Origin of the sequence: uncultured Draconibacterium sp. (assembly GCF_913063105.1) — a bacterium.
GTDB lineage: Bacteria > Bacteroidota > Bacteroidia > Bacteroidales > Prolixibacteraceae > Draconibacterium.
In genome coordinates this window covers 230,686-288,356 of record NZ_CAJXYQ010000003.1, presented here as the reverse complement: position 1 = coordinate 288,356, position 57,671 = coordinate 230,686, and the positions used below count along the sequence as shown (strand labels likewise).

The window sequence follows — 57,671 nt, the reverse complement described above, 5'->3', positions numbered from 1 at the left end:
GTCCAAAATTTCCGTTGTATTTTCCATCGCTTGATGATGCATCGCTAATGGTAACATGATAGGTTTGGTCACCATCATCCATATCGTCGTTTTTACCCTGCAGGCTAACGGTTTGGTTTTGACTCCAGTTTGCACTGGTGAAAGTTAAGGTAGTTGAGCTGGTAATCTCACCTTCAGTTTCATCGTCGCTGTTAATTGCCAGTGTGAACACCACATCATCGGTTGGTTCCGAATTCAGTTTTACGGTAAACGAGCCTGCACCACTAGGTTCGTTGGTATTGCTTGCCGACGAAATGGTTATACCTGCCACATCATTATCAACATTTGTTGCGGTAACATTGGCCGGTGTAGAATTGTAATATCCCGAGCCCACATCAGTGTTATCGGTATTTATTGTCAGGTTAATGCTGTATACCTGGTCGTTATCATCAATATCTTCATCAACACCAAAAACATATATTTTTTGCGGCTGATGGTAGTTTGAAGCATTAAAACAAATTTGCCTGGCTGCTGTGGCTTCATTTCTTACACTGTCAGTGTTTACAAGTCCTTCAGTAATTGTATTGCTGGTAATATCAATACACACATCACCCGATGGAATAAAGGGTAAGGAAACGGTAAATGTAGCAGCACCTAATGTTTGGTCTTCGTAACTGGTAATGGCACTTGCTGATACGTTAATATCACTCGGGTCGGAGTTTACGATAACCGTAAAACTGCAGGTATCGGTGTTGTTGGCAGCGTCTTTAACCACATATTCAACAATTGAAGTACCTACGTTAAACTCGATACCATCAAGCGGGTTAGTGCTTGCTGTAGTTGGGTTCAGCACAGAACCGCTGGCATTGGCAGGAATGGCGGTTCCAGCACCCGTAACTTCCCACAAAAATTCAGTTACCGAGCAATTATCGTCGTATTCCGGAGCTGTTAAACCATCTGCTGCTGAAATGGCCAGAGCATAAGTACCTTGCGTGTTTATGCTTCGGGTAATGTTGTTCGGACAAACCGACAATACCGGATCGTCGTCGTCTTCAACCGTTACCGTAAACCTAACGGTATCAACATTGGGTGTTGAGGCATGATCGGCAACCACCCACTCTACCAGGGTTTCACCAACTTCAAAAGCCTGGTTTAACAAACTGGTGTTTGCAGTGTTGTAGGCCAGCACTGTAGCCCCCGATAATTCGTAGGCTATTGTTGGCGAAGCATCACAGTTGTCGGTTGGGTCCCAGTTGGTATCGCCATGTACGTATGTACAAGCGGTGTTGGTTCCTTTTGTAAGTTCGGCAATATCGTCGGCATCAACTGTTGGTGCTTCTTCGTCAACAATGGTAATTGTTGTTGAACATGAATCTACATTTCCTGCTTCATCGGTTATTTTCAGCCAAATAGTATTGGGTCCTGTAATGTCGTTGCAATCGTATTTTACTGAATCGGCATAAACAGTACCAGCGTCTTTGCGCACTTGCAGAACACTATTTGGACAGTTGTCTGACGAACCATTGTCAACATTTTCGAATTTAACATAAACCTCGCCATTACGTTGTAGTTGTGCTGAATAAGCCTGGCAATTGGCTTCCGGATCTTCATCGTCGTTAACAGTTACCGTAAATGTGCAGATTTTTGCATTGCCCTCGCCATCGGTGGCGGTCCAGGTTACTGTGGTAAGCCCTTTCTCGAACACCTGACCATTTAAAGTTGTAGCCTCTCCACTAATTTCGCTTGTGGCACCCGAAAGTGAATAAACCAGGGTGTTTAAGCTGCAGTTGTCAGTAGCTGTGGCATTCCAGGTATCATCGTTGTGCTGGTAGCTGCATAAACCGAGGTCGGTTCCGGCGATTGGCTCCTGGTTCTCAGGACAGGTTGAAAATACCGGCTTAACCGTATCTTGTACAGTAACGGCAGCATTGCACGTTGCTGTTTTGCCATTATTATCAGTAACTGTAAGTGTTACTGTGTTTTCACCCAAATCGAAACAGGTAAAATCTGTTTTACTTGCCGAAAGTGTAGCAATTCCGCAGGCATCCGTTGATCCGCCATCAATATCGGCAGCAACGATAGATGCTTCGCCGTCGGCATCAAGCTGAATGGTAATTGGCTGGCATGCAGCAGTTGGAGGCACATTATCTTCAACTGTTACAATAGCAGTACAATTGTCGCTGTTGCCCGATTCGTCGGTAACCGTGTAACTTACGTTTACAGGTGTTCCAATGTTTAAACAATCAAAAGTGTTGGGCACAACGGTGCGGCTGGTAATTCCGCAATTATCGGTTGAACTATTGTCAATAGCTGTATAATCGATACTGGCAGTACCCGATGAATTTAGCTGAACGGTAATATTTTTGCACTCGGCCTGAGGTGCAAGATTATCAATAATGGTAACTGTTGATGTACATTGGCTGGTATTATCGTTATTATCGGTAACGGTAAGGGTTACCGTGTTTTCACCTTTATTTTCACAGGTGAAAGTATTTGGCGAAACACTTAATGATTTTATTCCACATTCATCGTTTGAACCGTTATCAACATCAGCTCCGGTGATGCTGGCATTGCCCGAAGCATCGAGCGCTACCGTAATTGCTTTGCAGATAGCTGTTGGGTTGGTTACATCGTTTACGGTAACTGTTGAAGTACAGGTGTGTGTATTTCCCTGTTCATCTTCTGCGGTCAGGGTAATTGTATTTTCACCCGTATCATCGCAGGTAAAAGCATATTTATTAAGGCTTAAAGTAACATCGCCACACACATCCGACGAACCATTGTTAAGCTGAGATGCAGTAATTGAAGCATTTCCCGAAGCATCGAGATCGACAGAAATATCCTGACACAGTGCGGTTGGATTGATGTTATCTTCAACCGTAACTGTTGCTGTACAAGTTGAAACATTTGAATTATCGTCGGTTGCAGTAAGTGTTACCGTATTTTCGCCAATGTTGCTGCAATCGAAATCGGTAATGTCAATCTCTATACTTATACCACAGGCATCCGACGAGCTATTGTCAATCTGGCTGGCAATTATCGAAGCCTCGCCTGAAGCATCCAGCTGTACAGTAATGTTTTGACAGTTGGCAATTGGCGAAACCGTATCAAGCACGGTAACATTCGAGGTGCATTCATCAAAGTTTCCGGCACCGTCTTCAACATGCAGGGTAATGGCCTTTACGCCAACATCTGAGCAGGTGAAAAGGGTTTGCGAAGGCGTAAGTGTAAGGTCGCAATTGTCACTTGATCCGTTGTCAATATCGGCTCCGCTAATTGTGGCGTTTCCGCTGTTATCAAGATAAAGTGTAATATTTTTACAAACAGCAACCGGGTCGATATTGTCAACCACAGTTACAGTAGCATTTGCACTATTGCTGTTGCCGTTAACATCGGTTACGGTTAACGATACGGTATTATCATTAAGGTGAGAACAATCAAAAGCCGTTTGCCCGGCAACAATTGACTGTATCGCACAATTATCCGTTGATCCGTTGTTGATATTAGAGGCTAAGATTGTTGCATTACCCAACACATCAAGCTCGATAGTAATATTTTTGGTTAGCACAGTTGGCAGGGTATTGTCTTCAACAGTTACCGTTGCCTGGCAGGTAGCTTCGTTTCCGTAAATATCAGAAACGGTTAGGCTTACTGTATTTTCGCCAATGTTGTTACAATCAAATACCGAAGGTACTACTGATTTTGTATCGATGGTGGTGTTGTCCGTAGAGCCAAGAGCAATGGCATCAATATCGTCGGTATTGATTGTATAATCGCCGTTCGCATCAAGTTCTACAGTAATGTTGTTACAGGTAAGAACAGGAGCTTCGGTATCTTTTATCGTAATTTCAAACGAACCGGTGCTTGTTAGTCCATGGTTATCGGTAGCTTCCCACAAAACGGTATGGTTGCCAATGCTTAACACTTCGCCTTCAAGCGAGGTAGTGGCCGTTGTACCTTCCACGCTTCCTTCATCAATTTTATAAGTTAGCTTGCTTATTTCGCAATTATCGGTAGCGGTAGCATCCCAGTTATCAGTAGCCTTAACGGTATAGGTATTTAAGCCAACATCAGTTGACTGAATTATGTCGCTTACTGTTGTAATAACCGGAGCTTCATTATCGGTAATGGTAAATTCTGATGTGCACGTAGAAATTACATTATTACTTAAATCGTAAATTTTCCACAAAACAGTAGTGGTGGGTGTTTCGGTGGTTCCCACAGGAATGACAATACCCCCGAGGGTTGTATTTTTATCGGTATCAACTTCTGCTCCACCATCAATGGAATAGGTAAGTTTACTAATTCCATGATTATCTTTCAGGTTGTAGGGGTCGTATTCGGCACCTGCCACCTGGTAACCACAAAGGCCAATTGTTGAATTTCGGGCAATGGTTCCTTCAGGGCAAATTGGCGGATCAGGGTTCTGATTATCAACTACAGTGATGGTAATCGAACAAGTTTCGGTGTTTCCGTAGCTATCGGTTACCGTCCAAACAATAGTTGTATCGCCAATTGGAATTCGGGCGCCATCGAGGCTCGACTGGTTGTTAAAACTATTGCGAATGGTAGCCCCACAATTGTCGCTAAACGAAGGGTCGTATTCGCTTCCCTGAATGGTATAATAGGCCTTATCTTCGTCGGTAGTTTCGGTAAACGGCGAACCTGCCACACAGCTTATGGTTGGATCTTCATCGTCAACAACAGTGATAGTAAAGGTTTCTGTCGTTGAATTTCCTGCCGCATCGGTATAAGTATAAGCAACATCGGTATCGCCAATGGGAAAGGTTTCACCGCTTGCTGTTGATGCTCCGGAAGTTAAGGTACCTGCCAAATCTGTTCCATCAACGTTATCAGCAAAAACAGGAGCTGTATATATTACAACAGCTTCGCAATCGCCAGTTGTGGTTGAAGTTGTTATTGTAAAATCGCCCGGTGTTGATGTTACACTTGGTGCCTCATCATCCACAATCTGAACAAAAAACAAGGCTTCGCTTCGGTTTCCATAATCATCAATGGCATACCACATAATGGTATCGTTACCCAGCGGTAATTTCTGTCCGGCAAGGGTTGTAAGGCCAAACTCGTTATTCAGCTTGGTAACAATTCCGCAGGCATCGGTAGCTACAACATCGTCGAATTCTCCGCCTTGAATGGTGTAATAATCTTTGCCAGTATCTGTTCCTCTCACCTGGTTTCCGGGCACAGAAATAACAGGTCCCTGGTTATCAATAATGGACAAATCAAAAGAGCACGAATCTTTCAGGTTACTGGCATCGGTAACAATCCAAGTGATGGTAACCGGCACCACAGCACCTTCAACATTGTTCGGTCGTTCTATTTGTACGCCCGAAAGCGTATTGGTTCCGGTATGTGTCCCTGTTTTGTCGGTATAGCGGTAACGCACTTCGCTAATGCCGCAATTGTCGGTTCTTCCGGTGGGGTCGAATTCGTTACCCAACACGGTATATTCGCACGAATTCGGGTCGGTATTTCGTGTTTGATCTTCTGCTAAACACGACACAGTTGGTGCCTCATCGTTTACAGTTACCGTAAAGGAGCACGTTGAAACATTGTCTTTATTATCGATGGCTGTGTAGGTTACCGTAGTTTCGCCCAATGGGAATGATGTTCCGGGAGGATAATTGGGTAACAAACTTTTAATACCGCTACAGGCATCAGAGGCAGTTGGTGGAGTCCAGTTGTGTACAGCCTCACAGTCTTCTTCGCTTGCTGTTAAAACAATATTATCGGGACACGCCGACATTACGGGATCTTCGTTATCGGTAATTGTAACTTTCTGGATATATGTCAGACGGTTTCCGCCGTTGTCGGTTACGGTCCACAACACCTGGTTCTCGCCCACTGCGTATTGGGTGGGTGCATTGTTGGTAATGGTTAAATCGCCCGAATCGCAATTATCGTTTACAACCGGAGAGCCAAGGGTTATGTTAGTGGCGTAACATGTGCCGGGGTCGATATCTTCAGTAATATCAGCCGGCCACGAGCTGGCTGTTGGCACCTGGTTATCGTCTACATCAATGGTTGTAAAACAACTGTCGGTATAGGTTGTGCCATCAATGGTTTGCGAGGCGGTCCATTTTATTATGGTTTGTCCGATTGGAATTACTTCTCCGGCCAGTGTTCCGGTTCCGTTAAAATCATTTATCAGCGTTCTACCCGGCACAACTGAAATTGAAGTCCATTCAGCATCCAGTTCATCGGCAGTTACAAGGTAGCCGCACTCGTCGGTTGTTGAATTTTTAGCGGCGTAATCTTCACAATCAAAAAGCGGATCAAACGAATCGTAAATGGTAAAGTTTATACTGCACACGTCGGTGTTGTCACTATAATCTGTGGCAGTCCAGGTTATTACATGTTCGCCTTCTTCCAGACGCTGTCCGTGCAATGTATAGGTTCCTGATTTATCGTTGATGTACGACTTCAAATCGCAGTTGTCGCTGGCATCTGGCCGGTACGAATAAACTCCGGTAATGGTAAAATACGTAACCGATAAATTATCGAACTCGGCATAATAACGACTGCCCGGGCAATCGATAACGGGGCTTATATTGTCGTTAACTTTTACGGTTTGCGTGTGGCTCACTTCGTTTCCGTGTGTATCGCGTGCCCACCAATAAACGCTGTGAGTTCCAATATCGAAAGTATTACCCGAGGGGCTTCGGTATGTTCGCGACTGGATGGTTGCATTGTCATCGCAATTATCAGTAAATGTTGGTGTTCCAAGCGTTTCAAAAGTATACGAACAACCAGATGAGATATTTACTTCAAGATCTTCGGGCCAGGTTGGTACAGGGTCCTCGTTGTCGTAAACTGTAATGGTGTATTCGCAACAAGTATTTGAAAAGCCGTTTTCGGTGGCTGTCCAACTAACTGTATGCGCACCTTTATCGAGCACAGCACCGGCAAGGCTTGCTGATTCAGTAATATTATTTGTTAATGTTCCGGAGAAGCCGGCGTATGGTTGAATATCAAATTCTGCGCCCTGAACTGTATAACTGCAAATGCCAGCATTAGTAGCCACAGAGATATCAGCACGGCATGTTACGGATGGTGCATCGGTAGCATAAATTGATAACTCCATATCGCAGGTTGACACGTTTCCGGCGGTATCTGTTGCGGTCCAGGTGATGGTATAAGGCGAACCGCTTACCGGTATATTTTCATTGGCCAGGGTACTTAAACCGTTGTAGCTGTTGGTTATTGTTACACCAGAACAATCGTAAACACTGTATAAATCCAATTCAGCACCATTCACGGCATAATGGGTAGCCGTGAGGTCGTCGGCTTCACGACATACTGCACCTGTACACGAAAGTGAAGGTGCAACCTCATCGGTAACGTTTACCAACTGCACATCTGATGAATAGTTACCATAAACATCGTAGGTCCACCAGGTAACAGTAGTGGTTCCGATTGGGAAATGCGAGGGAGCGTTGTTCGTGGTATAACTAATTCCACAATTGTCGTTGGTGACTGCTGTTCCCAGGCTCACTCCGGAAGCATAGCAGCCATCGTTGTTAGCGGTTGAAATATCTGCTGGGGCAGTAATTTCAGGGTCTTCGTTATCGGTTACAATTAGATACGACTGGCAGGTTGTTTCGTAAGTATATTCGCCAACTACATGAGTGGCCGTCCATGTTATATAGTTTATTCCTTCGTTGAAAGTATGTCCTGAAAGGCTTGCTGTTCCTGTAATATTATTGGTAATTGTAGCTGCCGGCGAAGTTGATGTTGCATCATAATCGGTAGTGGTAACATCGAATGTACAAACGCCATTATTGGTATTTACACTGTAATTTCCGGCGCAGGTAATAGGTGGATAGGTAGAATTGGTAACATGCACAACCACATCACACGAAGTAGAGTTATTGCTTTCGTCGGTAGCTGTCCATTTTATGGTGTGTGTACCCTCTGGCAACTGAACGCCGGTGAGCGAAGTGCCCCCACCGTTGTAATTATGTGTGTATGATGATATGCCGCAATTATCTTCTACAATTGGTTGAAATTCATCGGTTCCAACAGTGTAATAAATTTGGCCATCATCAAAAATACGAACATAAGAAGACGCCGGACACATAATTGTTGGAGCAGCGTTGTCTTCAACAGTAATGGTAATAGTTTCGGTATGGCTATTCAGACGCTGGTCGGTAATTGTCCAGTTTACCACTGTTGTTCCAACCGGGAATTCGGCATCAGCCAGGGTTTTATAATTGTTGTAATCGTTGGTAACATTAAAAACCGAGCTACAATTGTCGTCCATATTGGTGGGATCGAACTCGGTTCCTACCACGCGGTATACGCAATTACTGTTTGCATCTTTTGTGGCCGATGCAGCCAGATCGAATGTAGGTGGTTCGTTTTCATTTACGGTAACGACAAAACTCATTTCGCTGGTTTGACCTGACGAATCGGTGGCTCGCCAAATAACAGTTGTTGGCCCAACCGGGAATTGGTAGCCATCAAGGGTACTGGAATTATTCAGCATATTTACCAGAGTGACGCTACCGCAATTATCGCTTACAGTAGGGTTAAACTCCCCATTTTTTGCCTCGTAGTAACACCTGCCTTCATCAACAGGTTTTGCCTGATCAAGAATGGTACTGATAGCCGGATCTTCGCCATCGTAAATAAAAAGTTTGAAAGTACAGCTGGTGGTATTGTTTTTACTATCGGTAGCTGTCCAAACAATGGTGTGTGTACCTATGTCAAGTGTAATACCGTTAAGGCTTCCAGTGCCCGGAGTTCCATTTATAGTATAGGTAAGAACAAGGTCTTCCGGGTTGTCGCAGTTGTCATTCAGGTTGTTCGGGTCAAGCTCTGTTCCGCTAATGGTATATTCGCAGCCATCGGTCGCCTGTCTCGATTCGTTTCCGTAACAGGTAAATGTTGGGCCTTCAATATCACGAACTAAAATGGTAAACGGAGTCGATTGAACAGTGAGGTCGTTTTCGTCGGTAATTGTCCATTTTATAGAATAGGCAGTTGTACTTGGCGCCAATGAAGGAAGGTTAGACAGGGAATTTGCTCCGGTTACAGGTTCAGCAAGATCGCCACCTGTTATTTCGTAATGAACGGTATCAATACCACAATTGTCATTCAGATTTTTTGGATCGAAATCAGGCCCCGGAATGGTATAGTAACATTCGCCCGGATCGGTATTACGGGTAAAACTGCCCGATACAAGCTCGTAAGTTGGATATTGGGTATCAACAATTCGCACGTAAATAGCACAGGTGTCGGCATTGGCAGCATCATCTTCAGCAATCCAAAGAATGGTATGTTCGCCAACGGGTAACTGTTTCCCAACCAGGGTTGCCGTGCCATCAAAACTATTGGTTAAGGTATAATCACAGTTTTCAACTATGGTGTCCGGATCAAAACGATCGTCAGGAACAGTGAAGAAACACAGTCCTTCACCGGCATCTTCTTCAAATGGGACTTCCGGAGTACTACCCTCAGGGCAAACTACGATCGGCGCATCCAGGTCGGCAACAGTAATTGTAAACGACATTTCTGAAGTGTTATCATCCTCATCGCTTGCCCGATAAATTACGGTATAAACCCCAACATTAAGATTAGCACCACTTGCAGGTCCGGCTATTTTTTGCAGGCCCGGAGCCGAGTCGCAATTATCAGTTACAGTTGGTGTGGTCCAGCTAACTGTTGCAGCGCAACCGGTACTAACTGTTGTGCTTATGTTGTTTATGGTTGATATACTGGGGGCTTCTTCATCCTCAACGGTAAGCCTAAACAAAATGGTTTTTATATTGGCACCATCGTCGGCACGCCAGGTTATTGTATTTATGCCTTTGCTAATTACCTCACCGTTTAATGTTGAAGCATAAACCCAGTCGCCACCGTTTATTTTATAAGAGATGGTTAAGTTGCCTTCACCGCAATTATCAGAAAATGTTGGCACCATTTCATCGCCTTGAATAATATAAGTGCAAGCATCAGTAGTTGCACGAAACTGATTGGCAATGCTTGAAATAACAGGTTCCTGGTTGTCTACTACGGTAACTGTAAATTGCAGCGGAGCAAGCTCGTCATTTGTTCCATCGCTGGCAGTCCAGGTTATCAGGTTGTCGCCAACGTTCAGCACTTTTCCTTTTATAGTTCCGGTACCCGAGAGCAATGTTGCGCCAGTAACTTCATACGAAAGAACAGCTCCCGAACAATTATCGGTTACTGTTGGATCGAGTTCGCTGGTTTTAACCGTAAAATTGCAAGCTCCTGCATCGGTATTTATATTACGATCAACGGTGGTTGCTTTGGCATTAATTACCGGAGCGCTGTTATCAGTTATGGTTACTGTTGCGGTGCATGTATCGGCATTTCCAGACAAATCTTTTACAATATATGTTACCGTGTTTGCACCTATACTGGCGCAGGTAAAAGTTGATTTGGAGATTGATTTAATAAGGTTTTCCGGAGCCGTGCAATTGTCTGTTGAGCCATTATCGATATCGGCCACAGTAATAACCGCTTCGCCCGAGGCATCGAGATTTAAAGTTAAATCGGTGCAAACGGCAGTTGGTGCCTCGCTGTCAACAATTGTAACATCAAAACTGCAGGTATTGCTGGTGTTTCCACTGGTATCTTCAACGGTGTAGCTTACCGTTGTTGTTCCCACATCAAATGTTGCGCCTGGTAGCGCCGATTTGGTCCAGGTTAACGATCCGCTATCGGCACAGTTATCGGTAGCTGTTGGCTCCGTCCAGTTAACAATGGCATTACAACTGTCCTGGTCAACACTTTGGGTAATATCAGTGGGGCAGTTGGCAATAACAGGGCGTTGGTCGTCGGTTACCGTAACAGTAAAACTGCAAACATCGCTAACATTACCGTACTCATCTTCAGCAGTGTACGTTACCACAGTAGTTCCCAAATTAAATTCGTCGCCCGGGTTGTGGCTTTTCTCCCAGATAATTGATGGAACAGGGGTGCAATTGTCGCTAACATTGGGTTCGGTCCACGACACATCGGCAATGCAGCTTCCTTCGTTACTTGTTCTGCTTAGGTTTCCAGGGCAATTTGTAAGCACCGGTTTTTCATTATCGGTAACTGTAATTGTAAAACTGCATGGCAAACTTTCATTTCCCGCCTCATCAGTTATGGTATAGGTAACGGTTGTTGTACCAACCGGAAACGAGCTTCCCGAAGCATGAGAAATACTCCAGCTCATGCTATCGAGAGGCGAATAATTGTCGCTTGCCGATGGAGCCAGCCAGGTCACCACGGCTTCGCATTCGCCATTATCATTATTAACCGAAATATTTTCAGGACAACCTGAAATTACCGGTTTTTCAGTATCCGTAACGGTAACCGAAAAACTACACGAATTGGTATTCCCTACGGCATCGGTAACTTCAAAAGTATTAATAGTTGTACCAATAGGAAATTGTGAATTACTTGACAATCCAGCGGTTTGAGTTGTTGTTGCTCCTGCACAATTGTCCGTTCCACTTGGAGTGGAGTACGTTACCGTTGCATAATCTTTTCCGGCATCAGCGCTTACCGCAATAGCATCAGGACATGCAATTTCCGGATTTTGATTATCGCTTACCGTTACGGTAAAACTCTCGGTATGCGTATTCCCGGCTCCATCGGTAGCCTGGTAACTAACGGTTGTTGTTCCAATAGGAAATAATTCTCCGGAGGTAAGTCCGGCCGTTTGTGCAATGACGGGATTAAGGCAGTTATCAGCAGGGGTTGGCGCAGTCCACGAAACAACGGCTCCGCACTGGTCAGCATCGTTATTAACCGAAATATTTGCGGGCAAATCCTGTATTGAAGGACTGGTTTCGTCTTTAACAACAACAGTAAAACTGCAGTCTACCGTATTTCCATTGCCATCATCGGCAGTTATCGTAACTGTTTCTTCCGAGTTATGTCCTCCTGTTAATGAGGTTCCTGCTTCGGGCGATTGCGTGAAAACCATGTCTTCTGCTGCCGTGCAATTATCACTTGCTGTTATGGAGAGTAGGCTAACATAATCGGGTAAAACCGCATTACAATCTCCGGCGTTTGTTGCCAGTTGCTGATCTGCTGAAGGACAATTATCAAAAGAAGGTGGCGTGTTATCTTTAATGGTGATGGTAAACTGCCAGGTAGCGGTATTATTATGCTGATCGTAAGCGGTCCAAACAATAGTATTAGCGCCTCCTGATAAGGTAACTCCATCGAGCGTGGTACTCTGATCGGAGCCGAATTCACCAGCTCCATTAATATTGTAGGTTACTTTGCTTACGGTACAATTATCAGAAAAAGTTGTGGGGTCGAATTCTCCACCCGACACCACATAACCGCAGTTACCATTATTGCTGTTTACCGTTTGGCTGGTTGCCGTTCCTGTAATAACTGGGTTTTCTGAATCGATAAGTGTGACGCTGAAGGAGCAGGAATTTTCGTTGCCCACTTCATCCGTTGCTGTCATGGTAACCAGCTGCGTAGTTTCATCGCCGGTTAAAGTACTACCGGCAGCGGGTGTTTGTGTTACTGTGATAGCACCCTCTGCCGTACAATTATCCGAAAAAGTTGTTGTAGAAATATAATCAGGCAATTCAACCTGGCAATTTGCAAGTGGATTTAAGGTATCATTACCCGGGCAAGTAATTTCAGGCAAAACCGATTCGAGCGAAAGCGACAAGAGCTGTGAAATCTGGCAATCGCCATTGCTTATGGCATGAATATAAAAATCGGTATCGCCAGAAATGGATACCGTAGACGAAGGCAGATCGGCAACTTTTTCAGTTTCAGCAGCACTCCAAAGCTCTGCACTTTGCAAATTGTCACCACTTACCGTAATGGTAAAATTAACATCTGGACAAATAGGATTTCCTGCATTTACAGTTACAACCAGATTTTTAACCAAAGGATTTACCGTTACACCCACAGGTGTTTCATCAATGGGTAGTGAGAAATTATTAGCATCAGTAACACTTATTAACTGATAGTTGGTGCTAACAAGCGGCGAAACTTCTATTGGAGCTCCTCCATAAGTTGGGCTCTCCGGGTTTGGATTACTGGTATAGTTGGTTATAGTAGAATCATTTGTTCCATCAGAAAACACCACTGTAAAAGGCGATACTCCTCCCGGAATTATCACGTCAAGAGTCGTAGTCTCATTTTCACAAATAGTGGTTTCGCCCGTAACCCGAATTACAGCCTGGGCATGTACAACAGAGGAAATAGCCAACAATGCTAAAGTTAACAACAACACAATAGCAGGCCTGGCATGCTTTTGCAAATTTGCAAAAACTGCACAATTAAATAAGTTTCTCATAATACAGGATTTATGAACAGATGATAATTTGGTATCCATATTCGTTAGGTTTGATTTGGATGCCGCTTTGGCAAACTACCTTTCCCCGGCTAAATTTTATGCACAACAATAGCTATCGGCAAAAAATTAAGATACACGTTATTGAAAGGTTTGTAAAACTTATTAAAAAAGGTTCAAACATAATTAAACCTGTTACTAAAGTACTTCTATGGCACAAAATTCATACGTTTAACAAACCCAAAGTAATACGCCCGATTGCTGATTTTAAATCAGCATTTGACCTACCACTACTAAGCAATTTACTAATTATGATTAATTCAAAAAACCATGCTCCTTTTATCCAGCTGACTAAAAGCACATTAGCGCCCTCAACAGAACACATTAACAGTCGGATAGTTATTATATAATTGATGAAGACTCATCCTACGCTGGGAGAGAGAATCTGAACAAATGGTTCGAACAGCTTTATCGGCAACCGTATATTCAGCATGAATCTGATCTTCTATCTAATTAGAAAGCGGCAGTTTCCGTATCGAACTATTGATTAATATATTGTGCTTAGCAGGCTAAAAACAGCTATGTATTTTCGTTCAGTAGCTTGATTTCTACTGCCTGTTCATCTTTGCTGCATACGCCCAAAACAACTACACGATGCAGCAACTGCACCAAGCCTTTCCTGAAAATTAATACTGCAATAATAAAGCTTCAGATTTGAAAAAAAAGATTCTTGCAATACCAGGGGCAACGATAGGCTTAATCGGAATTGTTGCCGGAACGTTAGCCAGTGATAATAATTCATCAAATGAAGAAACCAGTTTTTTGGGTTGGAGCTTCGCGAATTGAAAAAATAAACAGAATTCGATTCTCTGAGTTGTTTCACCTGGAATTGTATCCGGCTGCGTTTGATTGTAAATATCAACAAAACTATCAGGCAGAAATGCAGTTTCGGATATACTTTTAATGCGCTTCCATAAGCGAATTTACCGGAAGAGATATAGTGGTTTTTAGCCCAGCTGACTAATGGTTACCAATTTCTCCACATCCAGTAGTTCCACATCTTTTCCTTCAAACCGAATTAAACCATCGTCCTTAAAATCTTTCATCACCCTAATCACACTTTCCGTGCTCATTCCCGTAAGCTCAGCCAAATCAGAACGCGACAATGGCAAATTAAACGCATCAGTTTTAAAAATACGCTGAGATAAACACAGCAGAATATCAGCCATTCGTCCGTGCATTTGCTTATTGGTAAAGCAATAAAACCTGCCATAGGTTTGCACGGTATTTTCATTTAAAACATTAATCACCTGAAAAGCAAATTTCGGATTCTGCAGTATCATTTTTTTAAACAACTCAATTTCTATGAGTTCCACCTCTGAATCGATATAAGTTGTGGCCGAATACAGAAAAGTATTATTACCATCGTAAATGCAAGGCAAACCTATTAAATTTCCGGGTGGAGAAATTTTTAAAATTAAGTTCTTAGGTTTTCCTTCGAGATACACCTTGGCCAAACCGTCTTTTAAAAATATAATATGCGACGCAAAGGCTCCCTGCTTACATATATTCTCGCCCTTTTTATAGGTTAAGGTAATTTTTTTCTCATCAATTATTTTCCGCTCTTCTGCTGTAAGTTTGTCAAAACAGCACTCCCTCCTGTTAAAAACCGTACAACTATTTGAATATATACTTTTCATAAGAGGCTAAAAATAGAAAGATTTTAACGAGCATAACATGTTTCAAATCATATTTTAAACTGATGTAGTTCAATTTTTTATTGAGCCACATCAAACTTTTTTACGGCAATTCGCACACCCAAACGTAACAAACATATGCTACTCATTGATACTTTTATACTGAACTTATATTCACTAAATCATGAAATACACAACCTACTGTTTATTACTCTTTTTAGCCATTGGTTTTGAATCGGTGAATGCCATTGAGAAGGATTCGGTTGATACCAGGATTAACGTTATAAACTACACCTGGAAAAAAGACCGGAAAATGAGTTCGATTGCCAATCATAACTCTTTTGAAATTTTACAGCAAGATTTTGAAAATGCCCACCAGGTAACCGAAGCCTGTATCTCGTGCCACAACAAACGCGATGAAGAAATTATGGCCACCAGCCACTGGAACTGGGAACGAACCGAAGTTTTAGCAGGCAAAGGTGCAGTGCCCGTTGGCAAAAAAAATATACTAAATAACTTTTGCATTGGCATATCGGGTAGCGAGGCAACCTGTACCCGTTGCCACATTGGTTACGGCTGGAAAGACCAATCGTTTGACTTTAACGAACCTAAAAACATCGACTGTCTGGTATGCCACGACAACTCGGGAACCTATGAAAAGGGAAAAGGAGCTGCAGGCTATCCAGCGGCAAGTGTTAACCTTTCGTATGTGGCCCGCAACGTAGGTTCTCCCAAACGCGAAAACTGCGGAGTATGCCACTTTTGGGGCGGTGGCGGCAACAATGTAAAACACGGAGATTTGGAGGTAGCACTGCTTGATGCATCAAAAAAAATTGATGTACATATGGCTGTTGAAGGCGAAGATATGAGCTGTGTTGACTGCCATGTTACCGAAAACCACCAGATGGCAGGAAAGCTTTACGCTTTATCATCAGAAAATAAAAACCGCGCTACTTGCGAGCAATGCCACACCGCTGAACCGCATACCGACAACTTATTAAACCAGCATAACCTTAGGATTGCCTGCCAAACCTGTCATATTCCAAGCTATGCAAAAGCAAACAGCACTAAAATGATTTGGGACTGGTCTACTGCCGGAGTTTTAGATGACGATGGGAACCCAAAACATGAAAATGATGCAGATGGGAATCACAATTACCTGTCGATAAAAGGAACTTTTGTGTACGACGACCATGTAAAACCCGAATATTACTGGTTTAACGGTATTGCCAACCATCAGCTTATAACAGATAAAATTGATACCATCCCGGTTCAGATGAATTCGCTCGACGGGTCATACAACGATAAAGGCAGTAAACAGAAAAGCACAAGCCCCTCCAAGATATGGCCGGTTAAGGTACACCGCGGAAAGCAAATTTACGACACAAAATACCAAACATTAATACAGCCCAAGCTTTGGTCGACTGCAAAAGGCGATAGCGCTTATTGGCTCGATTTTAACTGGAACGAAGCCTCGAAGGCAGGAATGGACTACCTTGGCCTGCCCTACAGCGGCGAATACGATTTTGTTGAAACTGAAATGTATTGGCCTTTAAACCATATGGTAGCGCCAAAAGAAGAATCGCTTAGCTGCAAAGATTGCCACACGAGAACCGACAGCCGTTTGGCGAGCCTCAACGATTTTTATCTTCCCGGACGCGACTACAACCGTTTTCTCGACATTAGCGGCTTCTCGATGATTGCCTTCATCCTGTTATTTGTATTTGCCCACGGTGCGCTTCGTATTCTTACACGAAACCAAAAAGATGAACATTAAACCATATTGAACAAATGAAACACGGGAGAAATTTGCACACAAGCAAATAATTTAAATCATGCAGGTTTCATTTTACACCATAGATAACAAACAATTATAATCCAATGAAAGGAGCATGGCCTAAGGAACACAAAAGGATATAAATAAATTAATCATTCGAGTTCCACGGATATCGACCATCAAATATTTAACAGAGATCATACATGTTTGAACATACAAAATATTAACTAAATTATATTCAAGTGAAAAAAGTATATATCTATAAATTATTCGAGAGATTTTGGCACTGGTCGCAAGCCTTGTTTATATTTATTTTAATAGTTACAGGTTTTGAAATACACAGCACCTACAATTTACTGGGTTACGAAGCAGCTGTAAAAATACATAACCTCACAGCCTGGGCCTTTTTGGTACTCATTATTTTTGCCATTTTCTGGCATTTTTCTATAGGCGAATGGAGGCAGTATATTCCAACCACACAGCTTATAAAGGCCCAAATTGATTATTACGTACTTGGAATATTTAAAGGCGCCTCGCACCCCACAAAAAAACTGGTATACAATAAATTTAATCCGCTACAGCGTTTAATTTACCTGGGACTAAAAATCCTGGTTATTCCGGTTCAGGTAATTTCCGGTTTTTTATACCTGTATTTTAATTACCCAATTAAGGGCTTCGAGTTGGAGAGCCTGCAACTGGTTGCATTTTTTCACACCTTTGGAGCTTTTCTTTTGTTCTCGTTTATAATTGCGCATATCTATTTAACTACCACCGGGCACAAACCACTTTCGTCAATAAAAGCAATGGTTACAGGGTGGGAAGAAATGGACGATGAAACCATTAAAGAGCGACTGGCGAATGATATTGAAATTGCCCTCTTAAAAACAAAAGCTCAGTTTAAATCGGCAAAAGACAAAAGCGAGTTTCTGGACGATGCATTGGTAGCTGCTCAAAAAAATGTAGGAGCCAAATCATCCGAGGATTTCCGTTTCAGAGATGCAATTTCATCAAGCGGCGTTGGCTATTTTGCGATTTCAAAAGACGGAATGTTTAGCGAAGTTAACGAGGCCTGGGCAAAACTGTACAACTACAATTCGCCCACCGAAATTGTAGGCAAACATTATCGCTTAAGCCGTACCGAAGAAGATTTCCACGAGCTTGAAAAATCGGTTGAGAAAGCCTTGCAGGGTGAAACCATAAAGCATGGCGAAGTAAAACGAATTTGTAAAGACGGAAGCTTTGGCTATCATACATTAACTATTTCGCCGATGATTAGAAACGGTAAAATTACCGGGGTAGAAGGATTTATAATTGATACCACCGATAAACGACTGGCCGAAAAAGAACTATTGAAAAAGAAAATTAGCGTGGAAGCAGAGCTAAAAAAACAAAAAGTAGAAGAGTAAACATCACGATAAAATTTACAGACATGAAAAAAATATTTATTCTAATTATTGGGGTAGCATTGTTTGCAGCTTGTGATAAAACCAACTCTTACAACTCGGTTGACGAGATGGTTGAGCAAGCAAGCCAGAACCTGGCAACATTAACTGTGGAGCAACTTAAAACAAAAATTGACAGTTTTGAAATGTTTAACCTTATTGACGTGAGGGAGCCGGGCGAACACAACCATGGTTATATACCCGGATCGGTAAATATACCCAGAGGCACGCTTGAGTTCAACATCGGGAAAGAGGAATTTTGGGAAAGTACAGGATTTTATTATCCTGAGAAAAGCGAACTATTTGTGTTGTATTGTAAAAAAGGCAGCAGAAGTATTCTTGCCGCAGAGACCTTAAAAAAACTAGGTTACGAAAATATTTATTTCCTCGATGGAGGATGGAAAAAGTGGGAATTAACCTATCCCTTATTGCAGGAAAAAAATCTGGAACTTGAGTCTCATGGGGATCAGGGCGAGGTAGGAGGTTGCTAAAAAAAAACGCCTTTTAAAAAGGCGTTTTTTCTATTTTCAGTATTCTTTATTGAATTATTCCACAATTTTCCTGCAGCCTTTTGATACACAAACTGCTGAAGCAACAATTCCGCTAACTGCAAAGAAAGCAAGGAAGCCGAAAAATACATTTTCCGACAAATTAGCACAACATGAGAGAAAACCTAAAATTAATGTTGCAAAAAATCCTAATATCCCCCAAAGTCCTAAGTTGTAACAAACTAATACGAGTGCTTTTTTCATGATTTATCTGATTTAAAAATTTTACTTAATCTCATGAGTAAAAATACTGACTTATATGAACTTTTGTGCGCTTTTAGGCGTGGCATTTACACGCTCTTTGTGAGATATTTTTAGTTTATTTTAACCTTTTATTACCCTGTCTGCAGTGATTTATATCACATCTTTTTGAGCACAAATTAAAAATTGAGGATTATATTAGGCCTGACAACACGATTTAGAAATGGAGATAAAAAAAGAAAGTTGCAGAAACTGTAAGATAAAGTCGAGCGTTGTGGCAATTCTAAGCCACGAAGAACTGGAAGTATTGGAAAAAGGTTGTTTGCAAACTGAATTTTCAAAAGGGGAGTTAATTTTTAAAGAAGGTTCACCGGCCAATCACATTGTATATATTCGCGAAGGTTTTGTAAAACTCAGCAAAAAAGGCATCGGCGGGAAAGACTACATCCTGAGCATTTCGAAAAAAGGTGCCTACCTGGGAATTAATAACCTCAATAAAAAAACCAAACAATTTTACATTTCGGCCACTGCACTTACCCCCACCAAAGTTTGTTTTATCGATATTGATAAGTTTAGTGCATTATTAAGCAAAAACTGCCAATTTGCATCAGAGGTTATCTCTTATATTTTTGAAGATGAAATGAATTACTACGACCGGCTGGTAAACAATGTACAGCAACAAGTACCGGGTCGACTGGCCAGTACACTTTTCTACTTTAGAAATAATGTTTACGGAGAAAATCCCTTTAACCTTAACATTACAAAAGTTGAGCTTGCAGCACTAATTGGCACTTCGCGCGAAAGTGTTACCCGTTTATTAAAAGAATTTCAGGACGAAAAAATCATTAAAATGGACAAGTCCTTTATCCATATTATCGACGAAGCAAAATTGGAACAAATAAGACAAAAAGGGTAACCAACAAACCCCCATTCCACTTAATCAGAAACTTAATTTATTGCTTAACCACCAGCTCTTGCGCCGAGGCCGGATGTGCTAAAAGAACAATATCACCTTCGTTAACGCCGGATATAACTTCACAATAATCTTTTCCGATGGTTCCCAGTACTATTTCGGTGCGAATGGTTTCATCCCCTTTTTGTAGCAACACATCAATATGTTTTGTTAAAACCATGCCGGGTAGTTTTCTTATTCTCAAAACATTTTCCTTATCGTTGGCAATTACCTCCACTTCTGTTTCACTCACTTTTTTCAGTTTGTTTTGTCCATCTGCTGCAACAAAAACATCAAACTGAACCCACTCTGCAACATCGTCTACAGTTACATTGCCAATGCTTCCCTTAATTTTTTCACCGTCAATATTAATGTTAACTGGCCCCCCGGGAAGAATATGGTCGATTTTATTTTTACCGGCTGTTGCCAGCAATTTAAATGCCGTGTCGTCGGCAATTTGAACTAAAGCCTCATCAATTGAAACAATCTCGCCAATATTACCGGCCAGTTCAACAATGGTTCCCGAAACAGGTGCTTTTACAGTTGTTTTACGCAGCATTTCCTGCTGGCTGGCTAAATTTTGTTTAAACGAGGCAATTTGCAGTTCAAGGTTTTGCTGATCCATTTGCAGCTGTTTCAGCCGGATTTCATTCTTTTCGGCCTGATTGTCTAAATCCCTTTCTGCTAAGGCAATATCCTGCTTAATTTGTTCTACCCTGGCCGAAGAGGTTCCTCCCGCTTCGAGCAATTTATTTTGTTGCTCCAATGTTGATTTCAATTTTAAAATGCGTGCTTTTTTAGCTTCGGCGCTATAGTCCAAATCAAGTTCGGCACTTTTTGCATTTAGCTTGTTCTTGTCAAGAACATTTTGTTTTTGCTGCAATTGGTTTTTTAAGCGTGCAATCTCTTCCTGAATATTTGTTTTGTCAAGTTGCAAAATCAGCTCTCCCTTCTCCACCTTTTGTCCAGCAGTTTTATATACTGCGGTAATTGAATTACGGGTAGGATTAACCACTGAAACAATGCTTGCCGGCTCTACTTTTGCAGGGCAAATAAAGGAAGCTACCACCGTACCACGACTTACCACTTCGGTTTTAATTGTAGGGCTATCCTTTTTTTTATTGCACGAAACTATGGTACACACAAAAAATAAAAGCAGGCTTAAAACCATTAAACGGGATCTGATTTGCATAACATTTACTGTTTTAACAATATAAACCAAAGGTACTAAAAAAAGTAGGTTAACATATTGACCGGAATAAAGCAAAAAAAAGGCAGCTACCAAAGGTGCCGCCTGTATATTCGTTTTGTAACACGTATTAATCCATTTTTTCGACATACAGTTTTTGAATGTCTCGCAGGTAATCAAGATCCATTTTATCTGAGAAAATACGCACAGCTTCCATCAAAAATCCATTAATATAAAACGAAGCGCTGGCAGCATCAAACTCGTGTCCTGTCCAGTTGTATTTCACATCCATCGAAACTTTTACAAATTCATCGTCTTTCAGGTATTTCGGAATTTCAATATACGCAAAAGTTGGATCCTGTACATTTAGAAAAATACCTTCATCAAGCTGCTCCAATTCAAGGAACTTTACAATTTTCACATTGGCTTCCAGTCTTCCCTGAAGTTTCTTTTTCATTAAGAAATGAATGCCCTGCTTTTCATAAGCTTCCTGTATTTTTACCAAAAGGTCAATCGATGGCAAATGCCGAACACGAATGGCATTTAAAAATGTTGAACCAATTGTCATGTAAGCTTTGCCGGCATCAAAATTCCAGTTGTATAGTTTTTCAATGGCCTGAGTTGCTCTTAATACTTCTTCGAGCGGGTATTGTTTATCCAGTATCAGGTAAATATACATCGACCCGGCATCGGTTGGCAATTCATGGTAGTACCCGGGAAAAGGATTTAATGATTCAAATACCAGGCTATCCGGAAGAATTTTTTCTTCAACGGAAACAACCATATCTTTTTTAGTGAGGTTTACAAACACCTCCATTTTTTTATTTCCCATGATTGATATCTTTGATTTTTTATTTGTAACAATAACGTATGGCCAAGCAAGTAGTTCAACTGAAACACATAGGCGAAGTAACTTTTTCGCAAAACCAACGCTCCAAAAATATAAAGCTTAGCGTAAAACCCGACAAATCTGTACTAGTTTCTTTTCCTTTTTTTATTTCGGTAAAAGAAGCACTGGCTTTTGTGGTTAAAAACGAGGCCTGGATTCAGCAACAACAAAACAAAATGCAGGCTCGTGTAACTCCCATAAAAACAGGCCATGAGATAGAGACAAAACTCCACAAGATTAAAATTGTAGCCGGCGAAAAAAACACGGTAAAAACCGATGCCGGCAATATTACTATTTTAGTTAACAATCCCGGGTCAGACGAAGCGCTGGCATATATCGAACAGGTTCTCACCTCGGTTTACCGTTTTGAAGCCAAAAGGCTGCTACCAACAAGGCTCAACCAACTGGCGCAAAAGTACGGTTTTACCTACAACAAAGTTAGCATACGCAACAACCGCCGAAACTGGGGGAGCTGCTCCTCGCAAAACAACATTAGCCTTAACCTGCAAATGATTAAACTACCAACATCGCTTATCGATTATATTTTGTTGCACGAGCTGGTACATACCGAAATTAAAAATCATGGCCCTGAATTCTGGAAACGCTTAAACCAGATTACCAATGGTAAAGCACGCGAATTGGCGCGCGAGGTAAAAAAATATTCTACCTACACTTTGTAGGCGCTGTGCCAAAAAGATGCTCCGTTTTCAAAACAAATTTTTGTTGCGATGAAAATTTCCGTTTTTAAATGCGGAAACAAAAAAATTAAACTCCTGTATTTGCTTCAATGTTTCGCTGTTGAAAACAAAAATGGACTCGCGTGTTCAATTATTTCTTATACATTCGTGTCAGAATTGTTTACTATGGATTGGAATAAGTTACTTTCGACACAGCGATTGGGCAGCTCGGACCAAAAAAAACCGGCTTCAAACGAAGACCGCACGCAGTTTCAGCGCGATTATGACCGGATTATTTTCTCGTCGCCCTTTCGCCGGATGCAAAATAAAACACAGGTTTTCCCACTGCCCGAGCATATTTTTGTACACAACCGCCTCACCCATAGCCTCGAGGTAGCCAGCGTTGGCCGATCATTGGGTAATTTACTCGCCGAGTATTTACTTTCAAGCCACCAAAACAATCCGCTGATTCACGAAATTGGCACCATTGTATCAACCGCTTGCCTGGCTCACGACCTGGGCAATCCGCCGTTTGGACACTCGGGCGAAGCTGCCATTTCGAACTATTTTACCAAAGGTGCCGGCCAAAAATTCAAAAACAAACTCTCGGAAGGAGAATGGAAAGATTTTACCTTTTTTGATGGAAACGCCAACGCTTTCAGAACGCTAACCCACCAATTTAACGGCAAGCGCGAAGGTGGTTTTGCCTTAACCTTCTCAACGCTGGCCAGTATTGTAAAGTACCCCTTCGAGTCGGTAAAAGCTACCAAACCCAAATTTGGTTTTTTCCAGTCGGACAAAGAAAACTACTACCACATTGCCAGAGAACTGGGAATAACACAACGCGAAGATGGAAGTTTTGCCCGTCACCCACTGGTATACCTGGTGGAGGCCGCTGATGATATTTGCTACCAGATTATGGACCTGGAAGATGCTTTTAAACTGGGCATTTTAACTTACGACAGAATACGTAAGCTTTTTCAAAATTTCTTTGACAGCAAACGTATTGCACAATTTGAAGCTACTTTTAAGCAGGTGAGCGATGTAAACGAACAAATCAGCTACCTGCGCGCCAATGTGATTGGGGCACTGATTTACCAGAGTATCGATATTTTTAAAGCCAATTACAGCAGCATAATGGCAGGTACCTTTTCCGGCAGCCTCATCGATCAGCTTCCCGAACAACAAGCCAAAGCTATGAAAGAAGTACAGCAAATTTCATTCTCGGAAGTTTATGCGCACCGCTCGGTAGTTGAAATTGAAATTGCCGGCTACAAGATTATTGGTACGCTGCTTGAAGAGTTTATCGATGCCACCACCGCCCCTCATGAAATGTACAGTAAAAAAATTCTCTCGTTACTGCCGGGCCAATACAAAACGGGCGAAAATTCAAGGTACAATAAAATCCAGTCGGTGGTTGATTTTGTATCGGGAATGACCGATGTGTTTGCGCTCGACCTTTACCGAAAAATCAAAGGAATAAGTTTGCCCGGAGTGGTATAGAAAGTTAGCAGGCGAGCTTTGTTTTTTCGTCCAATTCACCTGCTAACTTATGTGTTTCACTACCCTTCCAACAGGTTATCCAACAAGCCACCGCGTGCTTCTTTTCGGGTGTTACCCCCTGCCGGCGACAATTCGGCAATTAATTTCCTGATGGGCATACTTTGCAGCCACACTTTTCCGGTGCCGCGTAACGTGGCCAAAAACAGGCCTTCGCCACCAAATACCATCGAGCGTAAGCCTCCGGCTTGTTCAATGCTGTAATCAATTGATGTTTCAAAGCCAACAATACAACCGGTATCAACCCGCAATGTTTCGTTGTTCAACTGTTTTTCAATTACAGTTCCGCCGGCGTGGATAAAGGCTTTTCCGTCGCCATCCAATTGTTGCAGAATAAATCCTTCGCCGCCAAAAAAGCCCGCGCCAAGCTTTCGGTTAAAAGTTATCGAAATTTTTGTACCAAGCGCTGCGCATAAAAACGCATCTTTCTGAACGATAATGCGCCCGCCAAAATCAGGTAAATTCAGGGGAATAATTGTTCCCGGATAGGGCGCCGAGAAAGCCACATGCTTTTTCCCCCAACCCTGGTTAGAGAAATGAGTGAGAAACAATGATTCTCCGGAAATAAGGCGCGAACCGGCCGATAACAATTTGTCAAAAAAACCGGCGCGAGGATTAGAGCCGTCACCCATTCGGGCCTGAAAATCTATTCCCTCTTCCATGTACAACATGGCACCAGCTTCAGCAATTACGGTTTCTCCCGGATCCAACTCTATTTCAACCAACTGCACATCGTGCCCAATAATTTTGTAATCAATTTCATGCGAATTCATAGCCTTGTTTTTTTATTAATTCATCGAAATTAAGCGAATTCAGGGAAATCGAATTCCAAATCCGAAAAATTATCGATCTTTGCACAAAATAATTTAGCAATGCGCAAGAGTAACAACAGCAGCCGGGGCAATTCACAAGGTAAATCATCCGGAAACACATCAAAACGTTCGGGGAAAGCACCTTCAGGAAAACGAATTGGAAAATCACGGGTAGTTGAAAAATCAGAACCCAAAAAGGAATTCAAACCCCGGAAAAAATTTGGTAAACCGGCAAAAAAAGAGGAAAGTGCACCACGACCAAAACTAAAAACACTTTCGGCTGAAGGAATGCGCTTAAACCGTTTTATCGCCAACGCTGGTGTTTGCTCGCGGCGCGAAGCCGATACCTTTATTGGTGCCGGCATGGTAACCATTAACGGCAAAACTGTTACCGAACTCGGAACACGCGTTCTGCCGGGCGACGAAGTACGGTTCGACGGGCGAAAAATTGAAGCCGAGCGTAAAGTGTACATCCTTTTAAACAAACCAAAAGATTACGTTACAACCACCGACGACCCGCATGCCGATAAAATTGTGATGGACCTGCTGAAAGGAACCTGCGATGAGCGTGTTTATCCGGTTGGACGACTCGACCGAAATACCACAGGACTGTTACTGTTTACCAACGATGGCGACCTCTCGAAAAAACTGACACACCCCAGTCACAACAAAAAGAAGGTGTACCAGGTATCGCTCGACAAACCCGTTGAACGTGGCCACATGGAAATGATTGCCGAAGGTATTCAATTGGAAGATGGCCCAATTGCCGCCGATGCCATTAGCTATATTAAAGCTGATGACAAAACCGAAGTGGGGATTGAAATTCACTCGGGAAAAAACCGCATTGTTCGTCGTATTTTCGAGCACTTTGGCTACCGCGTAAAAAAACTCGACCGTGTGCTATTTGCCGGCTTAACTAAAAAAAATCTGCCCCGCGGAAAATGGCGTCTCCTTACCGATAAAGAAATTAAGTTTTTAAAAATGATTTGATGTAAACACCATTTATAGTGTTGTTTCCACAATAACTTTTACCTTTAACAAACAATCACAGTTTGTTGTCCAAAAATGTAATTATTCGCACTATCAGTTACTAATAATCCGATTTTGGAAAAGGAATTTTTACACATCATTCAAAAGAACCAGGGCATTATCCACAAGGTTTGCAACATTTATTGCGACACGGAAGATGACCGCAACGATCTTTTTCAGGAAATTGTAGCGCAATTGTGGAAATCGTACCCCAATTTCCGAGGAGACTCAAAGGTATCAACCTGGATGTATCGTGTGGCCTTGAACACGGCCATTACTACCTTTAAAAAAAGTAAAAGAAGACCTGACCAAAGCAGTTTAACGTACGAAAATTTTCAGATTGAAGATGAAAAGTACGACACCGAAACCGAAGAGAATATAAAAGTATTGCACAAAGCCATTCAGCAGCTAACGGGAATTGAAAAGTCGATTGTGCTGCTGTTCCTTGAAAATAAAAAATACGAGGAAATTGCTGAGATAACAGGTATTACGCAAAACTACGTGCGCGTAAAAATGAACCGGATTAAAAAGAAGCTAAAAAAACTGATGCTAACTGAAGATGAGTAGCTATGGATTTACAGGATCTGAAAAATACATGGAATAAACTGGCTCCTGGCAAAGAACTGGACGAGGAGCAGTTACGAAGCATGCTGGGCAAGCGCACCAAAAGCCTTATTGAACGTATTGACCGCAATATAAAAATTGGATTTGCCGTTTTGCTGGGGCTGATTGTTTTATTTATGCTTGATGATTTGTTTTTCTCGCCGGAAACCATCGAGAAATATTACAGCGAAATGCCCATTCCTGAATGGGTGCTTTTTTTGGCGTTTTTAGGAAACATACTCATTGTAACTACATTTCTGTACTTTGTTATTAAATATTACCGGGTTAAAAAACATTGCGATGTAGCCTGCGATTTAAAAGGCACCTTAAAAAAGATCATCGAGACACTAACCATCTATCAACGACTATTTTATCTTGCTCTGGCGATTATGCTGCTGGCTATGGCCTCGGCTTTTACCATGGGAATGTACGAAGGTTTAAACCACAATGCCGAGTTGCAAGGACTGCAATTTGCAGATATTGAAACCGGCAAACTTATTTTGGCCGTTGCTATTTCGGTAGTTATTGTTTTACTGATAGGAAGTGCCATTTTCTTTTCGCTTCGTTGGGGATTCCGAAAACTATATGGGAATTATATCAAGAAACTGAAATCTACTCTCCGCGAGCTAAAAGAATTGGATTAAACCACCAACAATCTTATCCATTCACCCCTGTTATTTTGCTTCTACTTTCTATCTTTGTTTACCAAAACTGAACATCAGATTATGACATTAATAAAATCAATTTCGGGAATACGCGGCACAATTGGAGGCAAACCAGGCGAAGGCCTGAGTCCGCTTGACATTGTTAAATTTACCGCAGCTTATGCCACCTGGGCACAACAAAATGCAAACAAAGAAAAAATTACTGTAGTTGTTGGACGCGATGCCCGCATTTCGGGCGAAATGGTTGCATCTATAGTTGTATCAACACTTTCAGGAATGGGTTGCAAGGTGGTAAACATTGGCTTGGCAAGTACACCAACCACCGAAATTGCCGTTACCGAAGAAAAAGCCGATGGCGGGATTATCCTCACAGCAAGCCACAACCCCAAGCAATGGAATGCATTAAAACTGCTGAATGCCAAAGGCGAATTTTTGAATGCCGAAGAAGGAGCAAAAATTCTGGAGCTTGCCGATGCTGAAGACTTTAACTTTGCCAAAGTTGATGACCTGGGAACAGTAGTTGAAAAAGACTACACCGACACTCATATTCAACACGTATTAAACCTTGACTTGGTGGATGTAGAAGCCATTAAAAAAGCCAGTTTTTCAGTTGCCATTGATGCCGTAAACTCGGTGGGCGGCATTGCAATGCCCGCATTATTTAAAGCACTGGGAATTAAAACGATTATTGAAATAAACTGCGAGCCTACCGGGCATTTTGCACACACTCCGGAGCCGCTTCCTGAAAACCTGGTAGAAACCTCAGCCATTATAAAAAATGGTAACGTTGATGTTGGCTTTGTGGTTGATCCGGATGTAGATCGCCTGGCAATAATTAACGAAGATGGCTCGATGTTTAACGAAGAATATACACTGGTAGCCGTTGCCGACTATGTGTTAAGCCACACACCGGGCAATACGGTGTCTAATCTCTCATCGAGCCGGGCATTGCGCGATGTAACAGAAAAACATGGGCAAAGTTATGCTGCAGGTATGGTTGGCGAAGTAAATGTTGTGGCAAAAATGCGCGAAACAAATGCCGTTATCGGTGGCGAAGGAAACGGTGGAATTATTTACCCCGCCAGTCACAGTGGCCGCGATGCCCTGGTTGGAGCCGCACTTTTCCTTACGCATTTGGCAAAATCAGGCCTTACATGTTCAGCATTAAGAAAAACGTACCCCGATTATTTTATATCGAAAAATAAGATTGAACTTACTCCGGAAATTGATGTGGATGGAATTCTTTTGAAAATGAAAGAGAAGTATGCGCACGAAGAGGTTACAACAAGCGATGGTGTAAAAATTGATTTTGCGGAATCGTGGGTTCACCTGCGCAAATCGAATACCGAACCAATCATTAGAATTTACGCCGAAGCAAAATCACATCAACAAGCTGATAATCTGGCTAAAAAAATGATTAAAGAAATAGAAACGCTGGTATAAACCGGCACTCAATGAATAGTGAAAACCGGTTGTACATCATTTTGTACAGACCGGTTTTTTTATACCCGGAATTAAGATTTAGATAATAAGTAATGGATAAAATCGGTTACTATACCTTCCTATTTAAAAAGGCTCTACATTTGAACTAAACAATATTCCTTATCGGTAACCGGTTAGGAACAAACTTTGAATCATGAAGAAGAAAAAAAATATAGCTATTGTAGCACACGATAACCGTAAAAAAGACATAATGGAGTGGGTAGCCTTTAACTGGAAAGAGCTGGCACAACACAACCTTATTTGTACCGGAACTACAGGCAAGCTGGTAGAAGAAGCATTGGCCGAAAGCTGCCAGGAGCATGGCACTGTTCCACCAACCGTTACCCGTTTAAAATCGGGACCACTTGGTGGCGACCAGCAGCTGGGGGCCATGATTTGCGAAGGCAATATTGACATGTTAATTTTCTTTTGGGACCCTATGCAACCGCAGCCTCATGATGTGGATGTAAAAGCCTTGTTGAGAATTACGGTTCTCTACAATATTCCAACAGCATCAAACCGGTCAACTGCCGATTTTATGGTTACATCTGAACTGTTTCACGAAAAATATGACCCTCTCATCAAAGATTACGGCGAATACATTTCACGGGATGTGGACTTAAACTAAATCCTTTTTTTAATTTTTTTAAAAAGATTTACTTCTCTTGGTAATTTTTTCAATATTTTTGTCAGAACAATCTGACATTAATACTGGATAAAATTATGCGAGGCATCAGAAGTGTATTCTTTTTTACCCTTTTCTTAATCGGCGTTTTTAAACAAACAGCGCATGCGCAATGGGGAAATTACGCCCATTTATTTAGCTTGCCCAATACCTATACAGCCCCGTATTGCCAGGGTAATATTTTAATCGACGGGGTAGCTGACGAGCAAGCCTGGAACCAGGCACCATGGACTACTGAATTTGTTGACATTGAAGGGAACCACAAACCAGAACCAGCCTATAAAACACAGGTAAAAATGCTTTGGGATGAAGATAACCTCTACATTTTTGCCCAGTTGGAAGAAGAACATATTTGGGCCTACTACAGTAAAAATGACATGATTGTGTACCACGAAAATGATTTTGAAGTTTTTATTGACCCCGATGGTAGCACCCACAACTATTACGAATTTGAGGTAAATGCTCAAAATACATTGTTCGACCTTTTTCTGCCAAAGCCCTATCGCAACGGAGGGCAACCCGATATTAAGTGGAATGCCCGGGGCTTTAAAAGTGCCATTTACATTGACGGCAGCCTGAATAACCCCAACGACAAGGATAAAAAGTGGTGTATTGAAATGGTCATCCCGTTTTCGGCACTAAATTACAATGGCACTTATACCCAACCCGAAGCAGGCGATAGCTGGAAAATTAATTTTTCGCGGGTACAATGGCAAACCGATATTATTGATGGCAAATACCTGCGCAAAACCGATGATACCGGCAAATTAATTCCCGAAAACAACTGGGTTTGGAGTCCGCAGGGTGTAATTAATATGCACTATCCCGAGCGCTGGGGGCTCATACAATTTGCTGCCAGCAATACAGAAGCCGGCATTTCAGGATTTCCGATACCCGAAAAGGAATTGCTTACTCGCCGGCTTTGGCATATTTATTATGCCCAACGCGATTACCACCAAAAAAACAACACATTTTGCAACGATTTGGCTACCCTGAATGTTGCCGCACGAGGAAACGAAAAAAGCACCAGCTTTACTATTGATTTAAGGGCTTCTGAAAAAACCTGGACTGCAAAACTAACAACCAGAGAAGGACTGATCATCAGCATCAATCAGGATGGATTAACCGAAGAACTTTCGGGAAAATAAACAATTTAACCATGAACAAAAGAGACTTTATTAAAACCACAATGCTGGCCGGGATGGGACTTACGGTAACCAGTGCCTGTGCAAGCGAAACAGAACAATCAGAAGATGCCAGAGAGGTAAAACACTGGGTTTGGGAAAATCCGAACCACGAGGAAAGCGACGAAGACCTGCAGAAAAAATACAGCAGCTACTACGAAGCCGGTATTCGCGGTATGTTTTTCGAGCACGATAGCGAGCGCCATTTCCGCATAGCCAAAAAAGCCGGATTGGAAACACACCGCTGGATGTGGACCATGAACCGTGGTGAAAAGTCGCTGCTTGAAAGCCATCCGGAGTGGTATGCCATAAGTCGCGATGGGAAATCGTGCGCCACCAATCCGCCATACGTTGGCTATTACCGATGGTTGTGCCCATCAAAACCCGAGGTAAAAAACTACCTGGCGCAACTTTCAAACGAAATTCTTGAAAAAGACTATGTAGATGGCCTGCACCTCGACTATGTGCGCTACTGCGATGTTATACTTCCGGTTAACCTGTGGGAAACCTACGGAATTGACCAAAGCCGCGAATTGCCCGAATACGATTTTTGCTACTGCGACACCTGCCGCGAAAATTTCAAAAAGAAAACGGGTAAAGATCCGCTGGAAATGGAACATCCCGACCAAAGTCCGGCCTGGCGCAAATACCGTTACGAGCAGGTAAACAGTATTGTTAACCACCTGGCCGAAATTGCCCATGCCAAAAACAAACCCATTACCGCTGCCGTTTTTCCGACACCCGAAATTGCCCGCCGCATTGTTCGGCAAGACTGGACCAAGTGGAATCTTGATGCCGTTTGCCCAATGATTTACCATGGTTTTTACCGCGAAAGCGTCAACTGGATTGGCGATGCAGTAGAGGAAGGCCTGCACTTTTTATGCGGAAAATTTCCGATATATGCCGGCCTATATCTTCCCGATTTTAAATCGGACGAGGAACTGGAACAGGGCATACGCGTGGCGCTAAAAAATGGAGCGTCGGGAGTTTCCTTGTTTGGTCGCATTGAAAAAAACATCCTCGAGGTGCTGAAACGTACAAAAAGCTAAGATTTTTTGTACCGATTTTGATTTTCAGCTTTTTCCGTTACATTTGCAGGCCAAAATTTTAGTATAAACCATGCAGGTGGCATCACCCTGCAATTAAAAAATTAAAAAAATGCAAAACGAAATTCTTTGGCTGGCTATGCTGCTGGCAAATTTCCTGTTAATTATTTTAGCTTACCGCCTGTTTGGCAAATGGGGCCTTGTCATGTGGATCCCGATTTCAGTTATAGTTGCCAATATTCAGGTAATTCAAACCGTTGAGCTTTTTGGGCTTGTAGCTACTTTGGGTAACATTGTATATGCCACATCGTTTCTGGTTACCGATATCCTGTCGGAGAACTACGGAAAGGAAGAAGCTAAAAAGGCCGTTTGGATTGGTTTTTTCAGCCTTATTTCAATGACCCTGTTAATGAATCTGGCGCTACAGTTTTTACCGCTTGAAGGCGACGAATTTGCCGGAGTTACACACGAAGCTACCAGCACTATTTTTAGCCTGATGCCACGTATTGCCGTTGCCAGCCTGGCAGCCTACCTCTTGTCGCAGCGCCACGATGTTTGGGCCTACCACTTCTGGCGTAAACGTTTTTCGAAAGACAACCAGATTTGGTTACGCAACAACCTTAGCACCATGGTTTCGCAGCTGATTGACAGTGTTGTTTTTGTTGCCATTGCCTTTTGGGGAGTGTACCCAATGCCGGTACTGGTAGAAATTCTGTTAACCACCTATTTCCTGAAATGGGCCGTTGCCGCAGCCGATACTCCTTTTGTGTATTGGGGAAAAAAGATTTACAAAAAGAACCGTTTTTGGATGGAATAAAGTCGCTTTTAAACAAATAAAAGCCCGGGAAACAAAAGTGATTCCATCTTTTTAAAAAGATGGAATCACTTTGTTTCGTGTTATCGCTCAATCAGTAATCCCATACCATCAGGCATACCGAAGTAATATTGTAAGCTCCCCCTTGTCTTGGACCAATTACGATTATGGCTTTTCCTGAACCAATTCGTTTTTTTATTAAATCACTTAAGTATCTTAAATACATATTTTTTATTTCAAAGACACAACATTTGATGATTTAATTCACCGTTGGTTATGTTTTTATGTGATGTTGTTTTCTTTTTCAAGCTTGTGCTTGACGGTTGGTACATGTTGTCGGGGCGGATTGCGTGCGATTTCGTGTCCGGCAGGACAAAGAAATCAAGCGGGAATCCGCCGATAGCGTACCACCGAACCCCGCCCTGCAATATGTACTTTGTTACCTGCTGGCTTTTAATTCTTTGGTTTTTTAAAGAATGCCACGTATCCAACTGTTTGATGAATCCATCCGAATCCAAAAGCCATAAACCCACCATCTAATTTGGGTTCAACTTTTACAAGTTCCCAGCCTTCAGCTCCATATCTGTCAAACTCTACATTAATCTCATCGGGTAGTCCAGTGCTCGTTGGTTTTTTTGCGTTTATGTACACAATTTTATATTTCCATTCCATATTATTTAAGCTTTAGTTTTTATTATACTTCCAATTCTTTCTCTCTAAGATTTTATATCTGAATTCCACCCCAAACAACCATAGTCAATTATTTTTTAAACATCAGTTGCAAAGTCAGTACTTAAATCCAAGTCGACAAGTAATTTTCTTTCTAAATAAAAATTCTTTACAAATTCTTCGGGTGTCATATTTATATGTATGTTGTGTCGTTCTTCAAGCTTGCAGGTAACTAGTGTATATCCTCATTGTTGTTACCCCGCTTATAGCGTTATTTTTTATTGTTGTTATCCACCCCAATGGGTATGGAAAACACATATAATCTATTATTCATGTTTATTCGCGTTATTTCAGGGCGCGTATTTACGGTTTAAATTTCTGGTGCATTAAAGCTAATTATAATTTTTAGGTTTTAAGGCAGTTTGGTGCTAAAAACTATTAACATAAGTAGATACTCCGCTACCGCGCGAATCCCTTCGCGTGGTTTAATTCGTCATTAGCTATAGTTTAGCCACGCGATAGAATCGCGCGGCAGCGGAGGGATTTCGGGGCTTCGTTCCTGTCCGGTAGGACGGAACGATGATGCGAGAGCCGCAGCCCCGCACACCACCAAACCCCGCTATGCAATATGGCACTTTGTTACCGCCAGTTTTTTATTCTCATTTTTAATAATATCTGAATATATTGGTTAAAATCTTTCGACTTTTCAGGATTCTCAGTTTCCGAATATGTCCAAAGAATGTCCTTTGATATTTCAGTTAATCCATGGCTGTATCTAATACTTGTACTAAATGTTTCATTAATTTTATAATTAATCCCAGCTACGCCCGATAATTCGAATTGATTAAGAAATTCTATAATATCTTGCGTATTTGACTCATACTTATTTTTAGCATTTATTAAATAACTGATTTCTGGTCCAATTGACATATAAAATCTGTCTGATACATGGAAGTCAGATAATATAGGCATTTGAATATAAGTCAATCTCATTTTGTTTTCAGGGTCATTTGAATTGAGTGATTGATTCCAACCTTTCCTAATAACTCCTGGTTCTACGGAGAATCCCCAAAAACTTTTATTCTTATAACTTAAATATCCATTTATGTTGTAGGTTGCAATTGGTGAAATCTCGTATATAAAGTTGTTCTCTGAAGAATTTGAAACATGTAAACTTGCAACGTCAAATCCTGCCGCAATTCCTAAATCAAAATTTTGAGCATTCAAATTGATGCAAGAGAAGAATAGTAGTCCTATGATGGTTAGTTTTAATTTAAGTTTTTCTGTCATTTTATCATCGTGTCGGTTTTTTCAAAATTGGCGGTAACGTTGAGTATATGCAAAGTAGGCGATTGCGGGCTTCAAACCTATCAAACCGTTACAATTTTGAAGCGGGCTATAACCGTTGAATTTACTACTATTTCGCCTATTTTGTATATACATTGTTGTGTGCCGTATTTAATTATCAAAGCTATTATAATTTCCTAAAGCCCTGCTTCAACTTTTCGTAAGAAATTTACTCTTTTCTCTTTTTTTCCTGATGTGGTATAATCGCTATTCAGCCACTTTACATTCTTAATTCCAACGCCTTTCAGAGTTTTCTTTATAAAGATACCTTTTATTGGGTTGCCCGATAAAAATTTCAGATACCAAGTTGGATATTCTGAAGTAGTTATTACCGTAGTTTTTTTAATATGAGTGAGTAATCCTTTTAATCCATATTTTGTCTCAACATACGAGAAGTTCTTGAGCATTACTTTATCAACAAAACCTTTTAATATTGCAGGAATGTCGTACCACCAAATAGGAAATATAAATATTAATTCTGATGTTTCTTTTAGCATCTCCTGATAATTAAGAACTAATTTGTCAGTAGTTTTACCTTTTGAGTATAGCGCAAGGTCTTTTTCTTGAAGCACTGGGTTAAAATTATCCTTATTTAAGTCTATAACCTGATATTCTTGTGATTTGGCATCAAGTTTTTTTATTACTGAATCTAATATTGCTTTATTAAAGCTACCGTGCCATGGATGGGCGAATACTATTGTTGTTTTCATAATCAAAACTTTATTTAAAATTGAATTACAAAAGTATTGGTAGTCATATTATTTAGAAAGGACAAATGTCTAAAAGGAAATCTCCTTTCTCAATCGGCTAAGGTGTCTTTGAGTTATACCAAGGTAAGATGCAAGGTATTTTAGGGGAACTTTTTGCAAATAGTCCGGATTAAACTTTAATAAATCTTCATACCGCTTTTTTGCAGTTTCCATTTGTAAGGCAAGTAATCGGTTTTCCATTTCAATATATGATTGTTCTGCAACGAATCTTGAAAATTTAAGCCAGTTTTCACTCGAATTCATTAATTCATAATACTGATTGTGTTTGATTACTAGTAGCTCCCCATTTGTTAATGCATGAATGTTTTCGAAGGTTACCTTTTGTGTCATGAAAGAAGAAAATGCAGATATTACTTTGTTTGGAAAAGATAAACAATAAGTTACTTCTTCGTCCTTACTGGAAATATAAAAATTTCTCAAAACACCTGAGTTTACGAATGCCATCCAATCACAAACCTTTCCAGCCTCAATCAAAATATCTCCTTTTTCAAATGATTTTAGTTCAAAATTTTTCAATCCATTTGCTATTTCTGAATCTGTAAGAATATTAACAGATTTGAGCATCTTTCTAAGATTTTCTTTCATGTCACTCAGCTTTCTTTATATGGCACACAACTAGTGTATATCCTAATTGTTGTTACCCCGCTTATAGCGTTATTTTTTATTGTTGTTATCCACCCCAATGGGTATGGAAAACACATATAATCTATTATTCATGTTTATTCGCGTTATTTCAGGGCGCGTATTTACGGTTTAAATTTCTGGTGCATTAAAGCTAATTATAATTTTTAGGTTTTAAGGCAGTTTGGTGCTAAAAACTATTAACATAAGTAGATACTCCGCTACCGCGCGAATCCCTTCGCGTGGTTTAATTCGTCATTAGCTATAGTATAGCCACGCGATAGAATCGCGCGGCAGCGGAGAACAGCGGGGGCTAAAGCCCGGCTTTGGCAGTAGCATCACTAACCCCGGCATTAATGGCGGGGTTAAGCAAAGCCCCTCTGAACCGGGCTTTAGCCCTTAAGGCTTGTTGCAGGCGGGTTTCCGACAACACTCCCCTTTAACCACCATTGTAACTTGCTGATTATAGGCTTCCTGCAGCCGTGTAATTGGCCAGCAAACTTGTTTGCTCGCGTGTTGCGGCGCTGCGGAAAGCAAAAAAACTTGTTGGCGAGCGTGTTGCACGGCTGCGACAAGCAAAAAATTTTGTTGGCGAGCTTGTTGCACAGCTGCAGGAAGCAAAAAAACTTCGTTGCTGGCCTGTCACAGTACTGCAACAGACAAAAAAATAGTGTGGCTGGCTTGTCGCACGCTTGCGGCAATGAAAAAATTCTATTTGCCGGCTTGTTACAGAGCTGCAGGAAGGAGGTAAAATGCTGCGTAACATAAATAACAACATTGACTCATATAAACATTTGCTCTAATTTTAGTGAACAAAATAAAAACGCTCAAACAACAAAAACACTTTCCTCAACAAAAATTGAATAACCTTTAAAAACATATTTATTAATCCACAAATGAAAAACTATGATTAAAATTTTATCACTTTTATTGTACAAACTCCGCAACGGAGAGTACTTTCAATTTATGAGCGACTTTAAAAATTTGCTCGAAGCACTTACCCCGGCCGCCATACATTCGGAAGCCGAATATGCAGCATTCGACACTGCCTTCACCAAACTCGACGAAGAATTGCGGGTGGACAGAGGCAGCGTATTAACCGAAGAACTACAAAACATTGATTTGGACAGGGACAATGCATGGCGTGCCATCGATATGCGTATTAATGCCACCTTGTTGTGCACCATACCCGAAGAAGTGGAAGCGGCTAAACGCCTCAGGCGCTTATTCGATCTGTATGGCGATATTCGTCGTGTAAGCTACAACGAACAAACAGCAGCGCTTACCAATTTAGGTGGCGATTTAGCACAGCGTGAAAATGCCGGTTTTGTTGCCACATGTGGTCTGGGTAATTGGGTAACACGCTTAAATGAACTGAACCTGGCTTTTAAAGCCAAACAAAATGAACGCGACACAGAACTGGCCAACAAAAACAGCGGAAATGCCAAGGTTGTTCGTCTTGAAATTGATCCGCTGTATGAGCTTATGGTTGAGCGCGTAAATGCTTTGGTTAGCTTAAATATGCAAACTCCCGAAATTGAGAATTTTATTATTGAGCTGAATCAAAAAATTAAAACGCTGGAGACAACACTTGCTGCCCGCGAAGGCCGAAAAGACAGCGGAGAGGATGAAGAAGAACCTCCAACACCTACACCCGGAACTGTATAGCCATAATTAATAGTTATAAATTTTGTTTTAAAGGTTACCAGAAGCATCCGGCCTGCGGGTTGGGTGCTTTTATTTTGCACCAGGCTTTAGCGCAGTGTTTGTTTTTGTGTAAGAGAAATGGAAGCCTTGGAAGCTCATTCGTCGGTTACACAGGAGCGCCCTGGCAGGGATTGCAGCGGTAGCTTGCCGCAGTGTTTGACCTACTGACACCCGGCAGTTGGGAGCGACCTTAGGGAGCTACCCAAATGCCTTTGGTGGAAGCGCCAAACACGGTGGCAACTTTAGCGGAAAGCCCGGCCGCCAGCCTTATAAAACTTTTACTTTTAGTGTTAATGGCCTGTTTTTGCAGCAGGATGTACGCTTACCAGAATTACAAGCATCATTAGTAAAGCCAAAAGTGCACCGGCATAAAACGTTGCTGCCAGTCCACCCATTGTATAAAAAACACCAATCAGCAAGGGGCCAAAGGTTTGTCCGCCGCGCAGCACCATTGAGTTTAACGACATAAAAGCGGCACGTTCGTTAATAGCAGCAAAACCCACCAGCATATTTTGTATTGACGGAATGGTTATGCCATGTGCGAAACCAAAAACAATAACCGCAGAGGCCAGCAAGGGGTAGCTATGTGCCCTAACCATTAGCAAAGTAGCAGCCAGGTAAAAAACACTGCCAATAAGCAATTGCCTTTTTTGCCCCAACAAACGGTTAAGCCGCAACAGTTGCGAACTAATAATGGCAGTTACCACCGACATTAGCGACATCATTAGCCCAATGCGCGATGAGTCGGCACCCAGGCGTGTCTCCATCATTAAAGGGAAGTAGGTTAGATAGCTGCCATACAAAATTAGAAACAGGATAAAATTTACCGCCAGCAAACCCCAAACAGTGCGCTGATTAATGGTGCGCCACACCTTGCCAAAGTAGCTGCGCAAACCTGCTTTGTTTTTAGGCTCGGGGTTCGTTAAGCCCCGAATTACCCACAAACCCAAAGGAAGAGCCAGAATGGGCAAAGCAAAAATATATTGCCAGCCAAACAGGGCAATAAGTCCGCCCATTGCCGGGTAGGTTGCAGTGGCAATACTTAAAACACTGGCATTATAGCCCATTACTGCCGTACGGGTTTTGCCTGAAAACAAATCGCCCACCAGCGTAATATTCATACTTGAAAGCGAACTGGCTCCTACCCCCTGCAAAAACCGAAGGGCGAGCAAGGTGTAAAAGCCCGGTGCAAACATGCAGGCAAAACCAGCCAATCCGAACAAAAACAAGGAGGGCACCAACACCAGTTTTCGGCCATACCGATCGGCCAGAATTCCGGTAAATGGCGTAAGAAAAATACCCGGAAGCGTAAAAGCCACAATTAACCACCCTACTTGTTGCGGGCTAATGGCAAAATAACGAATGATATCGGGGAAAGCCGGGGTAATACTGGCCACCCCCATCATGGCAATTAGGGTAACACCAAATATAATGTAGAGGTTTTTATTGTGGAATACCGATTTTTCAACCATAGGAACTCGTTTGCTTGCCACTAAAAGTAATAAAAATGATGAGGGTGAGATAGTATTGACCTGACTTAGGCTCAGGAATAAGATGGAGAAGCAGGTTTCTTGCAGATTATAGCCTTATTCAATTTAGAAATTATCAGCAATGAGATTGAAAGAAGTGAGCGGGTGATTTGTAGTCATCCGCTCACTTTTAATCTTATTTTAAATGCGCTTGAAACAATTTAAAAATACGCTTGTATTCGTCGGTCCAGCTGCTGGGTTCGCGAAAGCCATGTGGCTCAACCGGGTAAACGGCCAGTTCCCAGTTTTCTTTTCCGAGCTCGATAAAACGCTGTGTAAGGCGAACGATATCCTGAAACTGCACATTATCGTCGACCATACCGTGGCACATTAATAAGTTGTCTTGCAATCCGTTGGCAAAATTTATAGGCGAACTTTTGGCAAAGGCAAGGCTGTCTTGCACCGGTGTGTTCAGAATGTTTGAGGTGTATCCGTGATTGTAGTGTGCCCAGTCGGTTACCGAGCGCAAGGCTGCCCCGGCCTTGAATACACCGGGTTTGGTAAACAAGGCCATAAGGGTGATAAACCCGCCGTACGACCCGCCGTAAATTCCAATTTTTTGTGGGTCGACATTGCAGGACTCTACCAAATAGTTGGCGCCATCGACATTGTCCGACAGATCGAGGCCACCCATCCAGCGGTAAATTCCGGTACGCCAATCGCGTCCATAACCGGCGCTGGCGCGGTAGTCGATATCCAGCACGGTATAACCGTTATCAACTAAAATATTATGAAACTGGTATTCACGAAAATAGCTGCTCCACCATTTGTGTGCATTTTGCAAATAACCGGCACCATGCACAAAAATTACGGCAGGCCCTTGTTCTTGCGCTTCTTCGGGGCGGTACAAACGGGCATGCACCTTGGCGCCATCGCTGGCTTTAAAGGTAATAAACCCGGGCATTCGCCAGTTGTATTCGTTAAACGCTTTGGTGGTTGACTGTGTAAGTTGCACCGCCTCAGCTCCGGGCACATTTTCCTGCAAATACAGTTCCCATGGTTTGTTGGCTTGCGAATAACGAATGGCGAGGTATTTCTCGTCGGGCGACAGGGTAACTTCATTACCGCCATCCATTGAGGTTAGCTGCGTTAATTTGCCGCCCCAAACCGGCATACTGTAAAAATGCTTCACCCCGGGGTGCACCTTATTGGCTGTCAGGTAAAACTGCTGCTTGTTGTTTGAAATAAAAGCTTCCGACACTTCGAAATCGCCTTTGGTAAGGGTGGTTTTTTTCTTGCTTTTGCTGTTTACGGCATATAAATGCGAGTAGCCCGATTCTTCGGAATGAAACCATACCGACTCTCCATCGGGCATCCAGCCCATATTTCCGGCAGACATGCCCCAGCCTCCAATTCCGGGGCCACCAATCCAGGCTTCGTCGCGCTGGCGGTCGAGCAGCTCAAGGTCTCCTGTTGCAGGGTCGAGCAATAAAATCCAACGATCTTTGTTGTCTTCCGACAAAGCCACCAACACTGCCAAATCTTCTTTTTCGTTCCAAACCGGTCCCAACAAATTCAGCTCCCTGTCTTTTACTTCTTCGCCCTCTTCGGGCAATTGTTCCGGGTAATCACTCAGGTAATCGGGCAAATCTTTGAGGCCGGGAATTTGTGTTTTATCAATTGATATCAGCTTGTTGTTTTTTACATCAAAAATACCCATTTCCATCCTGCCCTGCGGACTACCCACTTTTGCGCGGGCACTTTGCTCTTCGGTATACCCCGATTCAGTAACATGATGTGTTACCGAGGTAGCTTTTGCATTTGCTGCCCTTTCGTAAAGGCTGTAAATAATATAGTTGCCGCCAGGGCTCAGCGATACATCCATCACGCGTTTTTTACCGGTGTATATTTTTAATGGCTCGGCTTCCTTTTCAGCCTCCTGCCGGTTTTCGCGCGCTTTATTTTTTGCTTTGCGGTCTTGCAAAACCACAAACATTTCCTGTTGCTGTTCCAGCCATTTTTCCTGCTCCGGTACTGTTTTTTCCTTTTTTTCCGATCCTGAAACAAAATTGGTAAGCTGCGCGATGCTACCTGTTTCAAGTCCTATGGTAAATAAATTATTGTCTTTGGTAAAAGCGATACAACTATCGTTTAACACAAACTCCGGCGATGATGCACCCTCCAGCCAGGCGGTAAGTCGTTGTTCTTTTCCACTTATACAATCGAGTAGAAACAGGTTGCCATTGCGGGTATATACTTTTTTTGATTTATCGCTGTTGTAATCGCCACGGCGTCCGGGCAGTATCTTTTTTTCATCCAAACTTACCTTGTCAATTGCCTTGATTGACATTGTGTACGCATACATCGATTCCAGTGTATCTTGCTCCGGATTCCATTGAAAATAAATTTTATCGCTGCTTTCGCTCCAGGTAATACCCGATGGCGAAGTACCAATCCATTGGGCCGGGTCCTGCATTATTTTTTCTATAGTGAGCGAACTCTGGTTAAGTTCCTCAATCTGGCTAAAAGCTGCAAATGAAAACAGTAAAAAAAGAGAAAAGACAGTAAATTTCATACCAGGTATTTTATGTGTTATTTTCCGAGGCAACTAAATTAGCACTTTTAATAAAATCATTTCTGTAACAAAGATTAGCATTTTGTTATTTCAAAAAATATAGATTTGTAATGTTAAACAGCTCGTAGCGCATTGCTCGTTAGCTTAAAGCCATATTTGTATGAAGGTATTTAAATTTGGAGGCGCATCGGTTAAAGATGCGGCCGCGGTAAAAAATGTTTTTGAAATAATTAAAAGTGAAAACGGGAAACTGGCAGTTGTAGTTTCGGCTATGGGTAAAAGTACCGATTTACTTGAAACACTTATAAAAGCCTATTTTAACAACAAGGATGAAAAGTGGACCATTTTCAGCAATTTTAAAAATTACCACATCGATATTATTGCCGGTCTGTTTGGCGAAAAAGGTATGCCACAGGGGGTTTACGAACTGTTTTCTGAGCTCGAACACAAACTGAATACCCGACCGTCGTTTGATTATAATTTTGAGTATGACCAGATTATTTGTTACGGCGAGTTGGTGTCGACCCGGATAATAAGCGATTACATTACTGCCACGGGCCATAAAAACACCTGGCTTGATATACGAACTTGCCTGAAAACGGATGACACCTTCCGCGATGCACGTGTTGATTGGGACTGGACAGGTGATTTGATTCGGAAAGAATTTGGCTTTAACGGCTCAACGCTTTTTATTACACAAGGCTTTATCGGTTCAACAACCACCAACTTAACTACCACGCTGGGCCGCGAAGGTTCAGATTTTACGGCTGCAATTATTGGCAGCTCGCTGCAAGCCGAGAGTGTTGCCATTTGGAAAGATGTTCCGGGCATTTTAAGTGCCGACCCAAAAAAAATGAGCGATACGGTAATGATTAGCGAACTGTCGTACAAAGAGGCTGTGGAGATGACCCACTCGGGGGCAAAAGTAATACACCCCAAAACCATGCAACCGCTGCACAACAAAGGCATTCCTCTACTGGTTAAATCCTTTGCCGAGCCCCAAAATCCGGGAACGATAATTCATAAAATCGATCATAAAATTGAATTGCCTCCTATTTTTATCCTAAAAGAAAACCAGGTACTAATTACGCTTTCGGCGCTTGATTTTTCGATTATCTCCATAAGCGACATTGAGCGCGTGGTTAAATTTCTAATGGAGAAGCTTATAAAAGTTACCTTAATGCAACAATCGGCCATCGACTTAAACATTGTGGCTGATGCTTCAGACGAGAACCTGGAGGAGATTTTCAGCGAACTGTCAGCCGACTATCACATCCGTTACAATACCGGTTTAACTCTGGTAACCATCAGGCATTATACCGAAGAGGTACTCGACTGGATGGTAAAGGAAAAAGATATTTACCTGGAACAACACAGCCGATTAACAGCCCGAATGCTGGTAAAAGAGTAAATTTAAGGTAGCTAAAAAACCATTATCATTCTATTTTACAACTGAAATTCAACAAAATAAGCACTCCTTAAAAATTATAGTCAACAGTTCGGTATTTTCTTGTAATTTTAAGAAGCGATTTATTACCTATAAAAAAAACTTCTTCCAGAAATGAAGCAAAAAAAGATTCTTCCATACATTATTGGCCTATCCGTACTTATTATTGTGGTACTTGTTGTAGGTAAAAAACAAGGCTGGCTGGGCAACGATGTTACCGTAAAAATTGCCACCGAAACCGTAAAAAGCAAAACCATAACTGAGTTTATTACGGCCAATGGAAAAATTCAGCCACAAACTGAAGTAAAAATCAGCCCCGATGTAGCGGGCGAGATAGTTGAACTGCATGTATTGGATGGCGATGCGGTTGAAAAAGGCAAACTGCTTTGTGTAATTAAACCCGAAATGTATGTATCTGCAGTTAACCGGGCTGAAGCCGCGTTAAACTCATCGAAAGCCAGACTGGCACAAGCCGAAGCTCAACAGATTGAGAGCGAGCTATCGTACAAACGTTCGAAGCAATTGTATGAAAAAGGCACCATCCCGATCTCGGAGTTTGAATCGGCCGAAGCAGCCTACAAAGTAACTCAGGCCGAAGTTCGGGCAGCAAAATATTCGGTTTTGAGTGCGCAGGCATCGCTCGACGAAGCTGAAGAGCAGCTGGTAAAAACAAAAATTTATGCCCCCATCTCGGGCACCATCTCGGCACTTAATGTTGAAAAAGGCGAACGTGTTGTAGGAACCAGTATGATGGTTGGTACCGAAATGATGACCGTAGCCGACCTGAACCGCATGGAAGTGCAGGTAGAAGTAAACGAAAACGATATTGTAAAAGTAATGAAAGGCGATACCGCCCTGGTAGAAGTTGATGCTTACCTGAACCGCAAATTTAAAGGTATAGTTACTGAAATTGCCAACTCAGCCAGTGTAACCGGCACCAGCTCCGACCAGGTTACCAATTTTGATGTAAAAGTGTTTTTGCTGCACGAATCATACGCAGACCTGATTGACGAGGAGAACGGCAACCTCTACCCTTTTCGCCCGGGAATGTCTGCAACAGTTGACATCCTGACAGAAACCCGCGAAAATGTTATTTCTGTTCCGATTTCGGCAGTTACCACCCGCATTAAAAAAGAAGATGGCGGAACAAAAGAAATTGGAGATGAGGCCCAAAGCACTGAAGAAGCAGAGAATACAACTCAGCGTGAAGAAAAACAAGAAGTTGTATTTTTATATACCGACGGACGGGTAATAAAAACCGAAGTTGAAACCGGAATTCAAGACAATAACAGCATAGAAATTTTGAAGGGAATCAAGGAAGATGACGAGGTAGTAATCGCCCCTTATACCTCAATAAATAAAACCTTAAAAGACAGCATGCTGGTTAAAAAGGTGAAAGAAGAAGAATTATTCTCCTCAAAAAAATAAGTACATAATAGTACACTCAACGATAAAAAAAACAGGGCTGCAACTAAATTACAGCCCTGTTTCTTTATCTGAAAATTCCAATAAGAGTTATTCTCCGGGAAAGTAATTACGATTTTCAATCTGCGTTAAATTATTTGTATGCGCCCTATTCATTTCCAACACCGATTGCTCTGAGATTTGTTCACCCTTCAATAAATAATTTTTATCAAGGCTTACACGCTTTAACAAAAGGTCCTGGTAATCTACCACATAGGTATAAAGTACATCGGTGAAAAACTCGGTAACATTTTGCCCGATAGCCAGCGCCCGTCCCTGTCGGTTATTTCTGGGTGCAACCACCTGGCCTTCAATTTTCAATATCGAATAATCTTCTTTATTTATGCTGATTTTTCCTTTAAAGGTGCTGGCATAGTAATCGCCGGTTGTAATTACCGAAGGCTTGCGCGGGCTAAATGCAATTACCCAATACTCTTTTCCATCGATAACCGGCTGACTATCTAAGGAGAGCTGATAAGCGTTTAATAGCGAAGGATTAAGTACCCCAGCTGCCGAGCGAACCCAGTCTAATGCCAAAAGATCGTCGAGATTGAGTTGAGCTGTTGCAAAACGATAATCATCGGGACTTTGTTCTTTGGTAATCTTATAGTTACGCGATTTAAATGCATCAAGCGCTGATGGCGAGGCATAGCCGGTTTCATCGAAAAGCAAAACAGATGCAAGCTGTGGATTTTGCACTTCGCCATTTATCGTCTTTTCTACTGAATACGCAAAGTGCATGTTGAATGGTCCGGAGCCAAAATTGTATTTTATATTTTCTGATGCCATTCGTAGAATGCGGATAAGCACCATGTTTTGGGCCGCAACATCCACTTTCTCTACCCCATAAGATTGCGACTCGAGCTTAACGACTACAAATTCTTTTTCAAACAGTTGTTTTACAGGAAATTGTTTGTTTTTGAACCCAACGGCCGAAAAGTAAATCGCCTTCTCAACCATCTCCTCCGGAATTTTTAGCTCGAAATTCCCATCGGCATCGCTTGCGGTACCAAAAAAGGTTCCTTCAAGGCCGATATTTGTATAGGAAACAGGCCGGTTACTGGTTGCATCAACAACCTTACCTTTAATAACATGAGCTACTTTTGAACCGTTCTGAGCCTGTGCTGAGAGTATTAATAATACAGTAAAAACGAATATAATTGCTTTCTTCATGGCTATCAATTTTAAAAAATAAAAGTAACAAATAAATACCATACCCGCTTATTAAAACGTTGTAATACCAGTTTATTATTGTGTATCTTTGTTTTGAACATAAAAAGAAAATTATGAGTAAGAAATATATCGTCCTGATTCTGAGTATTGTTATTGGATTATCGTCGTGCGTATCGAAAAAGAAATACCTTGAAATGGAGGCCGGGAGGTTAAAAGCTGAAGCATTATCGCGAAAACTCGATGCTGAAAATAATGAGAAAGCCGAACGCATAAAAGCCCTAATTGCCGACTTTGAGGCCATGAAAAATGAACTGCTGGAAAACAATGCTACAAAGGACCAAGACATTGCCGACTTGAAAAAAGAAATGGCTGCGCTGTCCGCCGAACTCAATAAAAAACAAGAATCGCTGCAAGAAACCAGCTTTAATCTGGATTTTGAAAAACAACGACTTACCAATGCCCTGGAGAGTAAAAATTCGAGCATCGAGGCCTTACAGAAGCAGACTGATGAACTGGAGAATGAAGTATCGGCCAAAAATACGCTTATCGACCAGAAGAATTTTGAGATCAATAAACTAAACGAACAAGCCAAAGTTTTAGAAGGAAAAATAAAAGCAGGAGAAAACAAATTAAGTACACTGCAAAAACAATTGGAGAACGTTCGCTCGGAAGCTGTACAGCTTCAAAACCAGTTAAAAGAAAAAGACACACAAATAACAAAATTAAGCAACCAGGTAAAGCTGCTTAAAAGTGAAATGGGCCAATAATTTTTCTAAAAAGATAGAAACACAGTTAACAAAACCACCTTTTACTTGTTAAAATAATTTACAATAGTAAACCGGTTTACATAACTGTGTTTATTACTTGATTGCAAAATAATGAAAGTTTACCCTTTCATTTGAAAGCCTGGCCCATTACCAGGCTTTCTTTTTTTTGTAAAATGAGGAAAAAAAGGTACCTGCAGAGCAAATACCCTTATTCAGTGTTCGAACTTAACATGGTTCTATGAAAATTGCATTTTTCTATGCTATTAATCTTGCGTTGAAGACACTCCTCGCTTAAACCAGATACGGTCTCCCACGCTGTAGTATTGCTCTTCCAACTCCGGATTAGCGGCAAGTTCTTCTTTGGTATAAGGAAAATGAGGAACAATAACATCGTCTCCTTCATTCCAGTTTGCCGGTGTAAAAACCTGTTGGGCATCCGACAACTGAAGCGCTTCTACCATTCGCACATATTCGCCCATGTTACGGCCTACCTCTACCGGGTAAAAATTAACCGAGCGTACAACATTTTTATCGTCGATAATAAATACGCCACGTATGTCGCGATTAGTACTCACCGGTTCGTGTAACATACCGTAAAGCCGCGAGGACTTCCCGTCAGGGTCTTCAAATATGGGAAAATGAATTTCAAGCTGCCCCCGGTTTTTGTAGTTCAACTCTTCCAGATGGGCTTCCCACATTTTGTGTAAATCTACATTGTCGGTAGATATTACTGCTACCTCAACACCTAGTTTTTTAAACTCTGGTTGCAGGTAAGCCAATTCCAATAATTCAGAAGAACAAACCGGCGTAAAATCCGCAGGATGACTAAACAAAATTTTCCAGCTCTTTCCGAAATCATTCGGAAATGTAATCTTCCCATTTGTGGTGTTTGCACTGAATTTAGGAGCTTTAGATCCTATTAAGGGTATTTTGTAATCGCCTCCCAGAGCGACTCCCGTGGCTAGAATCAATGCCATAAAGGAAAACATTAATCGTTTCATAACTTTGAATATTAAATGATTGCATCACGAAGTTACGACCATTCAATCGCGTCATTTTATGCTGAACAACATGTTTTATTACCCCCCTAAATCATTGCTTTTTAATTAGCAAATACAAATTATTGGATTTTGCTGCATTTTAATACTTAAACGCAACTTTTGCTTTCAATTCATAACTTTAAGGACACTTTTTCCTACTATTTGACATATGGAGTTATTAAGATTTTAATACCCTGTTGTATTTTATTAACATTCTGTTTACAGTTTGTCGAATTTCTGAGTCGATTATTCCAAATCGTAATCTAATTTAAACAACTGGTAGTATTGAACTATCGATTCCCGAACCTGGTATTCGGTGGCTGTATACGGCAACACATTCTGCCCATTAAACCAAATCATAAAAGTATCAGCATACACCTCATTCAAGCCGGTAAGTTTCATTACCATTTCTTTGTTGTAATTTTTTGCATGCATTTCCCAATTTCGCATAATAGCCATATCCTCGCGCACCTGTCGCTTGCGCTTTTCGCGTTTGCCATAATATTGCGCAAACGAAAAAGGACTTACCAAAGCTGCAATAATCGGGGGTTTCTCGTTAAAAGCATCGCCACGTAAGGTCGGATCAATATCGATTGGATTTCCATGATCGAAATAATCAAGCTGGTTAGCCTGTCCTTCAACAGTTACCTCGCCAACATTGTACAAAACAGGCTCCATGTAATAGGTCAGAATTTCGTATCCGGTATAATAAGAAGGCACCTTTAAGATGAATGGCTTATACCCCACCGAAGTAATTTCCAACGAGTCGATATTCAGCATTTCAAGGGTAAAAACCCCTTCGCCATTAGTGATGGTGCCGCTGTGCGTGCGATGATTAATAATATTTGCATACGGAACTGCCGAGCTATCAGCAGAACTAAGAATTTTTGCCTTTAATTCAATCAGCATTGGATCTACCGGAAAGTCATCTTCCTGCGACCAGGCTGAAATACAAACTAAAACAAATATTAACGAGAGTAAATATTTATACATAAATGCTTCATTCTTTTTCTGATTGCAAATCTATGTAAAAGAATGTAACCATTTTGAAGATAACATTATTTAACCCGTTTTTAACAGCTGTTAAGGGAGATTTATTGAAGAAGCAGTCATCGTATAACTGAGTCATAGAGGACTGCTTCCTATAAGTTATTTCATCGAAGCGATGCGTTCTTCCAACACTTTAATTTTGGCTTCAGCATCAGCTTGTTTTGCTTTTTCTTTGGCAACAACCGCTTCGGGTGCATTGTTTACAAAACGTTCATTACCCAGTTTTTTCATTACTGTATTCAGGAATCCTTTGGCGTATTTCAGCTCTTCTTCCATTTTTTTCAACTCTTCCTCCATATTAATAAATCCATCGAGCGAAATGTAGAAATTAGAAGATTTAACGCGAAATGAAGCAGCACCTTTTACTTCCTCTTCAACCAAATTGAAGTTTGAAAGATTTCCAAGTTTAATCAGAATACTGTTAAAGGTTTCATCAAACCCTTTGTCGCCTTTTTGTGCCGAAAATTCAATGGCATCTTTAAAAGCAATATTTTTTTCTTTACGGATTTTACGAATTCCGGAAACAGCTTCTTTCACATCTTCGAAAGCTGCCAGTAATTCGGCATCGTATTTTACATCGTTAGGAAGCTGGCAAACCATTATACTTTCACCTTCTTTTCGTTCTTCCAGTAATTGCCAGATTTCTTCAGTAATAAACGGCGTAAAAGGATGCATTAAGCGCAACATTTGGTCGAATAAGTCGATTACGTCGGCATAGGTTTTTGCATCGATTGGTTGTTGATATGCAGGTTTAACCATTTCCAGCAGCCAACCCGAGAATTCGTCGCGAACGGTGGTGTAAACGGTCATTAAAGCTTCCGAGATCCGAAAATTATCGAACTGTGCGTTTAATGTTTCAACTACTTCTCCCAATTTATTTCTGAACCACTCGATGGCCAGTTTCGAGTGTTCCGGTTGTTCAATATCGGCCACTTCCCAGTTTTTTACCAAACGGAAAGCGTTCCATATTTTTGTTGAGAATCCGGCTCCCTGTTGCGGCATGCTGTCGTCGTAAAGCAAATCGCCACCGGCAGGCGAACAAAGCAACATGCCCACTCGAACACCATCGGCACCGTACTTGGAGATCAAATCGAGCGGGTCGGGCGAGTTACCCAAACTCTTCGACATCTTACGGCGTTGTGCATCGCGCACCATTCCGGTAAAGTATACATTTTTGAATGGGAAATCGTCGCGGTATTCGTAACCGGCAATGATCATTCGGGCTACCCAGAAGAAAATAATATCGGGCGCTGTTACCAGGTCAGATGATGGATAGTAATAATTTACTTCTTCGTTTTCCGGTTCGCGTATGCCATCGAAAACAGAAATAGGCCACAACCAGCTTGAGAACCAAGTGTCAAGCGCATCTTCGTCTTGTTTTAAATCAGCAGCCGTTAACTTGGTATTGCCCGATTTTTCTTTAGCAAGCTGCAAAGCTTCTTCTGCTGATTCGGCACAAACGTAAGTTCCGTCTTCAAGGTAATATACCGGAATTTGATGTCCCCACCACAACTGACGGCTAATACACCAGTCTTTAATGTTGCCCATCCAGTGCTTGTAGGTATTCTTAAACTTCGGGGGGTGGAATTGGATGGTATCATTCATCACATTTTCCAAAGCCGGTTTTACCAGCTCTTCCATTTTCAGGAACCACTGTGCCGACAATTTTGGTTCGATAACTACATCGGTTCTTTCCGAGAACCCTACCTTGTTGGTGTAATCTTCAATTTTGGCAAGGTTTCCTGCTTTTTCCAATTCAGGAACAATTTTATCGCGAACATCAAAACGGTCTTCACCAATAAACAGTTCAGCTTTTTCGCTTAATGTTCCGTTATCGTTAAAAATATCGATGCTTGGCAAGTTGTATTTCATGCCAATTTCGTAGTCGTTAATATCGTGGGCAGGTGTAATTTTCAAACAACCGGTACCAAATTCCATATCAACATATTCGTCTTCGATGATTGGGATAGACCGATTTACGAGTGGCACTAAAACACGTTTCCCTTTAAGGTGGGTAAAACGTTCGTCGTTCGGATTTACACAAACGGCTGTATCGCCTAAAATTGTTTCCGGACGTGTGGTAGCAATGGTTACAAACTCATCTTCTCCCTCAATCTGGTATTTCAGGTAGTACAGTTTTCCCTGCATTTCTTTATAAACCACCTCTTCATCCGAAAGGGCAGTTTTTGCGGCCGGGTCCCAGTTAACCATACGAACACCGCGGTAAACCATTCCTTTGTTAAACAGGTCAACAAAAACTTTAATCACCGATTCGCTGCGGGCTTCGTCCATGGTAAAGGCCGTGCGGTCCCAGTCGCACGAAGCACCCAGTTTTTTCAACTGTTCCAAAATAATTCCACCGTGTTTGTCGGTCCACTCCCAGGCGTGTTTTAAAAACTCATCGCGCGAGAGGTCGTATTTATCAATTCCTTCAGCATTTAGTTTGTTCACCACTTTTGCTTCGGTGGCAATTGATGCGTGGTCGGTTCCCGGCACCCAGCAGGCATTTTTACCGGTCATACGCGCTCGGCGGACCAAAATATCCTGGATAGTATTGTTTAGCATGTGTCCCATGTGTAATACGCCGGTTACATTTGGTGGCGGTATTACTATGGTGTAAGGTTCACGCTCGTCGGGTGTTGAATGGAAATACTTGTTGTCCATCCAGTATTTATACCACTTATCTTCAACCTCGGCCGGGTTGTATTTGCTCGGAATTTCCTTCTGACTCATTTTGAAATATCTAGCTAAAAATTTGAGGGGCAAAAGTACAATTAAAAGTTTAAAGTTCAGAGTTTAGATTCAGAGTTTAGAGTTTAACCGCTCGAGAATATAAAAAAGTTAAAGCTTACTTTGGATTCATGAACAGTGAAAATACCTTATTAACCATTCCTGCGTGATTTTTCTTAATCCTGTTTAGCAGGAACTGCAAATTTACCTGCAGGATGCATTATCACCTTACAGGACTGCAAAGAAATGTTGCAGGACTATTGTAAATGTTGCAGGATGTGAAAAAAAACTACAGGAAAGCAAGAAAGTGCCTCAGGAGGTCTCAAAAACTTTATCAGCCAGGTACTATTACCTTTCTTAAACAAAAAAACCACGAACAAAACAGCAAAACTGCTTTATCCGTGGCTGAACTATATCTATTATTGGTTTTTCTTATTGTCGGGCAACTTCACCATGATAGCCCAGGTCAAGTCCTTTCTTTTCATCCATACGGCCTACTTTAACCCGCACAAAACGGTTAATGCCTTTTAACACACCAAGTGTAAAAAGAAATCCCCAGGCCGAGGCTGCAATAATCGCCACAATCTGTTTCAGGAAAAAAGCAAAGCCACCACCCATAAACAAACCGTTGGCACCGCTTGCATTTACAGCTGTAGTTCCAAATAAACCGAGCATTATTGTCCCCAGTACACCGCCTATTCCGTGCACACCCCAAACATCAAGGGCATCGTCCCAACGTTTGCGCTCCACAAATTTTACGGCCTGGTAACACACAATACCTCCGCAAAGCCCAATAAACATAGCAGTACCCAGCGAAACAAAACCCGCAGCCGGAGTAATGGTAGCTAAACCTGCAACAGCGCCGGTCATTAAGCCAATAAACGTAGGACGCTTATTGCCGGTTGTCCATTCAATGCCCAACCAGGTAATAGCGGCTACCGAAGCAGCAACATCGGTATTCAAAAAAGCCTGGGCGGTTACCGCATCCACATCCAGCTCGCTACCGGCATTAAAACCATACCAGCCAAACCACAACAAGCTGGTACCAATTGCCACGAGCGGAATATTGTTGGGGCCGGTTCCTTTTTCGGCACGTGCTCCAACAAAAAACACCGATGCCAGTGCAGCAAATCCGGCAGTAGCATGCACTGTTATTCCACCGGCAAAATCAAGTACGCCCCATTCGGCTAAAATTCCGCCTCCCCACACCATGTGAACAAAGGGATAATAAACAAATATTTGCCATAAAATGAGGAAAATAACATAGGCCTTAAATGTTACACGGTTAATAAAAGCACCGGTAATCAGCGCGGGTGTTATAATAGCAAACATCATTTGGTAGGCTACAAAAATATATTCCGGGAAATTTCTATCGGGCGAGTAGGGTGTACTGGAAGTCACCCCATTTAAAAAGGCTTTATCTAAATTCCCAATTATGCCAAAAAAATCGTTTCCATCAGCCATGGTTCCACTAAAACACATTGAATAACCAAAGCTTATCCACAAAATGGTTGTTATGCCTAAGGACACAAAACTTTGCATCATTATGTTTAAAATATTTTTTTTACACCCCAGTCCGCCATAAAAGAAAGCTAAACCCGGAGTCATTAACATTACCAAACTTGTGGCAATAATCATAAAAGTAGTGAGACCTTTGTCGAACATCATAATTTTTACATTTTTAAAATCAGGAGGCCGAAAATAGAATATAGATTTAATAATTTGACACTTTAAAATCAATCATCCTGTCATTTCAAAACCATCAAATTACTTTTTCTGACAATTTGAAATGCACAAATGCGATATAATGCCATTTTGAAAAGACAGGGGTAAGATCCCAGAATTTGTGTTTGAACACGGTTTATCATTTTTTCAGAAGGGTCTACTTTATCATCTGCCAAAAAAATATTCATAATTCAAAATTTTGTATGGGGTAAAAATAATTTTGCAACAAAACTCAAACACTATATTCAGGTGGCAAATTCATGATAATTCTCACTTTTTTAAATTCACTCTAAATAAGAGCGTGTTAAAGTTGAATTAATATTAAACAAACCCCGTCGGTTCATGCACACGACAAAACAGGGTTACCTTTAGGCTATTTCCCGAATATATTTATAGAAGGACGCAAATTCATTTACATATTAAAAAGGGTTGATTTATTCAGCTCTTATTGCAACAAAGCAGGTTCTTGTATATAGGCATACAATAGTTAAAGCTGTGTGTATTGTCATGAGGTACAAGATCGTTGTTTTATGCATTCTGGTTATGCCCTTTCTGGCATTTTCTGTTGAGCCTCCGGGTGAATCGGCATTTGAACAAACGCTGGATCATTTGGAAGCAGCAGTTGGCCGCGCTGAACAAAATAGCGCCTGGTGCCAGCAATCTACCAGTTGGCATTTTCCGGCCAGGTTATACAACTACATTTACAATGCGCGTATTTGCTACCAAAAAGGAAACAAAAAACAGCTAAAGAAAGCCAAGAATTACCTCTCGTTATTTGAAAATACTGTTGATTTAGCCATTGAAGGGCAAAGTGGATACTGGTCGGGGAATGCCAACAATGTTTGGATAGACCCGATATTACCTGCACCGGAATGCGCCATGGATGTATTTATCGAATTAAAAGCCGAACTCTCAGTCTTATTATCATTATCCTCTGACGAGGTTCTTGTGCTTAGCCCAGAATCATTCCAATAATAGTAGCACTCATTAACGAAGCCAGAGTTCCGGCCAACAATGCCCGCATGCCGAACTGCGAAAGCAGCACCCTGCGTTTGGGTGCCAATGCGCCAATGCCTCCAATCTGAATACCAATAGAAGAGAAATTAGCAAAGCCACACAATATATAGGTAGCCATAATAATCGACTTGGTTTCTGTAAATGCTCCCGAAGCTTTTAAATCGGCTAAACTGATGTAGCCAATAAATTCAGTTAAAATAAGTTTCTCGCCAAGTAAACGTCCTACAACTGCAATATCTTCGGGACATACGCCAATTAACCACATCAGCGGTGCAAAAGTATAGCCTAAAATAAACTGAAGCGAAAACTCTTCGTATTTGCCATTTGTGATATCGGCAATAACATCGTTTAAATGCGTCCAGTCGCCAATTTTGCCAATAATAAAATTAAACATGGCAATAAACGCAATAAATGCCAGCAACATAGCGCCCACATTTACAGCCAGTTTAACGCCTTCGGTAGTTCCATTAGAAATAGCATCCAGCACATTGCTGCCAATTTTGTCGCGGCTAACTTCCATGTCTTGGTTAATTTCTCCGGTTGGCGGCACCAACATCTTCGAAAAAATTATTGCCGCCGGAGCTGCCATAATCGATGCGGTTAGCAAGTGCTTTGCAAATTCGAGCCGAAGAACCGGATCGTCGCCGCCCAGCAAGGCAATATAAGCCGCCAATACCCCGCCGGCAAGAGTGGCCATTCCACCTGTCATCACCAATAATATTTCTGACTTACTCATTTTATCGAGATACGCTTTAATCATTAATGGCGATTCGGTTTGCCCAAGAAAAATATTTCCGGCCACCGACAAAGCTTCAGCCCCTGATATTTTTAATGCCTTGGTGAACACCCATGCCAAACCATAAACTACCTTTTGAATTATTCCCCAATAAAACAACAAGGAGGTTAGCGCCGAAAAGAAAATTATGGTTGGCAGCACCTGAAACAGAAAAATAAATCCATAGGTATCGGCATCCATTAAGCCGCCCAATAAAAATTCGCTACCGGCTTTTGTAAAATCAAGAATCTTCACAAAAATCTGTCCGAAAAACTCAAATGCCACTCTTACAAAAGGCACATACAACACGCCCAAAGCCAAAAGAACCTGAATAAGAAGTCCGATTCCAACGGTGCGCCACGGAATATTTTTTCTATCTGAACTAAAAGCAAAGCCAATAGCTATTAAGGCTGCCATCCCCAACAATCCCCGAAGCAAGGTGAAAATCGAAAATGGATTTTCTCTTTCTTTTGACAACAATATGTTTGCTGTATCGTTTTGCGGAGCAAGCAACTCTGCAGCACCCGGAATACTTTCGGAGGCAGTGCTTACCTGTGGATGTAAAAAGAAAATGCCGGCAATTACTACCAGCAATAAAAATATGCGCTTCATTTGATTATTTTTCGTTTCATTTCACCTCTTTTCTTAATTCACCCATACTTACAGTGGGCGCATTCAGGTAAAAAAGAGGTATTTTTGAGCCTTCATTTTATACCTTACTTCTCTCTTTTATTTAATTCATCGCGAATAATCGATGCCTTTTCGTAATCTTCTTCCTGAATGGCTTCATTTAGCAAATCCTGTAATTCGCTGGTTGAATATTGCGCGTATGACGATGCTGCAAATTCGGGTTCATCGTCGTCAGCCAAACTACGTATCGGCGAGTCCTCATCATCGGTTTCCAGAACAATGCCTGCTTTTTGCAAAATATCTTCGGATGTGTAAATGGGGCACCTAAACCGCAGTGCTAAAGCAACAGCATCGGAGGTTCGCGAGTCAATCCGAATCTCCTTTCCATTCATTTCACACAAAAGCTCCGAGTAAAAAATGCCTTCTTCCAATTTATAAATGGTAACTTCTAAAAGAGCAATATCAAAAGCCAGAGCAATGTTTTTTATTAAATCATGTGTTAGCGGGCGGGGCGGTTTTAAGCCTTCCAGCTGAATGGCAATTGCCTGTGCTTCAACAGGCCCGATAATAATAGGAATCCTGCGCTCTCCGCCTTCTTCTGCCAACACCAACGCGTAAGCTCCTGATTGAGTTTGACTTACCGATAATCCTAAAATGTTTAAGCGTATTTTTTGCATACTTAGTTTGGCCTGTATCTTTTTCAACGCAAACAAATATAATAATCATTTTGGTTCCATTCCATTAAAATCAACGTTTTCAGAAGAAACAACCAAAAGCTACTGAATTTTGAGTTGCCGGTGCGCTAAAAACAGGCACAATTTAAAAGCAACAAAGGGCAAACCGACATGAAATTCCGACGTATAAACAGGCTGTAATTAAGTCAGTCTAAAATATTTTACCTATTGCTGTAGTTTTTTTCCACTTTTTGCGACCTATTTAGCGAGACTTAAAAAATGAAGAACCAAAGTGTAAATAAAAAAACATTTAGCGAACTGATTGAGCAACACCAGGCAATAATCCATAAAATAACATTGGTTTACGCCAACGGAAGTTTAAATCGTGAAGATCTTTTCCAGGACATTTGTCTTCAGCTCTGGCGATCTTACCCTAACTTTCGTGGCGATGCAAAAATCAGCACCTGGATGTATCGCGTAGCATTAAATACAGCAATTAGCAATGTACGAAAAAAAGACAAGGGACTTCATTTTGAGCAGCTGAACGAAAACGATCGTAACGACACTGAAAATTCTGACGAGAAGGAACAGGTTAAGCTTCTTTACCAGGCTATTGCCAGGCTTAACCGAATAGACAAAGCCATAATCCTACTTTGGCTTGAAGAAAAAAGCTACGACGAAATAGCTTTAATACTTGGAATCTCAAAAACGAATGTAAGCGTAAAGCTGGTTCGGATTAAACGAAAACTGGAAGAAATAATTTTTTCAACCATGAACGAATAACCATGAACGACAAAAAATTAAAAGACATGTGGAACAAAGCAGAACAACTGATGGAAGTTTCTGATTATAACAGCGCATCCATCGAACAATTTATAGCCGGACGCTCGAATGATACGAACCAAAAAATAAAGAATATCATCATTCTTGATCTGGTTTTAAAAGTAGTGGCACTGGTGGTACTCGCCATCGATTTTGCCCTGTATTTTGGAACAACAACTATTATGCTGATTACTGTTGCAGGCATAGTATTGCTCGCTCCCCTTTTATATTTGCAGTACAAAATGCTGAACCGCTTTACTGAAGCCGCCGATTATGGGCAAAATACGCGCGCAAAATTGGTTTCGATGCTTACCTATTTAAAAACCAGGATGTTTAGCACGCTACTTTCCGTTTCGTGCACCTATTTGTTTGTTTTTATTGCCGGATCGTTGGCCTACTTTTACAGCACCTACGGTTATGTTCGCCCACTAAGCGGCGTAGACTTTATTGTATTTTTGGGTTTTATTGTTTTTGGCATTGTATTCAATTTCATTATTAACCACGGACAAATAAAATACCATATAAAACATCTTGAAACATGCCTCAACGACCTCAATGACGACAACCTGAAACTGGTTTCAGAAAACATAGAACTGCAACGAAAACAAGACCGAACCCAAAAATTATTGCTCGCTCTGGCCTTAATTATTGGGTTCCTGATA

Annotated in this window: 42 protein-coding genes (2 of these 42 only partly in view); 22 read left to right on the top strand and 20 right to left on the bottom strand. The window is 41.6% G+C overall.

Annotated elements, in window-relative coordinates; all coding sequences use genetic code 11:
• Positions 1-13,288, bottom strand: the 5' end (the start) of a protein-coding gene (locus QZ574_RS04470; protein ID WP_297087209.1) for a Calx-beta domain-containing protein. Its footprint begins 13,727 nt before the window's first position; 13,288 of the gene's 27,015 nt are visible here — the first part of the coding sequence; the start codon lies at positions 13,286-13,288; its stop codon lies beyond the left edge, outside the window.
• Between the two features lie 802 nt (positions 13,289-14,090).
• Between QZ574_RS04470 and QZ574_RS04465 the strand changes: the two genes are divergently transcribed.
• Entirely contained in the window at positions 14,091-14,249 is a 159-nt protein-coding gene (locus QZ574_RS04465; RefSeq protein ID WP_297087207.1) for a hypothetical protein, read from the top strand.
• Positions 14,250-14,292: 43 nt separating this feature from the next.
• Here QZ574_RS04465 and QZ574_RS04460 read toward each other — a convergent pair whose 3' ends face one another.
• The gene (locus QZ574_RS04460) at positions 14,293-14,985 is read right to left on the bottom strand and encodes a Crp/Fnr family transcriptional regulator (RefSeq protein ID WP_297087205.1); all 693 of its coding nucleotides are present in this window, start codon (positions 14,983-14,985) and stop codon (positions 14,293-14,295) included.
• Positions 14,986-15,166: 181 nt separating this feature from the next.
• On the opposite strand from QZ574_RS04460, the gene QZ574_RS04455 reads away from it, so the two are divergent.
• The 3 genes from QZ574_RS04455 (at position 15,167) to QZ574_RS04445 (ending at position 18,692) form a co-directional block, all read left to right on the top strand.
• Positions 15,167-16,759 carry a tetrathionate reductase family octaheme c-type cytochrome gene (locus tag QZ574_RS04455; RefSeq protein ID WP_297087203.1) on the top strand — a complete coding sequence of 531 codons (1,593 nt, stop codon included), beginning with the start codon at positions 15,167-15,169 and terminating at the stop codon, positions 16,757-16,759.
• 242 nt (positions 16,760-17,001) lie between these two features.
• Positions 17,002-18,165, top strand: a complete 1,164-nt coding sequence (locus tag QZ574_RS04450) for a cytochrome b/b6 domain-containing protein (RefSeq protein WP_297087201.1) — start codon at positions 17,002-17,004, stop codon at positions 18,163-18,165.
• A 23-nt stretch (positions 18,166-18,188) separates the two neighbouring features.
• Entirely contained in the window at positions 18,189-18,692 is a 504-nt protein-coding gene (locus QZ574_RS04445; RefSeq protein ID WP_297087200.1) for a rhodanese-like domain-containing protein, read from the top strand.
• Positions 18,693-18,746: 54 nt separating this feature from the next.
• On the opposite strand, the gene QZ574_RS04440 is transcribed toward QZ574_RS04445, so the two are convergent.
• Positions 18,747-18,953: a hypothetical protein gene (locus QZ574_RS04440; RefSeq protein ID WP_297087198.1), complete on the bottom strand. Its 207-nt coding sequence runs from the start codon at positions 18,951-18,953 to the stop codon at positions 18,747-18,749.
• A 220-nt stretch (positions 18,954-19,173) separates the two neighbouring features.
• Here QZ574_RS04440 and QZ574_RS04435 point away from each other — a divergent pair, with 220 nt between their 5' ends.
• Positions 19,174-19,866 carry a Crp/Fnr family transcriptional regulator gene (locus QZ574_RS04435; RefSeq protein WP_297087196.1) on the top strand — a complete coding sequence of 231 codons (693 nt, stop codon included), beginning with the start codon at positions 19,174-19,176 and terminating at the stop codon, positions 19,864-19,866.
• A gap of 37 nt (positions 19,867-19,903) precedes the next feature.
• Here the strand turns inward: QZ574_RS04435 and QZ574_RS04430 are convergent, their stop codons facing one another.
• Complete coding sequence (locus QZ574_RS04430; RefSeq protein WP_297087194.1) at positions 19,904-21,094, bottom strand: HlyD family efflux transporter periplasmic adaptor subunit; 1,191 nt, start codon at positions 21,092-21,094, stop codon at positions 19,904-19,906.
• Between the two features lie 127 nt (positions 21,095-21,221).
• Entirely contained in the window at positions 21,222-21,923 is a 702-nt protein-coding gene (locus tag QZ574_RS04425; protein WP_297087192.1) for a hypothetical protein, read from the bottom strand.
• A gap of 38 nt (positions 21,924-21,961) precedes the next feature.
• On the opposite strand from QZ574_RS04425, the gene QZ574_RS04420 reads away from it, so the two are divergent.
• Both QZ574_RS04420 and QZ574_RS04415 read left to right on the top strand, forming a co-directional pair.
• A complete protein-coding gene (locus tag QZ574_RS04420) occupies positions 21,962-22,660 on the top strand; it encodes a SprT family zinc-dependent metalloprotease (RefSeq protein ID WP_297087190.1) in 699 nt (232 codons plus the stop codon).
• Positions 22,661-22,843: 183 nt separating this feature from the next.
• On the top strand, positions 22,844-24,160 hold the full coding sequence (locus tag QZ574_RS04415; protein WP_297087189.1) for a deoxyguanosinetriphosphate triphosphohydrolase: 1,317 nt from the start codon (positions 22,844-22,846) through the stop codon (positions 24,158-24,160).
• Between the two features lie 59 nt (positions 24,161-24,219).
• Here QZ574_RS04415 and QZ574_RS04410 read toward each other — a convergent pair whose 3' ends face one another.
• Entirely contained in the window at positions 24,220-24,990 is a 771-nt protein-coding gene (locus QZ574_RS04410; RefSeq protein WP_297087187.1) for a TIGR00266 family protein, read from the bottom strand.
• A 99-nt stretch (positions 24,991-25,089) separates the two neighbouring features.
• On the opposite strand from QZ574_RS04410, the gene QZ574_RS04405 reads away from it, so the two are divergent.
• From QZ574_RS04405 to QZ574_RS04370, 8 genes are all read left to right on the top strand, one after another.
• The gene (locus QZ574_RS04405) at positions 25,090-26,019 is read left to right on the top strand and encodes a pseudouridine synthase (protein WP_297087185.1); all 930 of its coding nucleotides are present in this window, start codon (positions 25,090-25,092) and stop codon (positions 26,017-26,019) included.
• 114 nt (positions 26,020-26,133) lie between these two features.
• Positions 26,134-26,625: a sigma-70 family RNA polymerase sigma factor gene (locus QZ574_RS04400; RefSeq protein WP_297087183.1), complete on the top strand. Its 492-nt coding sequence runs from the start codon at positions 26,134-26,136 to the stop codon at positions 26,623-26,625.
• A gap of 2 nt (positions 26,626-26,627) precedes the next feature.
• On the top strand, positions 26,628-27,305 hold the full coding sequence (locus tag QZ574_RS04395; protein ID WP_297087181.1) for a hypothetical protein: 678 nt from the start codon (positions 26,628-26,630) through the stop codon (positions 27,303-27,305).
• 81 nt (positions 27,306-27,386) lie between these two features.
• Complete coding sequence (gene glmM, locus QZ574_RS04390; protein ID WP_297087179.1) at positions 27,387-28,769, top strand: phosphoglucosamine mutase; 1,383 nt, start codon at positions 27,387-27,389, stop codon at positions 28,767-28,769.
• Positions 28,770-28,962: 193 nt separating this feature from the next.
• Positions 28,963-29,436 carry a methylglyoxal synthase gene (locus QZ574_RS04385; RefSeq protein ID WP_297087177.1) on the top strand — a complete coding sequence of 158 codons (474 nt, stop codon included), beginning with the start codon at positions 28,963-28,965 and terminating at the stop codon, positions 29,434-29,436.
• 95 nt (positions 29,437-29,531) lie between these two features.
• Positions 29,532-30,641 carry a carbohydrate-binding family 9-like protein gene (locus QZ574_RS04380; RefSeq protein WP_297087175.1) on the top strand — a complete coding sequence of 370 codons (1,110 nt, stop codon included), beginning with the start codon at positions 29,532-29,534 and terminating at the stop codon, positions 30,639-30,641.
• A gap of 11 nt (positions 30,642-30,652) precedes the next feature.
• The gene (locus tag QZ574_RS04375; RefSeq protein WP_297087173.1) at positions 30,653-31,726 is read left to right on the top strand and encodes a family 10 glycosylhydrolase; all 1,074 of its coding nucleotides are present in this window, start codon (positions 30,653-30,655) and stop codon (positions 31,724-31,726) included.
• Positions 31,727-31,835: 109 nt separating this feature from the next.
• Positions 31,836-32,540 (top strand): queuosine precursor transporter, encoded by a 705-nt coding sequence (locus QZ574_RS04370; protein ID WP_297087171.1) that lies wholly within the window; start codon positions 31,836-31,838, stop codon positions 32,538-32,540.
• A gap of 91 nt (positions 32,541-32,631) precedes the next feature.
• Here QZ574_RS04370 and QZ574_RS04365 read toward each other — a convergent pair whose 3' ends face one another.
• From QZ574_RS04365 to QZ574_RS04345, 5 genes are all read right to left on the bottom strand, one after another.
• Positions 32,632-32,763, bottom strand: coding sequence for a hypothetical protein (locus tag QZ574_RS04365; RefSeq protein ID WP_297087169.1), 132 nt, complete (start codon positions 32,761-32,763; stop codon positions 32,632-32,634).
• 227 nt (positions 32,764-32,990) lie between these two features.
• Entirely contained in the window at positions 32,991-33,209 is a 219-nt protein-coding gene (locus QZ574_RS04360; RefSeq protein WP_297087167.1) for a DUF4177 domain-containing protein, read from the bottom strand.
• Positions 33,210-33,845: 636 nt separating this feature from the next.
• Positions 33,846-34,496 carry a porin family protein gene (locus QZ574_RS04355; RefSeq protein ID WP_297087165.1) on the bottom strand — a complete coding sequence of 217 codons (651 nt, stop codon included), beginning with the start codon at positions 34,494-34,496 and terminating at the stop codon, positions 33,846-33,848.
• A 194-nt stretch (positions 34,497-34,690) separates the two neighbouring features.
• Positions 34,691-35,263: an NAD(P)H-dependent oxidoreductase gene (locus QZ574_RS04350; RefSeq protein ID WP_297087163.1), complete on the bottom strand. Its 573-nt coding sequence runs from the start codon at positions 35,261-35,263 to the stop codon at positions 34,691-34,693.
• Positions 35,264-35,332: 69 nt separating this feature from the next.
• Positions 35,333-35,908, bottom strand: a complete 576-nt coding sequence (locus QZ574_RS04345; RefSeq protein WP_297087161.1) for a Crp/Fnr family transcriptional regulator — start codon at positions 35,906-35,908, stop codon at positions 35,333-35,335.
• Positions 35,909-36,850: 942 nt separating this feature from the next.
• On the opposite strand from QZ574_RS04345, the gene QZ574_RS04340 reads away from it, so the two are divergent.
• On the top strand, positions 36,851-37,612 hold the full coding sequence (locus tag QZ574_RS04340) for a DUF6261 family protein (RefSeq protein ID WP_297087159.1): 762 nt from the start codon (positions 36,851-36,853) through the stop codon (positions 37,610-37,612).
• 329 nt (positions 37,613-37,941) lie between these two features.
• Here QZ574_RS04340 and QZ574_RS04335 read toward each other — a convergent pair whose 3' ends face one another.
• Entirely contained in the window at positions 37,942-39,123 is a 1,182-nt protein-coding gene (locus tag QZ574_RS04335) for an MFS transporter (protein ID WP_297087157.1), read from the bottom strand.
• Positions 39,124-39,316: 193 nt separating this feature from the next.
• Positions 39,317-41,695 carry a prolyl oligopeptidase family serine peptidase gene (locus tag QZ574_RS04330; protein ID WP_297087155.1) on the bottom strand — a complete coding sequence of 793 codons (2,379 nt, stop codon included), beginning with the start codon at positions 41,693-41,695 and terminating at the stop codon, positions 39,317-39,319.
• A 160-nt stretch (positions 41,696-41,855) separates the two neighbouring features.
• Between QZ574_RS04330 and QZ574_RS04325 the strand changes: the two genes are divergently transcribed.
• A complete protein-coding gene (locus QZ574_RS04325) occupies positions 41,856-43,106 on the top strand; it encodes an aspartate kinase (RefSeq protein ID WP_297087152.1) in 1,251 nt (416 codons plus the stop codon).
• A gap of 150 nt (positions 43,107-43,256) precedes the next feature.
• A complete protein-coding gene (locus QZ574_RS04320) occupies positions 43,257-44,570 on the top strand; it encodes an efflux RND transporter periplasmic adaptor subunit (protein ID WP_297087150.1) in 1,314 nt (437 codons plus the stop codon).
• A gap of 87 nt (positions 44,571-44,657) precedes the next feature.
• Here the strand turns inward: QZ574_RS04320 and QZ574_RS04315 are convergent, their stop codons facing one another.
• A complete protein-coding gene (locus tag QZ574_RS04315; protein WP_297087148.1) occupies positions 44,658-45,779 on the bottom strand; it encodes a carboxypeptidase-like regulatory domain-containing protein in 1,122 nt (373 codons plus the stop codon).
• A 113-nt stretch (positions 45,780-45,892) separates the two neighbouring features.
• On the opposite strand from QZ574_RS04315, the gene QZ574_RS04310 reads away from it, so the two are divergent.
• On the top strand, positions 45,893-46,546 hold the full coding sequence (locus QZ574_RS04310) for a hypothetical protein (RefSeq protein ID WP_297087146.1): 654 nt from the start codon (positions 45,893-45,895) through the stop codon (positions 46,544-46,546).
• Positions 46,547-46,809: 263 nt separating this feature from the next.
• Here QZ574_RS04310 and QZ574_RS04305 read toward each other — a convergent pair whose 3' ends face one another.
• The 4 genes from QZ574_RS04305 to QZ574_RS04290 all read right to left on the bottom strand — a co-directional run bounded on the left by QZ574_RS04305 (position 46,810) and on the right by QZ574_RS04290 (position 53,034).
• A complete protein-coding gene (locus QZ574_RS04305) occupies positions 46,810-47,523 on the bottom strand; it encodes a redoxin domain-containing protein (protein WP_297087145.1) in 714 nt (237 codons plus the stop codon).
• A 309-nt stretch (positions 47,524-47,832) separates the two neighbouring features.
• Positions 47,833-48,579, bottom strand: coding sequence for a hypothetical protein (locus QZ574_RS04300; protein WP_297087143.1), 747 nt, complete (start codon positions 48,577-48,579; stop codon positions 47,833-47,835).
• A gap of 156 nt (positions 48,580-48,735) precedes the next feature.
• Complete coding sequence (locus QZ574_RS04295; protein ID WP_297087140.1) at positions 48,736-51,369, bottom strand: valine--tRNA ligase; 2,634 nt, start codon at positions 51,367-51,369, stop codon at positions 48,736-48,738.
• Between the two features lie 429 nt (positions 51,370-51,798).
• The gene (locus tag QZ574_RS04290; RefSeq protein WP_297087138.1) at positions 51,799-53,034 is read right to left on the bottom strand and encodes an ammonium transporter; all 1,236 of its coding nucleotides are present in this window, start codon (positions 53,032-53,034) and stop codon (positions 51,799-51,801) included.
• A 564-nt stretch (positions 53,035-53,598) separates the two neighbouring features.
• Between QZ574_RS04290 and QZ574_RS04285 the strand changes: the two genes are divergently transcribed.
• The gene (locus QZ574_RS04285) at positions 53,599-54,066 is read left to right on the top strand and encodes a hypothetical protein (RefSeq protein ID WP_297087136.1); all 468 of its coding nucleotides are present in this window, start codon (positions 53,599-53,601) and stop codon (positions 54,064-54,066) included.
• Here QZ574_RS04285 and QZ574_RS04280 read toward each other — a convergent pair.
• Positions 54,044-55,495, bottom strand: coding sequence for a nucleoside transporter C-terminal domain-containing protein (locus QZ574_RS04280; protein WP_297087135.1), 1,452 nt, complete (start codon positions 55,493-55,495; stop codon positions 54,044-54,046). The two genes, QZ574_RS04285 and QZ574_RS04280, sit on opposite strands and share 23 nt — an antisense overlap.
• Before the next feature lie 104 nt (positions 55,496-55,599).
• Positions 55,600-56,190, bottom strand: coding sequence for a bifunctional nuclease family protein (locus QZ574_RS04275; RefSeq protein ID WP_297087133.1), 591 nt, complete (start codon positions 56,188-56,190; stop codon positions 55,600-55,602).
• Positions 56,191-56,466: 276 nt separating this feature from the next.
• Here QZ574_RS04275 and QZ574_RS04270 point away from each other — a divergent pair, with 276 nt between their 5' ends.
• Both QZ574_RS04270 and QZ574_RS04265 read left to right on the top strand, forming a co-directional pair.
• Positions 56,467-56,970: a sigma-70 family RNA polymerase sigma factor gene (locus tag QZ574_RS04270; protein WP_297087131.1), complete on the top strand. Its 504-nt coding sequence runs from the start codon at positions 56,467-56,469 to the stop codon at positions 56,968-56,970.
• A 2-nt stretch (positions 56,971-56,972) separates the two neighbouring features.
• A protein-coding gene (locus QZ574_RS04265) for a hypothetical protein (RefSeq protein ID WP_297087128.1) crosses the window boundary here: on the top strand, positions 56,973-57,671 show its 5' portion. It continues 27 nt past the right edge of the window; 699 of the gene's 726 nt are visible here — the first part of the coding sequence; it begins with the start codon at positions 56,973-56,975; its stop codon lies beyond the right edge, outside the window.

Bases quoted from the DNA above. Each gene is read 5' to 3' on its own strand.
- QZ574_RS04305 (WP_297087145.1), bottom strand. From the start codon at position 47,523: ATGGCATTGATTCTAGCCACGGGAGTCGCTCTGGGAGGCGATTACAAA.
- QZ574_RS04280 (WP_297087135.1), bottom strand. From the start codon at position 55,495: ATGAAGCGCATATTTTTATTGCTGGTAGTAATTGCCGGCATTTTCTTT.
- QZ574_RS04330 (WP_297087155.1), bottom strand. From the start codon at position 41,695: ATGAAATTTACTGTCTTTTCTCTTTTTTTACTGTTTTCATTTGCAGCT.
- QZ574_RS04300 (WP_297087143.1), bottom strand. From the start codon at position 48,579: ATGTATAAATATTTACTCTCGTTAATATTTGTTTTAGTTTGTATTTCA.
- QZ574_RS04340 (WP_297087159.1), top strand. From the start codon at position 36,851: ATGATTAAAATTTTATCACTTTTATTGTACAAACTCCGCAACGGAGAG.
- QZ574_RS04355 (WP_297087165.1), bottom strand. From the start codon at position 34,496: ATGACAGAAAAACTTAAATTAAAACTAACCATCATAGGACTACTATTC.
- QZ574_RS04395 (WP_297087181.1), top strand. From the start codon at position 26,628: ATGGATTTACAGGATCTGAAAAATACATGGAATAAACTGGCTCCTGGC.
- QZ574_RS04285 (WP_297087136.1), top strand. From the start codon at position 53,599: ATGAGGTACAAGATCGTTGTTTTATGCATTCTGGTTATGCCCTTTCTG.
- QZ574_RS04365 (WP_297087169.1), bottom strand. From the start codon at position 32,763: ATGTATTTAAGATACTTAAGTGATTTAATAAAAAAACGAATTGGTTCA.
- QZ574_RS04290 (WP_297087138.1), bottom strand. From the start codon at position 53,034: ATGATGTTCGACAAAGGTCTCACTACTTTTATGATTATTGCCACAAGT.
- QZ574_RS04380 (WP_297087175.1), top strand. From the start codon at position 29,532: ATGCGAGGCATCAGAAGTGTATTCTTTTTTACCCTTTTCTTAATCGGC.
- QZ574_RS04465 (WP_297087207.1), top strand. From the start codon at position 14,091: ATGAAGAAACCAGTTTTTTGGGTTGGAGCTTCGCGAATTGAAAAAATA.
- QZ574_RS04350 (WP_297087163.1), bottom strand. From the start codon at position 35,263: ATGAAAACAACAATAGTATTCGCCCATCCATGGCACGGTAGCTTTAAT.
- QZ574_RS04310 (WP_297087146.1), top strand. From the start codon at position 45,893: ATGAGTAAGAAATATATCGTCCTGATTCTGAGTATTGTTATTGGATTA.
- QZ574_RS04315 (WP_297087148.1), bottom strand. From the start codon at position 45,779: ATGAAGAAAGCAATTATATTCGTTTTTACTGTATTATTAATACTCTCA.
- QZ574_RS04360 (WP_297087167.1), bottom strand. From the start codon at position 33,209: ATGGAATGGAAATATAAAATTGTGTACATAAACGCAAAAAAACCAACG.
- QZ574_RS04410 (WP_297087187.1), bottom strand. From the start codon at position 24,990: ATGAATTCGCATGAAATTGATTACAAAATTATTGGGCACGATGTGCAG.
- QZ574_RS04415 (WP_297087189.1), top strand. From the start codon at position 22,844: ATGGATTGGAATAAGTTACTTTCGACACAGCGATTGGGCAGCTCGGAC.
- QZ574_RS04425 (WP_297087192.1), bottom strand. From the start codon at position 21,923: ATGGGAAATAAAAAAATGGAGGTGTTTGTAAACCTCACTAAAAAAGAT.
- QZ574_RS04375 (WP_297087173.1), top strand. From the start codon at position 30,653: ATGAACAAAAGAGACTTTATTAAAACCACAATGCTGGCCGGGATGGGA.
- QZ574_RS04420 (WP_297087190.1), top strand. From the start codon at position 21,962: ATGGCCAAGCAAGTAGTTCAACTGAAACACATAGGCGAAGTAACTTTT.
- QZ574_RS04270 (WP_297087131.1), top strand. From the start codon at position 56,467: ATGAAGAACCAAAGTGTAAATAAAAAAACATTTAGCGAACTGATTGAG.
- QZ574_RS04320 (WP_297087150.1), top strand. From the start codon at position 43,257: ATGAAGCAAAAAAAGATTCTTCCATACATTATTGGCCTATCCGTACTT.
- glmM (WP_297087179.1), top strand. From the start codon at position 27,387: ATGACATTAATAAAATCAATTTCGGGAATACGCGGCACAATTGGAGGC.
- QZ574_RS04430 (WP_297087194.1), bottom strand. From the start codon at position 21,094: ATGCAAATCAGATCCCGTTTAATGGTTTTAAGCCTGCTTTTATTTTTT.
- QZ574_RS04370 (WP_297087171.1), top strand. From the start codon at position 31,836: ATGCAAAACGAAATTCTTTGGCTGGCTATGCTGCTGGCAAATTTCCTG.
- QZ574_RS04335 (WP_297087157.1), bottom strand. From the start codon at position 39,123: ATGGTTGAAAAATCGGTATTCCACAATAAAAACCTCTACATTATATTT.
- QZ574_RS04455 (WP_297087203.1), top strand. From the start codon at position 15,167: ATGAAATACACAACCTACTGTTTATTACTCTTTTTAGCCATTGGTTTT.
- QZ574_RS04325 (WP_297087152.1), top strand. From the start codon at position 41,856: ATGAAGGTATTTAAATTTGGAGGCGCATCGGTTAAAGATGCGGCCGCG.
- QZ574_RS04440 (WP_297087198.1), bottom strand. From the start codon at position 18,953: ATGAAAAAAGCACTCGTATTAGTTTGTTACAACTTAGGACTTTGGGGG.
- QZ574_RS04275 (WP_297087133.1), bottom strand. From the start codon at position 56,190: ATGCAAAAAATACGCTTAAACATTTTAGGATTATCGGTAAGTCAAACT.
- QZ574_RS04385 (WP_297087177.1), top strand. From the start codon at position 28,963: ATGAAGAAGAAAAAAAATATAGCTATTGTAGCACACGATAACCGTAAA.
- QZ574_RS04435 (WP_297087196.1), top strand. From the start codon at position 19,174: ATGGAGATAAAAAAAGAAAGTTGCAGAAACTGTAAGATAAAGTCGAGC.
- QZ574_RS04295 (WP_297087140.1), bottom strand. From the start codon at position 51,369: ATGAGTCAGAAGGAAATTCCGAGCAAATACAACCCGGCCGAGGTTGAA.
- QZ574_RS04405 (WP_297087185.1), top strand. From the start codon at position 25,090: ATGCGCAAGAGTAACAACAGCAGCCGGGGCAATTCACAAGGTAAATCA.
- QZ574_RS04445 (WP_297087200.1), top strand. From the start codon at position 18,189: ATGAAAAAAATATTTATTCTAATTATTGGGGTAGCATTGTTTGCAGCT.
- QZ574_RS04345 (WP_297087161.1), bottom strand. From the start codon at position 35,908: ATGAAAGAAAATCTTAGAAAGATGCTCAAATCTGTTAATATTCTTACA.
- QZ574_RS04460 (WP_297087205.1), bottom strand. From the start codon at position 14,985: ATGAAAAGTATATATTCAAATAGTTGTACGGTTTTTAACAGGAGGGAG.